Here is a 57671-nt window from a genome sequence, read left to right on the forward strand (position 1 = left end):
AGCCTGAAATTCCTGAATATATTGGTTCGACAGATCTGAATTTTAATTGCCTATACCATGATATTGATGCACACAACGTAATTTTAAACTTTGGAGTAGATGACTGTATTCCAGCACTACTGAATAGGAACTGGTGGTATATCGTGAATGAAATATCTGTAAGTCGCTTAGATACTGGAACCAGCATTCAAGTGCTGGATGGTAATTACAGTACTGACCGAAGTCGATGGTGTTGGTCTTATTCACTGACAGTACCTGCAGCTGAAATCAGTAAGCTTGAACCCATTAATTCACAACCGGTGATTCTTAAAATATTGGTGAATGGTCATGAGCATCATATGTTGCTTGAAAATCGGAGTAGATCCCGAAAGTTTGCACAAACCACTTATACCGTGACAGGCCGTAGTCAATCAGCATTGCTTGATACGCCATATTCATCAACACGAACTTATCTGCAGGAGAATGAAAGAACATCGGTACAGTTGGTGCAAGCAGAACTGGATCGAGTTAACAGCTTGGCCAGTTTGAATTGGCAATTGATTGATGAGTTGGGTTGGATTATTCCAAGCAATAGTTTGAGTTATTCAAATCTAACCCCGATCGCCGCAATCAAATTGATTGTAGAGAGTGCTGGCGGTTTTATTTACAGTGAAAAATCAGGGAATCGCCTCAGCATCAAGCCGAAATATAAAAAGACCTTTTGGGATTCTTTGGCAATTACAGATTATGACCGTTTAATTCCTGAAAGCATCGTCACAGATCTATCTACGGACTATGAGCTTTATCCCGATTACAACGGCATGGCTTTAAGCAATGACCGCAATGGATTAACAGGGCAAATTAAGCGAACAGGCACTGCAGCAGATACTTTACTTGAAACGGCTAATAATCCGCTATTTACGGTTGAAAGTATGGGGGCATTCGGGAAAACTGCATTGGCCAAAGCTGGTATGTTGGAAACCCATAGTTTGGTCATGCCTATCAGTGAGCAAACTGGCGAGTGTGCACCTGGTGAATTAATTGCATTCAATGCTGAATGGTGGGGAATAGTCGACAGTGTCAATGTCTCCTTTACCCATGCAGTGGTGACTCAAACGATTAAGGTTGAACGGGTGAATCGAGATGAGTAATGCATTAAAACGCCTATTGGATCTCATGCCTAAAGCCCCTGAATTTATTGGAACCATTACCAGTGAAGATCATCCTAATTACAAGGTTCTAGTGGTTGATGGTAGCGGATTGGTCTTATGCAGCAGCAACAGCAAGTATTCAGTTGGAGATCGAGTAGTTGTTTCAGAGAATGAAATCAAGCGTTCAGCACCAACAGGTGCAGTCGTGCAAATCGAAGTTTAAGTCTTAACAACAAAATCAGGCACCGAAAGGTGTTTTTTTATTGCCAAAAATAAGGGGAATCACATGCAAGAGCATGAAAAAACGATACTTACATTAATTTTTATTGGGGCGCTTATTGGTATGAGTCGTCTGTTGGTTTCAAATGAACCTTTGTCCTGGCGAATGATTGTAGGTCGAACCATTCTAGGTTCAGCAACATCAACCATTGCAGGTATAGTACTGATCCAATTTCCTGATTTAAGCCCTATTGCACTTGTGGCGATTGCCTGTGCATTGGGTATATTAGGCAGTACATTCATTGAAGAGTATTTAAAGAAAAATGCTAATAAGTGGGGTGGGTGATGAAGACTATATTTGATTTCTTAAGAAAGATCAGCGGTGGAAGGCTCACTCAAAAACAGGTGGATGCAGCTAATAGCGCAATCGCCACAGCTTCAGATACTGTAATTTCAGAAATGCTAGGCATTGCCATAGATGAAATGTCAGTGAGTAATGCTGGTATCGAAATGATCTGTGGCTTTGAGGGGAAACGTCTTATTGCCTATGACGATGGTGTGGGAGTCTGGACCATTGGTTTTGGTACCACGATTTATCCAAATGGCATACGCGTTAAAAAAGGTGATACTTGTACTGAAACACAAGCCAAAGCCTATATGGCGCATGATTTAAAGAAGTTTGAACAAGCTGTAAATGATGCTGTGAATGTACCTTTAAATCAGCATCAATTTAATGCGTTGGTGTCACTAACTTACAACATTGGAGCTGGTGCATTTAAGGATTCGACTTTACTTAAAAAACTCAATACTGGTGACTATCAATCTGCTGCCAATCAGTTTGATGTATGGGTAAAGGCAGGAGGTCGGACGATGCAAGGATTAGTAAATCGTCGTAAAGTTGAAAAGGTATTGTTTAAAAAAGCCCTTTAGGGGGCTTTTTCGCATAAGCACCATTATGTTAAATGGAGGGCTGTTCAGGTGAGTATTTTTCTCTTAACTTACTAGATTCGTAAACGATATTTTTTATTGTTAGTGACACTCAGCTAGGTACTAGATAAAATATTATAATTATCAATAATTAATATATTTTTATAATTAAGTAGCCATCAGGATTCTTATGAGCCTCGATATAAAAAGAATTGAAAATTACAATGCAGTATTGAAAGAGATTTCTCCTTTTGGTAATAAATATATTTTATTCGGCTTTGGCTTTATAGTTCTTTTAATTTCAATTTCTTTGCCAATCAATGAATATTACGGTATTACGATAGTTGGACAATCAGATAGCTTGGGTGTCAAACATAGAATCCTTTTTGAAACCTTAAATTTTCTAATAATATTGATAAATATTTATATATATCTGTTTTATAAGATTAAAGGTTTTTCTCCCTCTCTTGTAAGAGGCTTAATTTCTTACTACAAGAATTATATTCTTATAAAAAAATCAAAGTATTCTTTCTTTCAGCTTTTCATAATTATTCTTTTTACTTATCTCTGTTTACTATTGAGTATTTTGTTTATTGATCCTGGTCCACCATCAAGATATGGGTGGTTTTATCATGCCTTCATCTATTTCTCTATGATCTATGCATGTCTTATGTATTATATTTTCACTGTATTCTTTGCAGCTATTTTGGCAATGAATGAAATGAAAAAATATTTATCGTAAGTTTTTGAACTCCGAACCTTATAGCTAATTTTTAGATTCCCTAAAATTAACATAATACAGCTTATGCGAAGTACTTGATTTATTTCTATTAGCATCAATATCTTAGTTAAAGTCATTACTTCACTCTGAGTAAAGTAATGACTTATTGATTGATTTTTCAGGTTTCAGGTTTCAGGATAATATCTTTAAAAGCTTGTTCATTTTTTTTATTAGTCAGGATTAATAATTTATTTTTTATCACTTCATGATCACCAACAACTCATCCCACTTAAAATAATTTTTGCTTAATTTATCTCGACACATTGACCAACTTCGCCCTGGTATAAAACAAGGCCCAACAGCTATTTTTTTCTTACCAAATTTCTGCTGTACCGCTTCTAAAGCATCCATTAAATCATCTGATTCTTTGATTATCGACATATCTGTAAGTAAGTCATAAGTATGTGTCGACTTCGGTTCAAGTCCTGTTAGGATCACGCCACATTTCTTATATTGAATGCCTTCTTTAAAAATCTGATCCAGTAAGCCTATCGAGAGTTTAACCAGCTCTACAGCATTGTCTGTGGGTTGAGGTAAGGCATAAGAACAAGACTTATTGTAGAAGGGGATATTTGCATCAAATGGATTGGATTGTACAAAGACCACAATGCAACCACACAGTAGTTTTTCATCACGAAGTCGTTGAGTGGCGTCTTGCACATACATAGAGAGTGCTTCTTTTAATTCATTCAATTCGGTAATACGCTGACCAAAAGAACGACTGGCCACAATTTGCTGTTTACTTGGTGGTGTATGTTCAATTTCAATACAGGAGATGCCTTGTAGTTCTAATACAGTCCTTTGCATTACGACTGAGAATTGCTTTCCCAACACTTGTGGTTGAGATATGGCCAGATCAAAGACCGTATTGATGCCCATGCTTTGCAACTTCTTACTATGTTTACGACCAACACCCCAAACCTCAGCAACGTCGATTGATTGGAAAATAGATTCTGTAACTAGTGGGTCCATTTCAACTAAATTACAGACACCATTAAAATGCGGATTTTTCTTGGCGATATGATTGGCCATCTTGGCTTCAGTTTTAGATCGACCAATTCCGACACAACACGGCAATCCAATCCATTTAAAAATTCGTTTACGCATCTGTTGCGCATAATTACTTAAATCATAATTCTGCGGATAACGACTTAAATCTAAAAAACACTCATCAATGGAATAAACCTCTTGCTCATGTTCTGAAACGAAGGTGCTGAGGATCTGCATAAAACGACGCGACATTTCAGCATAAAGTGCATAGTTACTGGATAACACGATAATATTGTGCTTGTGCACCAATTCTTGGATCTGAAAGAGTGGAACAGCCATCTTAATACCAAGGTCTTTAGCTTCTTGCGAACGTGCAACAGCACAGCCATCATTATTGCTTAAAACAATCACAGGCTTTCGATTTAGACTAGGATTAAAGACCCGCTCGCAGGAGACATAACAGTTGTTTACATCAATCAGGGCAAAGACCTTATCCTCATGTTTCATTTTCTTTTTCTGGCATTTTTGAGAATAAAAGTCACCACCCCCCAAATCACTAATTCTTGATCACCACTAAAATGAATATCGTCATAATCTGGATTTTCAGCCTTTAACCAGCTGCTGTGATCGTCATTCAGCATTAGACGCTTCACGGTAAATTCATCATCGACTAAAGCAACCACAATATCTTCGTGTTTAGCTTCAATGCTGCGATCTACAATCAACTCATCATCCACCTCAATGCCAGCACCCAGCATCGATAAAGACGCGACCTTGACTACGAATGTCGCACTCTCATTTTTAATCAAGTGCTCATTCATATCTAAAGTTTTATCAATATAATCTTGCGCAGGAGAGGGAAAGCCAGCTGAGACTTTTTCACTGGCCAATGGGATGTGCATTTGCGTAGTAGCATTCATCATTTTAATGGATGCAACATCATTAAATTGAGGCTTAGATTTCTTGAGGTAGTTTTTAATTTCAATGACACGAGATGCAGGAATACGCACTACTTTAGTTTCTTCATCATAGAGACTTTTACGACCTGCACCAGCTCGAACTCCACCGTTTTTAAACTCGCTCATTTGCGCTCAGCTGATTACGTTACATAATCAATAAGTCTAGAGAGCTGTCAAAACAAATTCAAATTTATAACTTGTGGATAATCAAAGGTCACTCAAAAAAGCTTGGCTTGTTGAGGTTTATCCGATAAAAGGGTTTTCGGTGCAGTGACAAACTCGTTACTCATCTCAAAGAAGAAATGATGTGCCTTTTCATGAGTCGTGCTTAACCAGTCTTTACGGTATTCATCGGGAATAACGATGATCTATTTCATTTCATCTTTTGGTTAATGAACTGAGTGCTATGGCTTACTTAAATACTTAAGAAAATGACATGCTATCCGATAGATTAAAATAGGAATACCAACAAGAAGCAGAGTAGATAATATATATGATAACCACACTGGTACTCCAAACCCAAAAGAAAAAGTAAACACTAAGTTATTTAGAGCCTCAATTGGATTGAGGTTAAAAAAACTAAATTCACCGCCACTACCTGAAAAAAAATAGCAAAATGCTAAAAACGTAAATAGAGCAAGTAAGCCACTAATTGATTTGTGTATTTTCATCTGAGTTTCAACAAGTTAGAGATATAGAAGTAAAGCCAGTCGTTCAATTTTAATTTCTCATATTTATCAACTTCATCAGATTGCATGTCAATGCAATGAAGTATGGCCTGAATAAAAATGAGTTATTATTCATGTCATAAACAATATACGTTTAATAGCCATCATTACAACATATGCAAATAATTACAACACATCCAATATGGTGAACCTGTAAAATAATAAGGACAGAAAGCTCTTGAGGGTTAGAGGATTCAAGAGAATTTGAGTTATTTTTCGCTTTTAATATTTGCGGATAAGATATCAAAAGCACCAAAACAACACCAATAGTCTGTAAGGCTTTGATTATGATATGGAGTATCTAAACAATGATTTTAGTGACTGGTGGTCTAGGCTTTATTGGCTCGCATGTGGTTTTAAGCTTGTTGGCTCAGGGGCAAGAAGTCGTCATTGTGGATAACTTAGCCAATGCGAACTTACAAGCATTAGAACGACTCGAATTTATCACGGGTATGTATGTGCCTTTTGTTAAAATAGATGTGCGTAATACGCCAGCTCTGAATAAAGTTTTTGAGCAATATCCTATTGATGCAGTGATAAATGCAGCAGGTTTTAAATCGATTGAAGAATCAAGACTTAAACCACTTGAATATTATAATGATAATGTAAGTTGTATCATGAGTTTGTTACGTGCAATGCAACGTACAGGAATTCGTAACTTGATTCATTTATCTAGTTTAGCTGTTTATGGGGTGTCTAGTTTAGAGTTGAATGAAAATACGCCATTGAATTATACCTATCCAAATCCTTATATCAAATCTCAACAAATGATTGAAACAATTATTGGTGATACCTTCCGCACAGATAATGAATGGCGAATCGCTATTCTTCGTGTTTCGAATGTAGTAGGTGCATTTGAGCATGGTGTATTAGGAGAATTGGTTCCACCTTTACCGAAGAATATTGTACCTCTGGCGGTGCAAGTTGCAGCAATGCAACGTGATGCCATTGAGTTACAGAATCATGCCGATACCTTAGATCAAACAACAGAGCGAAGCTTTGTGCATGTACTTGATGTTTGTGAGGCGATTAAAGCTAGTTTGTATTGGTTGCAACAACAGCATCATTGTTGTGAGGTTTTTGATATTGCTGGGGAAATATCTTCCATCCAGAATTTACTTGGAATTGTCGCAAATGTCACAAATGCCAATATTAAAACAGTAGAAGCAGCATATCCTTTTGAAGAGTTGGCGCAAACGGCTTCAAATAGTCAAAAAGCTGCGGAAATATTAAATTGGCATGCGAAACGATCATTAAAACAAATGATTGAAGATGAGTGGCGTTTTTATCAGAATACATTAAACTTCAAATAAATTGATAATGATAATTATTTGCAATAAAGTATTGGCTTGATTACCATCTAATTAACTCGCGATTGCAAGAACATTCGCAAAAATTGCAATTATCTTAATTTAGTAACCAGAGGTTGATATGCAAACACGTACTGAACATGACACCATGGGTGATGTGGAAGTTCCAAGTGAAGCAATGTGGGGAGCTCAAACCCAGCGTAGCGTGGAAAATTTTAAAATTGGTACGGAACACATGCCTAGACCAATGATTCGCGCTATGGGCTTGGTCAAAAAGGCAGCTGCTATCACCAATGCAGAATTACAGCAAATCCCCAATGAACTATCTCAATACATCGTTAATGCAGCAGATGAAGTTATTGCTGGCAAGTGGGATTCCCAGTTTCCATTGGTGGTTTGGCAAACAGGTTCTGGTACGCAAAGTAATATGAACTGTAATGAAGTGATTGCCAATATCGCCAATCAAAAATTAGGTAATGCTTTAGGTTCCCAGAAACCAGTGCATCCAAATGATCATGTTAACCGTGCGCAATCAACAAATGATTCATTCCCAACGGCAATTCATGTGGCTGCAAGTCTACAGATAAATGAGCTATTGATTCCTGCAGTTCAACAATTGCGTGATACCTTGAATCAAAAAGCTATAGATTTTAAAGATATTGTTAAAATTGGACGGACGCATTTACAAGATGCAACGCCATTAACACTCGGACAAGAATTTAGTGGCTATGTTTCTCAATTAGATCATGGTATTAAACGCCTACAACAAGCTTTAGTGTGGTTATATGAATTACCTCTCGGTGGTACAGCAGTTGGTACTGGTTTAAATGCGCATCCCGATTATGCAGAAAAAGCGGCTGCAGAATTAGCAAGACTTACTGGTTTATCTTTTATTACAGCACCAAATAAATTTGAAGCATTGGCAGGGCGTGATGCTGCTGTATTTGCTTCAGGCTCGCTAAAAACCTTAGCCGCTAGTCTAAATAAAATTGCTAATGATATTCGATGGTTGGCAAGTGGCCCGCGTTGTGGTTTAGGTGAATTATATATTCCTGAGAATGAACCAGGTTCAAGTATCATGCCAGGCAAGGTTAATCCAACTCAATGTGAAGCGATGACTATGGTGGTTGCTCAAGTGATGGGGAATGACACGACTATTAATATCGCAGGTGCTTCAGGTAATTTTGAATTAAACGTATTTATGCCTGTCATTGCTTATAACTTGGTTCAATCAATTCAACTCTTGGGTGATGCTTGTAATAGTTTTAATGAGCATTGCGCCGTTGGAATTGAACCAAATCGTGAAAAAATTGATTATTTTCTACATAACTCGTTGATGTTGGTCACTGCATTAAACCCTGTGATTGGTTATGAAAATGCAGCGAAAGTTGCAAAAACTGCTTATAAGCAAGGTAAAACTCTGAAAGAAGTCGCCGTTGAATTGGAATTGGTCACATCTGAGCAATTTGATGAAGTGGTGCAACCCGAAAAAATGGTTCATCCAAATGCTCAATAAAGCTAAAACATAAATTTAATCATTAGCAATATTTTTCATCTAAGCTTTAAGTAAGCACAATGTACCTTGGCAAATTTTTGCTGATGATTTATCTTAAGGAGAATGACTATTTATAGAAACACGAATTATTAAATAGTTTTGCATTAAATGAATTCGGTAGTTCAGCCAATTTAAAAGCCACTTTTAATAAGTGGCTTTTATTTTTTATTGATTTATATCAAATGGATGGTTAATAACAAGGTTCGCATCATTCCAAGTGATCGGATAGCCAGACATACACACTTTGGTCATTTTTTAGTTGTATGACTTCTCAAGATATGTATTGAATACTTTGCTTCTATTCAAAAATTCTCTAAAAATATATTGTGCTTCTATTTGTATGCACATTATTATTAAATTTAATTCTAAGCTACTTCGAGTCAGTCTCCAATCCAATAGGATTTATTGTACTTGATCTAAAAAAATTATAGTCTCTCCACCTTGGTCTAAAGGATTGCGCCGAGCTCACAGAATAGTTAGCTCTTACTATTGTATTTTTAATATGATGCAGATTTGAGAAATTTTTTATGTTTATACATTTTTTCATCAGCTTCTTTGATTGCTTGAAATAGTCCATATGTAGGATTACGCATAGCGAGTCCTATTGCTGCGCTGACGTTAACTTCAGCAAAAGCTTGAAGAACTCTATTTACTAAAAGCTCAGCATTCATGAGATTATTCTCAATGCTCAAAATAGCAAATTCATCACCACCCAAACGAGCAACAATATCATTACTACGTACACAGTTTTTTAATGCTCTAGCTGCTTTCTGAATTAGGTCATCCCCCGCATCATGCCCCAAGCTATCATTTACAGTCTTTAAGTTATTTAGATCAATCATTAAAATAGCAGTAGGGTGTCCATAACGTTTACAACGTTCTTCTTCTAAACCAATTAAGTTATTCCATGCCCTACGGTTGAATAGTCCAGTCAATGAATCACTTAGAGCTTCTTCTTTAAAACGTTCACGTTGGCGTATTTGTTCAACTTCTCGTAATTCACCTTGTAAAATATAACTGAGCATTTGTCCTAACAAATCAATTAGACCTGCTTCTTTCATGATAGATTCTGATTGGGGTTGTGGATCAATAGCGCAGAGCGTACCAAAAAGAGAACCATCTTCTTTTATAAGTGGCTGGCCGATATATGCCTTAATATCCACTTGTTTACCTATAGGCGCATTTGCATAAAGTGGAATATCTTGTGACCGCGGGGCAATTTTAGGGGCTTTGCCTTGTACCATGTGAGAGCAGAAAGAATCAGACCAACGAAATACCTGACCTGATTTAACATTATATCTATTGTCTTCGGCTTGAAGTACAATCCAATCATCACCCTCAGTACGAGTAATCATCCACAAATTATAACCAAATCGTTGATATAAAAACTTTAAAACAGTTTGTCCCGCCTCTGTAAAGTTTTTAAAGTTAATATTATTCATTCAATTACCCTTGTCTTAAAAATACTAGCTTTTTTGTAGCCCCAATTCGATCTAAAGCTAATTCAGCTTGATAAGCATCTTCTGAAAGAACTTTAAGCATGTATCTTAACCCTTACCCAAAAAAATACAAAATAACAAGATTTATATCAGGGTTGTAGTTTAAAATCACATAAAAAGTTAAGTAGAGTTTATTTACCTTAGGATTATTTATATAATTTTACCAATTGTTATTTCAGTAAGTTTAAGTGATAAAGCACATTCAAATTATTGTTTAATATATCTTTACTACTGATAAACTATGTTAGATTAGCAGTGTGTTATTTTTCATCAAGTATCCATTAATCATATTTGCCAAATAGAATCCAGATTCTCAAATACAAGCTCTTTAATTTATTGAGCTATTTGAGTATATTTCGGAAATTCTACTGAGTTGTCGGACACTATACGAATTCCATCAGAAGAGAAGGTAAGTTATACAACTATTTTGCTATCAGTAAGGCATTATATCAAAATTTTGCTGAATCATAGTTAACCTTTATTTTCTTCATTCATACATTCTATATAGAATTTTTTTGGTGAATATTTCATTGTCTTTTTGAACATGGTAATGAACGAACTATCTGATACGTAGCCTAATTCATTTGCAATATAAGAAATGCTATGACCATCATTGAGTAGTTGCAAAGCAAGAATAATATGTAAACGTCTACGCCAATTATTTAATGAAAGCTTAGTTTCTTCTTTAAATACACGTGTTAAGCTTCGCTCACTAATACAACAAATAGAAGCCCATTCTGCTAAGCTGGTTTTTAAATAAGGTTGATGAAGCAATGCATTACTGATGATTTTTAATCGTTTATCTTTAGGTAAGGGGAGATATAACCATTGTTGTGGTGCATTGATGATTTCATCGACCAAGACTTGCATTAAGTGGGCATCTGTACTGTTAATGGCGTAATTGGGATGTATTAATTCGGCACGTTTTAATAATGCACTTAAAAAGTCACTGACTTGGATGATTTGGCAATCATTGCTATAAAATATATTCTGTAAAATAAAAACAACATGGCAAGTTGAAATTCCTACACCAGTTGGGGAGTGGGGGGTATTCGCAGGAATCCAAATTGCAGTTTTGGGTGGGACAACCCAAATTCCTTTTTCAGTAGACACTGTAATCAAACCAGAAATGGTTGCCATAAGCTGACCATATTCATGTTGGTGAAGTCCTATTTCCCAATCGGGTATCCCGGAATCAATTTTTAGTACAGCAACTGAATCTTTTAACCGATCGGGAAAATTTACATCTTTTATATTTTCAACAATCATAATTTACGTATTAAGCAATTTATCGATAAGCATATCTGATTCTTGTTTGCTAGCAACCACATACATTAGATAACCTGAGAATTGTGAATACATTTTAGAAAATTGTTCCGCTTTAGCTTTCTGTTCGGGGACTTTTTCAATATGTACTAGACCTAGAACACGTTCAGATAAGGTGACTCTATTGGCCTTTACCCAAGCAGCAGCACGTTTACGTGATTCATGGTCACCATCTTGTTCTGCTTCATCAAATGTACCTGAACTTATAAATATGAATTTTTGATTTTTAGCAAATAAGGCCTCAAACTTTCCAAATAAATCATCCAAAGATTGTTTATCTTCAAATTTGTAGCTGAGTGTAATAATCGGGAAGTCAGTTTTGTTTGTGATATACATATGTAACGACCTTAAATGATAATGATTATCTTTATTGTATTGTAATGCTAAAATATAACTTTTTATATTGAGCCATAAAATTTATCAATCCAGCCATTTTAAATCATATTTTTATCTGAACAGCATTTTGAAAATTAAGAGGTCTATTCTTATGCAATTGGATGCATATTGTTATTGATCAAAAACAATTCTAAGGTTTGTCTAGATAAATTAGACGTTATTTTCAAAAGTATCACAGTTGAGAAATCAAGGAAAAGTCTAAAATAGATTATAATTTAATTTATTGGTGGAACATCTCAAGCTTGGATAAAAAAAGACAACCTATCTCTTTGTGTTTTTTATTTATCTTAATTTATTGATATTAAAATTTAATTTATTGTTATTGAAAATATATTACCTATTTTGAAGTTTAAAATTTTAGTGATTACTCTAATTAAGTTAAATTTATTAAAGTTTTTTTCAAAAAATTATAAAAAATTTAAACCTTAAACTTCAAGATTATGCATAATCAGTTTAGGTATATTAAAAAAGGTTAATTTATATGGATCCTTCGCCGGGTATAGGTTTAACACAAAGCAAAATTGCTGCTAGCTTTTTGAGGAATATGGGCTAATGGAATTTTTGTTAGATCCAGGAATTTGGATAGGTTTACTAACCCTTATTGTTTTAGAAATTGTTTTAGGTATTGATAACCTCGTTTTTATTGCCATCTTAGCTGACAAGCTTCCACCTCAACAACGTGACAAAGCCCGTGTAATTGGTCTTTCCCTTGCGTTAGTGATGCGCTTAGGTTTGTTGTTCGCTATCTCTTGGTTAGTCACTTTGACTAAACCGCTCATTACTGTCTTTGATTGGACGTTCTCAGGTCGAGATCTGATTCTCTTATTTGGTGGTTTATTTCTGCTTTATAAAGCAGTAAGCGAATTACATGAAAGAATGGAAGGTAAGTCTGAGGTTAAAGTTACAACAAATGTTGTGTATGCAAGTTTTACTGCAGTTGTAGCACAAATTGTAGTGTTGGATGCTGTATTTTCTTTAGATTCGGTTATTACTGCCATTGGTATGGTCGACAATATCTATGTGATGATGGCTGCAATGATTGTAGCGATGGCTGTGATGTTACTTGCTTCCAAGCCATTAACTAATTTTGTAAATCGTCATCCTACTGTCATTATTTTGTGTCTAAGCTTTTTACTTTTAATTGGTATTAGTTTGATTGCTGAAGGTTTTGGTTTCCATATTCCAAAAGGCTATATCTATTCAGGTATTGGCGTTGCGATTGTGATAGAAGCTTTTAATCAGTTTACTCAGCGTAATACTACAAAGCATGAATCAAAAATTCCATTGCGCCATCGTACCGCAGATTCCATCTTAAGATTGATGGGTGGAAAAATGGAAACGGTTACCGATGATGCCCAGCACTCTCAAGCTCAAGAAGCATTTGCTGATGAAGAACGCTATATGATTGGTGGGGTATTAACCCTAGCTGAAAGATCAGTAGCATCTATTATGACTCCACGAAATCAAATTTCTTGGATAGACATTAATGAAACGCCTGAAAGAATTCGTGAACAGGTATTGTCTGTGCCGCACAGCTTATTTCCAGTATGCCGTGGCAGTTTGGATAAAGTCTTGAGTGTGGTTCGTGCTAAAGAAATTTTAGATGTACTCGATGATGAAGTGCAGCTGAAAGCTTTAATCAAACGTCATCGTCCTATTTACATTTTTGAAAAAATGAAAGTGATTGATGCTATTAATACCTTACGAACATCTAAAGGTTCATTAGTTTTAGTCAATGATGAGTTTGGAAATGTGCAAGGTTTAATTTCTCCGCTTGATGTATTCGAAGCGATTGCGGGAGAATTCCCTGATGCAGATGAACAGCTTGACTTAGTGAAAGTGGGTGACCATACATGGAAAGCATCAGGGATGCTAGATTTGTATCAACTTGAACTTGAATCAGGATTAGACTTAGTTGAGGAAGACACAGATTACATTAGTGTTGCTGGATTAATTCTAGATAAATGTAATGGTGTAGTAGAGGTTGGCTCAACTTTAAATTATCAAGGTGCACACTTTGAAGTAACAGAGTTAGATGATAATCGAATTAAGACAGTAATGATTACTTTACAATAATTCATATCTGTCTAAAAAATCCCTCATAAATTTTTATGGGGGATTTTTAATTCACTTCACTGAGTTATTAATAAATAAACTTCAGTTATTTTAAATGCTTTGAATAGCCGTCTAGTATCAGCTCAAAGTTGAAATTTTTTGCAGTAACATGTCAGGAAATTTATCATTGAGTTCAGTGCTGGTCTAAGTAATTACCTTTAATTTATGAAAAGTAATCACACACAATTATTTATAACTATTGCCTTAAAGCAAAGCCTGTCTTTAGCATTGCATAAACTGTCATAATTGTTAAAATGCCTTTCTTTTTCTGTTCTCATTGGATCTTTTTAATGTTTGATATTTATTTAACTGATGTTCAGAGCCATGTTCAATTTAAAGATTATCCGGGTGAACATCCAGTTAAATTTGTTTTGAGTTTCAAAAAGATTTTTCCAAGTGTTATGGAGTTACTTCTCCCTGTACTTCCAGATGATGAAAATCTGGATAATATGACTTGGGAATCGACCAGTAAAGATTTTGAGATATTTAAAAAATTACTCAGTGGTTGGGGAATTATTGAACTCCGCTTGCAGGCTATTCGCCAATTTAAAAATAAAGATTTTGCCGATCAAATGGTGAAAAAAGCGCAAGTAAAACGTAAAGAATTTGCTAAGCAACACAAACTATTAAAGACCGTGGAGTTAGACTATTTATTTATGCATGAAATTCATGGTTTGATTGATGCAGAATTAGTGGATTTGGGTGAAAAATTTTATTTACCAGTATTACGTGAGCTGTGGAAAAATGATGTCTCTAGCAGTGTATTAAATGCAAAATTTTGATTTTCTATAGTATTGAAACATCAATAAAAAGGACACATCTGCTGTCCTTTTTATTTTATTTATAAAAAGCAACGAAAAACAATCATAAAAATATTTTTTAAGTTTTAATCGCAGCCTATACTCATTCAATAATCAAAATAGGATTTAACAATGTCAAATAACTTCCAAAGCCTGCTAGAAAACCGTCGTACTATTTATTCGATTGGTAAAAATGTCAAACAAAGTACTGAAGAGCTAACCGAAATTATTGAAAATGCCATTATTCATTCGCCTTCATCATTTAACTCACAATCATCACGTGCTGTTTTGTTATTTGGTCAGGAACATGAGAATTTCTGGAACATGGTCTTTGAGAAGCTAAAAGAATTTCTTCGTGATGAAGAAGCAGAAGCACGAACTCAGGCAAAAATTGCAAGCTTTGCAGCTGGTGTAGGAACAGTATTATTTTTTGAAGATATGGATGTGGTTGAAATGATGCAGGAGCAATTTCCAGCTTATGCAGATAACTTTCCTGTTTGGTCTGAACATTCAACGGCTATGGCACAATTAGCAACTTGGACGGCCTTAGCAGAACATGGTGTAGGTGCATCTTTACAACATTATAATCCAATTATTGATGATCAGGTACATGCAAAATGGGAGATTCCCTCAAATTGGAAATTACGTGCGCAATTGGTTCTTGGTTCAATTGAAAAACCTGCTGGTGAAAAGTCATTTATTGATAATGCTGTTCGTTTTAAAGTGTTTAAATAATTACTTTACTTTATTGAAGTGAGATATAAAAAAGTAGATAGAAATATCTGCTTTTTTATATTGATTCGATATATTTTAATCATTGAAGCTATTCTTCACAATATTATGGTTGAGTCTCGTATTTCCCCGAGGAAATACCCAATAATTTTATGATTCTTAAATTAATTATTTATTTTTACTAATTAATAGGGGGTTTATAAAACTGATGACTTTGACTTTTGTTTACGTGAACTTTAAGCAGTTCTCATTTAAATGAATGTATGTTTGATACCACTTTAACTTACGTTTGTTTTATATTTAAGCCATTGGCATAAAAAAGACCAATATAAAGTTTTTATTCAGACCACTTTAAAATTATATTTTTATAAACTATAGTTACATCAATAATGTTGACAAGCTTACTCGGATTATCGCTTTAGCTTGCATAAAATGCATTATTTGGGTTTAAAATATCTTTGGTTTGAGACTTTGGTTTTGTTAAGACGCAGTGGTTTACTGCTTGCATTAGCAACAGTACTTTTACAGCTTGCGGTATTTTTGCAACCGCTCCTACCGGATCAGTATCAAATTGCTCCGGTCTGTGAACATATTACCCATGCGTTATTACATCCTTCCACATCTGAACTACAATCAAACAAGCATATATCTAGTTTTACTCATCATTATCTTAATTTAGATCACATACATGATGATGTAGTTGTGAAAAGTGATGATTCACATCATCATGAAATGAATCATCAATGCCAATATTGTGTTGTATATGGCCATCTGGTCTTACCGCCAGAACTTGGTGTCAAAGAAATTTTACTTCGTATACAAATCCGTTTGGTGGCATTTGTTCAAAATTTTAAGCACGTCTATTTTAATCTTCAACGTCTCTTTTTGATCCCTCAAGGTCGAGCTCCACCTGTTTTCTTTACATAAAAATATTCATTGGTCATTAAATTTAGACCGTAAACAATGATTTATGTAGAGATTAATCGTGATTATTCAAATTTCCTTAGAAAAGATGGAAAGAGATTTTGCTAAAAAAATTTTCATATTTTTCCATAAAATAGTATTGATTAAGCAATATTCTTTAACGTTATTTCAGCAATTGCTTTTTCAAGCAAACCAAAAATTATCAATGTGTAATGATGCATTTAAACCGGCACAGCGAATGAAGAAGGTGGTGCTATGACCTTAGGTTTAACAGCACTGGAGTTAGCAAGAATTCAGTTTGCATTTACTGTTTCATTTCATATTATTTTTCCTGCAATTTCTATTGGCTTAGCAAGCTTCCTTGCTGTTTTAGAATGGCGTTGGTTGAAAACGAAAGATCCTATTTATAAAGATTTATTTAAATTTTGGGTCAAAATTTTCGCCGTAGCTTTTGGTATGGGAGTGGTATCTGGTGTTGTAATGAGTTATCAATTCGGAACGAATTGGAGCGAATTTTCCCGTATTGCGGGGAGTATCACTGGCCCATTATTGGCTTATGAAGTCTTGAGTGCTTTCTTTTTAGAAGCAGGCTTTTTGGGAATTATGCTGTTTGGTTGGGGGCGTGTTGGACCAAGAGCACATTTCTTTGCAACTGCTATGGTTGCTCTAGGGACTTGTATTTCAATGTTCTGGATTTTGTCATCCAATAGTTGGATGCAAACCCCACAAGGCTTTAGCATTGAAAATGGCATTATTATTCCAGAAGATTGGTTTGCGATTGTATTTAACCCATCGTTTCCATATCGTTTAGCACATATGGCAGCCGCTGCATTTCTAGTATCTGCTTTATTGGTTGCTAGTACAGCTGCTTGGCATTTATTAAAAGGCCGCCGTGATGAATTAGTTAAAAAATCATTTTCTATGGCAATGTGGATGATTTTAATCCTAGCTCCATTGCAAGTGGTTATTGGAGATAACCACGGTTTAAACACACTGAAGCATCAACCTGCAAAACTTGCTGCGATAGAAGGCCATTGGGAAACCAATCATAACGAAGGTATGCCACTTTATTTATTTGGTATTCCAGATATGGATGCTGAAGAAACTAAATATGCGATTGGTATTCCTAATTTGGGCAGCCTGATTATGACGCATACGCTGCATGGAGAGGTAAAGGGGTTAAAAGACTTTGCCCCAGAAGATCGTCCAAATTCATTGGTGGTATTTTGGAGCTTTCGCATCATGGTTGGCCTTGGTATGCTTATGATTTTACTAGCAGCTATGGCACTATTTCTGCGTAAAGGTGGCAAACTTTATGAGAATAAATGGTTACACCGTTTCGCATTGGTCATGGGGCCATCTGGTTTTATTGCTTTATTAGCCGGCTGGTTTACTACTGAGGTAGGACGTCAGCCTTGGGTCGTTTATGGGGTGATGCGTACTAAAGATGCTTTATCACCTGTCTCTGCAGAACAAGTAGGATTTACTTTAATTCTTTTTGTGGTGGTGTACTGCATTGTTTTTGGTATTGGTATTTATTACATGCTGAAATTAATGCATAAAGGCCCTGAGTTTATTTACTCAATGCCACCGCATAGTGAAGAAGCTGTTATTCAAGCGTCTAAACGTCCGCTAAGTAGTATTGACGAATCTATTGATGACCAAAATCAGGAGAAAGAACATGATTGATTTATCACTGATCTGGATTGTGATTATTGGCATTGGGGTACTCATTTATGTCGTACTAGATGGTTTTGACTTAGGCATTGGTATTTTATTTCCATTCATTAAAGGGCAGCAAGAACGTGATGTAATGATGAATACTGTTGCACCTGTTTGGGATGGTAATGAGACTTGGATGGTTTTGGGAGGTGCTGGCTTATTTGCAGCATTTCCTTTGGTTTATTCAACGGTATTGTCTGCATTATATCTACCGATTATTTTAATGGTCATTGCACTTATTTTTCGTGGAGTTGCGTTTGAATTTCGCTTTAAAGCAAATCGAACCAAGCATCTTTGGGATAAAGCTTTTATTGGAGGATCAGTCCTTGCTAGTTTTTTCCAAGGCATGATTTTGGGTGCTTATATTCAAGGAATAAAAACAACGAATGGGATTTATACTGGTGGTGGTCTGGATTGGTTAACGCCATTTTCTATATTTACGGGGATTGGTGTTGTTGTATTGTATGCAGCTTTGGGTTGTGGTTGGTTGATTTTTAAAACAGATCATGACTTACAACAAAAGATGTATCAACTAATGCCGAAGTTAATTATTGCTGTATTTATTATCTTTGGCTGTGTCAGTATTTATACGCCGTTAGCGCATCCTGAAATTGCTGTACGTTGGTTTAGCCAACCGCAGTTAATGTATTTTAGTCCAGTACCTATTTTAGTAATTATTTTTACGGTACTGGCTTTACGTGCATGTAAACAACAAAAAGAACTTAGTCCATTTCTTTACACCTTGGCGTTGGTGTTCTTAGCTTATACCGGCTTTATTATTAGTTTATGGCCATATGTAATTCCACCTTCTGTGACTATTTGGCAAGCAGCAGCGCCTGCTAGTAGTCAGTTATTTGCATTGATTGGAGCATTGATTTTAATCCCGATTATTTTAATTTATACAGGATTATCGTATTGGGTTTTTCGAGATAAGGTACGAATTGGGGATGAAGGCTATCATTAGGATGATTAATATGAAAATTCCTCATAAACTATCTGAAACACAATGGTTTATTGTTCTATGGCTCTGTGGATTTTTAGCATTGCTACTAATTGCAGGCATGTTTAGGATGCTAATTCAATTAGCCTACTAAATTTTTGAAACATGAAATTGACTGATACAAAGTGGTCTGAATAAAACAGACCACTTTGTTTTTATAAAGCAGACCACTTTTCAAATAAGAACATTTATATTAAAAAAATAAACTTATTTGGCTTCAATCCAACGAGGCAATCATGTCGCATAGTATTAGCTTTGAATTTTTAATAGATTTATTTGAATCTACATTAATTGATAGAGCCAAAATTTTACAAAGATTGGGGTTGAAATCAGTCAAAGATTTTGATCAAAGTCTAAATTTTAGTCTTGCACTGAGATTAACGCAAACAACACAGCATCAGTATATTGTTCAAACCTCTACTTTAGAAAATAGCCTAAGCTATTTATTTTCACCTTTTATCAATTCAATACTCAATCAAAAAACAGTCTATATTGCACCGCGGCAAAATATTGTAGAGCGAGTTTATTCTGAATATTTCCGTTTAGATGCACTTGATTTAAATAAGCGTCAAATTTTGCTTGAAATGGATCTTGATTTAGATTTGGTCAGTGCTGCTTTTAATCCGACAGAGTTCCAATTTTATGCCTTAGCAAAAGCACTACTTGATCCCAATTGTCAGCATATTTTTTTCATTGGGCAAAGTAGTTTAGATGATGATATTAAAAAACAGATTGTAAAAACGGTAAAAATTAATATTGATGATATTGAAGTTATGCAAGGTTCTATTGATGTCAGTCAAATTGATTTCAAAAAATTATTTTGGAAAAAAAAATCAGTAGAGATTGCTGAATTATGTCGAAGCATTAGCCATGCTAATGCGCCGTTAATTAGTCAGCAGTTTAATCTAAAACTATCAGATGCAGAACGTCTCATTGATGACCTGATGTATAGCGAGCATCTCTTGGAAAAGTTGTCGGTATTTGGTGAATTTACTGAAACTATTTTTAAACACGCATTTAAGTCTGAACAAGAGGTGTACTCATGATTGAACAGCAAAAGTCATTTCCTTATTTAATCGTCGGCATTAGTATTTTGTTAGGTTGTATGTTTTTAGGATTTTTTTATTTGGCAGTGACCAGTGAACCTGAATATATGCCATCACAAAAAAGAGCCGCCGTTGCAACAACGACACATAATGGTCATTAAGATCTTAATTTTAATGTTATATAATCAAATCATGAAATGCCTTATTACAGTAAGGCATGACATTTTAGACTTATATATTGAAAATACTTGGATTAATAATGAAACAAAATGAGTTTATCCAGTTATTAAATTTACAACTGGCTCAGATTCAGGAAAAAAAACTTAGAACTAAAATTTATTTAGCGATTAAAGCCACACTGCCACAACTAAAATTACAACAAGATTTTAAATGTCCATCTACCCGATTCTTATCTGAAACTTTAGGTGTGTCGCGTGATACGTTAGAAAAGGTCTATGCGCAACTTGAGCAAGAAGGATTCTTTTTAAGAATTAAAGGTAAGGGTACATTTATTCGTGCTCAACAAACTTTTACGAATTCGAGGCTTACTGTTTCGCATACTATAGAACGCGAGATAGACTACCAATTGCCAGAAAATATAGAGAATTTAGAACAATTATTTTTTGATCAAAATTTAAATTTTTTTGCAGATGGTATGCCTGAAATTCGAAATTTCCCCTTTAGAAAGTGGTATGAAAATGAAAAGAATGTATTGAATCAAGAAGGTCTAAAGATTTTTTTGAAAGACAATGAAGCAGGTGATACGTTATTACGGGAACAGATCACGCAGTTAATTAATCTGCATCGCAATACAACGATTTCTGCCGATCAAGTGCTCATTGTTAATAGTACGCAACAAGCTTTATATTTATGTGGACGCGTTTTATTTAGTCCCCAAGATAAAATAATATTAGAAAATCCATATTATTCGGGTGCATACATTCTATTTAAATCAATGGGATTAGATTTACATTGTATCAATTTAGATAGTGAAGGTTTAAAAATTCAAGAGTGTGCACAGATCAGCAATCCTAAAGCGGTCTATGTCACACCTGCAAATCAATATCCCAGTGGTATTCAAATGGGAGAGCAACGCAAGAAACAAATTATTGAATATGCAGAAAAAAATAATAGTTATATCATTGAAGATGACTATGATGCCTTGCTGTTAAATAAGTCAAAAAATACCGCAATTTTAGGATTGGATCCTTACCAGCGCACCATTTATCTTGGTTTATTTAGTAAATATATTTTACCCAGTTTAAGACTGTCTTATTTAATTGTACCTAAAGCTTTAGTTGAGCCATTTAAACGCTATCGAAATTATATTGATGGTAGTGCGCCATCTAAATATTTCCAAATGTTACTCGCAAACTTTATGCAAAAGGGTCATTATTTTGAATACTTAAGACAAATGCAGCAACTTTATTTGCAACGATATCAATATTTTATTCATTATTATGATCTGTATCTGGCTGATTTTTGTTTCATCAAAGACCATCATCCAAGTATGCAAATAGCGTGTTATTTTAAAACTGAAATTCCTGTGACTTTAGAGGGAGCATTAGTAAAAGGTGCTGAATTAAAAGGCATTGCATTAACAGCACTGAGTCAGTTTTATGAGTTTGATATTGAGTATGGTTTTGTACTGGGATTTTCATCATTGAACCATACAGAAATTCGGCTCTGTATGGTTCAATTAAGAGAGCTTATTCAAAATGAATTAGCACGTTTGACTTAGGACTTATAAAAACTAAAAAGCATTATTGATACTGGTTGGTATAGCAATTTATTTATTTTGTTTACGATAAATACTAGGATGCATCGGACGGCTATTTTTCCATAAGCCTTTTTTCTGCTTTTTGGCTTTGTCTTGAAGTGACATCATATACTGCAGATATTTTTTATCTTTGATGTATGCTTCATAGACCCAAGCTGCACCACGTTTGACCATCTCTTCATTCATGCTTTTACGGTAACGGTAAATCACTCCCACACAACGGCCATAACGGTCAACATCGGTAATTTTTACGCGGACCCATTTTTGGTGCACCATGCTTTTAATCAGACGCGCTGATTCTTTACCATAAGCTTGACTCGATTCTGGCGCATCAATGTAAGCAAAACGCAACTTGGTTTCTGAGCGTCGGAAGTTTAAACGATGGCAGGTGAGGGTATCACCATCGCTGATAGCTGTAACGCGACAATAATAACTTTTCCCTTTTTTAAACGGCTTAAAAAAAGCACTCAAAAAGGTATAAGTTTTACGAAAAATAAATAAAAAAACTAAACAACAAATGAAGCCTAAAACCATAAGCCAAACAGGGGAGAGATTTGCCAACATAAAAAAAACTTTGTTGAAAGTAGTTTGAAAAATTCAAACTAAATGCAGCAATAAAAGAGAGATAAGAAGCATAGTCTAATTCAAATAGTTAAAAAGAAGAGCCGAATAAATAGACAACTAGTGCTGCAGGTTCTATTAAATAAACGCTTTGCTCATTTAAGCAACAGATTAAGTGCTGAAATTAAAATAAAGAATAAATAGACAAAATTACTTCTAAATAGCCTAAGCAAAAATTTTGGAAATTTCGTCACGCAAAAAAATATGTCTTAAATTTTCTTTTAAATTTACATGCCAATAAATACCCATATTTAAATTTGGCAATTCAATTGGTAAATCAAAAACTTGAATGTCAGATGATAAAGATAATTGTGACAAAATCTGCTTAGGAATAGTCAGCATAGTTTGAGAATTTCTCTCTAAAACTTGTAGTGCAGTAGAGTAATGCTGACAACGTAAAAAAACCTTCCGAGAAAAGTCTTTACGATTCAAATAAATATCTTCCAATAAAACGCCAGTTCTTCGTGATGAGACACCGATATGTGGAGAAGAAACATATCGCTCAAGATCTAATTTTTTTTTGTTGGGTACAGATGACAAATTTATCTTGGACTAAACTTTTAAATTGAATTTTATCACCATAATTTTGCTCAAGATCAATAACAAAATCAATTTGCTGAGTCGCAAGTTCAGTCACGACATTTTTACGTTCTAGTTTACTACTTAAAAATTCAATATCTAAATCTAGCTTTTGAAAATGCTGAATTAATTTTGGAAAAATAATGGGTTCAATCTCATCATGTACTGCAATTTTTAAGCTTTTGATCATACTCGGATCAAATTTTTGTTTTTGTAAGGTAATACTTTGAATACTATATAGTGCATTTTTAATAGGAGGATAAATTTGCTCTGAGAATGGTGTTGGTGACATCCTATGACCAACACGGATAAATAAATCATCTTTTAATTGTTGTCTTAAGCGTTGAAGTGCATGACTAGCCGCAGATTGCGTAATACATAAAATTTGAGCAGCTTTAGAAATACTTCTTTGTTCATAAATCGCAATAAATAGGGGGTATAAATTAATATCGATATGGTGAAAAAACCCCATATCAATAATGGCATTATTATGTGTAAAATTCATAATTGAGTATTGAGTTAAATCATTATGTTCATAATAGTTTTTGAGTTAACGTGTTGTAAAGATCTTTTCGTACATCGTTAAGTACAATACATTTAAGGATAAAATGATGTTTGAACTCTCAGCACAAGCTCAAGATTTTGTTGTACGGACTAAAGATTTTATTAAGAATGAAATAGAACCGATTGAAACAGCTTTTTGGAATGAAGTGCATACACTAAATGAAGGTGGAGATTGGACTAAATGGCAATGGCCCGCTCAATTAGAAGATTTAAAAAATAAAGCCAAACGAGCAGGGCTTTGGAATATGTTCTTGCCTGATCCTATTTTAGGGCAAGGATTATCTGTACAAGAATATGCTCATATTGCTGAACTTACGGGACGTAGCTTAATTGCACCCACCATATTTAATTGTAACGCACCTGATAGTGGCAATATGGAAGTGTTGTGGCGCTATGGTAGTGAAATACAAAAACAACTATGGTTAAAACCACTCTTAGATGGAAAAATTCGTTCAGTATTTTGTATGACTGAGCCTGAAGTCGCTTCTAGTGATGCTACGAATATGCAAGCAACCGCGGTCATCGTTGGTGATGAAATTGTTTTAAATGGGCGTAAATGGTGGTCATCTGGCTTAGGTGATCCGAATGCAAAAGTTATTATTTTTATGGCACACACACCAGATGAAACAAAAGATCGTCTTCATCAACATTCTATGGTCTTAGTACCTATAGAAACCGTTGGTGTAAAGATTGAACGTATGCTACCTGTATTTGGTGATTATGATGCACCACATGGTCATGGTGAAATTAGCTTTGAAAATGTTCATGTTCCAGTTGAAAATTTTATTGGTGGTGCAGGTCAAGGTTTTGAAATTGCCCAAGGTCGCTTAGGACCAGGACGTATTCATCATTGTATGCGCTGTATTGGCGCTGCGGAAAAATCATTAGAATTAATGATTGATCGTGGGATGAGCCGTTCTGCTTTTGGTCAAGAAATTATTAAACTCGGTGGTAATTTAGAACGGGTAGCAGAAGCAAGGGTTGCGATTGATCAAGCACGACTTTTAACCTTGTATGCAGCCTATAAAATGGATACTTTAGGAAACATGGCAGCTTTGACTGAAATTTCAGCTATTAAAGTGGTAGCACCGAATGTATTGGAAAAAGTCGTAGATATGGCTATTCAAATACATGGTGGTGCTGGTGTATCACGAGATACGCCATTGACTGGTTTCTTTGCTCAAGCACGTAGCCTCCGTTTAGCTGATGGCCCAGATGAAGTACATAAGAGTATGATTGCAAAACTAGAACTAAAAAAACGTGGTTATGGCTCAGCTAAAAAAGTAATGTAGCTTTAGGATAAATAAAAAATAGGATTTCATTGCTATTAATGCAACGGATTAAAATTTTAAAGTAATTATACAGGAAGGAAAAATGTCGGTGATTGATGTTGGTGGCAGTGTTCGAGAAGGCGAAGAACTAAATGTAGAAGCAGTAGAAACTTGGTTGAAAACTCAAGGTATTGAACTACAAGGTTTAGTTGAAGTCACCCAATATTCAGGTGGTGCATCGAATTGGACGTATCGACTGAAATATGACAATGCCGATTTAATTCTGCGTCGACCACCGAAAGGGACTAAAGCCAAATCTGCACATGATATGGTACGTGAATATCAGGTACAAAAAAATCTTGCCCCTTTTTATCCCGTAGTGCCTGAAATGATTGCACTGTGTCAGGATGAAGCAGTCATTGGCTGTGATTTCTATGTAATGAAACGCATTAAAGGGATTATTCCTCGGGCAAAATTGCCACCTGAATTACAATTTGATGAAGCTGATGTACACCAACTATGCATCAATGTTTTAGATAAATTAATTGAATTACATCAAGTCCCTTATCAAGGAACAGAGCTAGAAAAACTTGGAAAAGGAGAGGGTTATTGCCGTCGACAAGTGGAAGGTTGGGATACGCGTTATGAAAAAGCACATACCATTAATGTACCAAGTTTTAAATTCGTGCGTAAATGGCTATGTGAAAACATTCCAGCAGATTCAACCAGTTGTATTATTCACAATGACTGGCGTTTTGATAATGTGATTTTAGATCCACAGCAGCCTACAAGAGTCATTGGTGTATTAGATTGGGAGATGGCAACTATTGGTGATCCACTTATGGATCTTGGTTCGGCTTTGGCCTACTGGGTTGAAGATACTGACAATATGATTTTTAAATCAACACGTCGTCAACCGACCCATTTAAAAGGCATGTTTACGCGCAAAGAAGTAGTCGATTATTACTTAGAAAAAACGGGTTTACAGACTGAAAACTGGACGTTTTATGAAGTATTTGGAATTTTCCGTTTAGCCGTTATCGCTCAACAAATTTACTATCGTTATTACCACAAGCAAACTAATAATCCTGCGTTTAAGGATTTCTGGATTATTATTCACGCTTTGCATATTCGCGCATTGAAATTAATTGGTTTACAAAAAATAGAAGCCAATCAAATTGCACAAAAATATATAGATAAATTTAAGGAAATTTTACCAAAATGACTACGATCTACTTGGTTCGCCATGGGCAAGCCTCTTTTGGTGCAGAAAGTTACGATAAACTTTCAGCCAATGGTGAATTACAGGCAAAAATTCTAGGCCGCTATTTTAAAGAAATTTTGCATGAAGCACCTGTGGTTATCTCAGGTTCTATGCAACGCCACCAACAAACAGCTAATTTTGCTTTAGCTGAATGTTTTCCCGAGGCACAAATATATACAGATTCCAATTGGAACGAGTTTAATCATCAGCAAGTTTTTGCACAATATGAACCGCGTTTTAATGAGCCACACTTGCTTAAACAAGATGTTGAAGAAGCCGTAGATCCTCGTATTTTTTTAGAAAAAATTTTTGCAGAAGCAATTGAGCGTTGGACTGGTGGTGAATATCATCATGAATATGATGAAACATGGCCACATTTTAAAAGTCGTGTAGAAACTGCACTACAAAATTTATGTGATGAGTTGGCAAAAACAAAACCTCGTTATGCCGTTGTGTTTACTTCAGGTGGTGTTATTTCTGTTGCAGCAGGTAAAATTTTAGAGCTAAACTCTAATAAAACTTTTGCGTTAAGTTGGGCAATTACCAATACCAGTTTAACCACCTTACGTTTGGTCGCGAATGAACCACAACTCTTGAGCTTAAATGAACATCATTTTATAAAAGTTGAAAATCCAGACTTGCTAACGTGGATATAAATTAAGAAAATAAGGAAGAAAGTATGGCAAGAACGATTTTAATTACAGGTGCCAGTTCAGGTATTGGTGCAGGAATGGCACGTGAATTTGCACAAAAAGGTTACAATCTTGCAATCTGCGCACGTCGTTTAGAACGTTTAGATCTCCTAAAGCAAGACCTTGAAAGTAAATATGGTGTTAAGGTTAGCACCAAAATTCTAGATGTAACCAATTATGAACAAGTTTTTCAAGTATTCCGAGAATTTAAACAAGAATTTGGCACGATTGATCGTATTATTGTAAATGCAGGTGTGGGCGATGGTCGTCGTATTGGGAAAGGTCATTTTGCCATTAATAAAGCCACTGTTGAAACCAATTTTATTTCCGCATTAGCACAATCTGAAGCCGCTGTTGAAATTTTTCGTGAACAAAAGTTCGGACATTTGGTCATGATTTCTTCAATGAGTGCAATTCGTGGAATGCCAAAACATTTAACGGCTTATGCTGCAAGTAAAGCAGGCGTTGCAACATTAGCTGAAGGAATTCGGGCTGAATTAATAGATACTGCTATTAAGGTATCTACGATTTTCCCTGGCTATATTCGTACTGAAATTAATCAAGGTGCAAAAAAATTACCCTTCGAAGTGGATGTAGAAACTGGCTCAAGGTTATTGGTTCAAGCAATCGAAAAGCAACCCGTGAAAGCCTATATACCACAGTGGCCGTGGTTACCGATCGGATTAATCATGAAAGTATTACCATTAAAACTAGTGAATAAATTAGGATAATTGGCTTATATTTAAATAGCTCAATTCTCATAAAGACTCAAAAGAGTCTTTATCTTTATATACTGTTAAAAATGTATAATTATCAATATAAATTGAATGATACGGATAATCTAAATGAAATATCTTTTTGCTGTACTTGGTTTAATGATCAGTATAGTTTTAGTTTTATCAGCAAGATATTTATATTTCACTTTGAATAATTTATGCAGTACCTTGCAATGTAACCTCGATATTACAACAAGCTATTCTGTTTCTTATGCTATTTTAATTTTAATGGGAACACAAATGATGTACCTATATTATCAAGACAGAAATTACTGGAGATTGATTAATTTCTTGGGGATATTTGGTTTTTCATATTTCATAACAACAATGATGAAATAAAATTACAGATTAGGTTAAATATGTTTTTAAAACTTTCGACTATTGCTTTAATTCCTGCGCTCATTGTTCAAGGCTACCTGGTCAAGAAAAATACTCCTCGTTTGCCTGAACCTAAAGGCGAGCGCTGTGGTGTAATTGGTCAAGGTCATACTTTATCTATTCTTATACTTGGAGATTCTGCTGCTGCAGGTGTAGGTGTTCAATTTCAAGAGCAAGCGTTACTAGGTTCAATTTTATCAGAATTAAAGCATCAGTTTAAAATCAGCTATCAGTTACAAGCTAAAACTGGTGATACCACCATACAAGTTATTCAGAACATTCAGAGTATTTCACATGAGCATTTTGATGTGGTGATTACCTCTGTTGGTGTAAATGATGTCACCAAACTTACTGATCCAAAACGATGGATCAAACAACAGCATTTATTTTATGCTGAAATTGAACAATGCTTTTCACCAAAATTGGTTTTAGCTACGGGTGTACCACCCATGAATTTATTTCCAGCGCTACCTAATCCGCTGTCATGGTTATTTGGACAGTATTCACAACAAATGAATAATGCCTTAGCAAAATTCATTCAGAAAAAAGCAATGTATCAATTAATTCAGTTTGATTTAGCTAAATTTAATTCTTTGAATTTAGACATGGCAGAAGATGGTTTCCACCCGAGTCAGGAAATTTATCAACTTTGGGGACAAGAGGTGGCTGAGAAAATTCGCCAAAATTTTTTAGATAAAATATTGATGAATGAATAACCTATTATGACGAATATTGAATTAAAAATTGAGACTCATCCACTGCCACCATTTCTTCCTAAAAATGCTCAATTATTAATGCTTGGTAGTTTTCCACCGCCAAAAGAGCGTTGGAAAATGGATTTTTATTATCCTAATTATCAAAATGATATGTGGCGAATTTTTGGATTAATTTTTTTTAAAGATAAAGATCACTTTTTAGATCTAAGCAATAAAAAATTCAAAGAAGAGTTAATCCGTAAGTTTCTGACTGAAAAAGGCATTGCTATTTTTGATACGGCATATCAAGTCATTCGTTTAAAAGATAATGCTGCAGATAAATTTTTACAGATTGAGACAGCCACTAACTTATCGAAACTTTTAGCTCAAATTCCTTTATGCCATAGCATTATGACCACAGGAGACAAAGCGACAGATACCTTAATGCTATCAATGCCTGAGGGAACGCTTAAACCAGTGATTGGTGAGTCGTCTAAAACTTACTTTGCTAAACGTGAAATGACATTGTATCGAATGCCTTCTTCATCTAGAGCATATCCTTTAGCGTTAGATAAGAAAGCAGATGTGTATCGAAAATTTTTTTGTAAGCTCGGTTTTTAGAAATAAACTTACTTTAAATTGGTTAAAACTTATTAATGTATTTCATTCATTAGTATTGAAACTAGGTGGACAATGTCATTACATCATCCATTCAATTGGCAGATAAGAAACACTGTACATAATAAATCGTTGAAAATGTGTCGTTTCTGGGTCGACTTTATATTCAATTATTTTTCCATTTTGTTGATGATCTAACCAAATAATTTCATTTTGATCATTAAGCTTTAATTCATAAGCAACTCGAAGTAAGGTTTGATCAAGTAAATCTGAAATTTGTTCCTGTAGTTGATCAGATGTAACCACCAAACCAACTTCCGTATTTAAATTAAATGAACGAGGGTCTAAATTAAATGAACCAATAAATACTTTATCATCGATATCAATAAATTTGGCATGCAGGCTAGATTTATTTTTTCCCTTTTTCGGTATCACATTGCCTGTCATTACTTCATACCAAGTACGACGTTTTCGTTCAATATAAGGTTTAAACTCATAAAGTTGAACGCCATTTTTAAGTAGGTCAACACGATACTTTTGATAAAAGGCATGTACCAATGCGACATCATTAGCAACAAAAGAATTGGTCAAAACTCTAACTTTAACATTACGTTTTGAAAATTGACTTAGATAATGAGTCCCATTTTTTGTCGGCACAAAATAAGCTGCTATTAAATCCATCTCTTGGGTAGGTTCACCCATATATTTTCCTATTTGATAGGAAATTAACTCACTCTTTTTAGCTTGCCCCAATGTTTTTTGAGGGGAATCTGCTAAAAATTCAGCATGTGCCCAATTCAATTTATTTTGAGTCAATTCAAGCGCAAGTTCTTTTTGTTCTGCATTGACTTTTTCATCCGCTGGATTGTCATTACGTTCAAGCTTCTGATAGTCAGCACGTAATTTTTTTAATTTTTTAGGTTTTCCTTGACCAATTAATTGCTGAACAGGGTAACTTAAGGGAAAATTCCAAAACTCTGAAAAAACATCATTTGCCCGATGGACTGCTGTACCAAAAAACAAAATATCCATATCTGTAAATTGAAATGACTGACTCGCATCAAAATATTCACTACTAATATTACGACCACCTGTAACTGCAATCGCACCATCAGCAATAATTAATTTATTATGCATTCGATGATTGATCAATTTCGTACGAAATATATAGTCAAAAACTCGAATTTTTCGAAACATATACGGATTATAAAGTTTAATCTGTATATTAGGATGTGTGCTTAAAGCTTTGAGTTGATTATCGAGTTTATTCCCGTTTTGATCATCAATTAATATTCGAACTTTTACACCACGATCGGCAGCTTTTAATAGCTCATACAACATTAACTGACCGATGAAATCATCTGCCCAGATATAATATTGTAAATCTAAATTGTATTTAGCTTTGCGAATAAGATGTACACGGGCAGCAATGCTTTGAAAAGCTTCACTCATGGCTAAATAAGCTGTTAATCCTTGTTTTAATTTTAACTCAGTATCGGGTTCACTGACCCAACCACCTAAGTGTGCAATAGTGGGATCTTGTTGTTTTGATTGATTCATAGGCAGACTGCATCCTGTTAACATAAAAACAGAAAAAATGAATAGCGTCGTGGCTCGATGTTTCATTAAGTTGTACAAAATTCTATCTTAGATAAATCATAACATTAGTTACAGCTTGAATCTGTAAAGTGAAAAAGGTTACTGTAGCTTAACTGTTAAATTAACAAATTAATTCAAGGATAAATGTGAAATGAAATCACGTGCCGCTGTGGCTTTCGGACCTGGTCAGCCTTTAAAAATTGTTGAAATTGATGTTGCACCACCGCAAAAAGGTGAAGTTTTAGTCAAAATCAGCCATACAGGTGTATGCCATACCGATGCTTTCACATTATCAGGTGATGATCCCGAAGGCATTTTTCCAGCTGTTCTGGGGCATGAAGGGGCTGGAGTTGTGGTACAAGTCGGTGAGGGCGTGACTTCAGTTCAGATAGGTGATCACGTCATTCCATTGTATACCGCTGAATGTGGAGAATGTTTATTTTGTAAATCGGATAAAACTAATCTCTGTGTTGCTGTACGTGCCACTCAAGGTAAAGGCGTTATGCCGGATGGAACGACTCGTTTCTCATACAATGGCGAACCAATTTACCATTATATGGGCTGTTCAACATTCAGTGAATATACAGTGGTTGCGGAAGTTTCCTTAGCTAAAATTAATCCCGAAGCCAATCATGAACATGTCTGCTTACTGGGTTGTGGTGTAACGACTGGTTTAGGTGCTGTATCGAATACTGCAAAAGTTCAAGAAGGCGATTCCGTTGCCGTATTTGGTTTAGGTGGAATAGGCCTAGCAGTGGTGCAAGGTGCACATAAAGCCAAAGCAGGACGTATTATTGTGATTGATACCAATCCTGATAAATTTGAATTGGCCAAAGAATTTGGGGCGACTGATTTTTTAAATCCTAAAGATTATGATCAGCCGATTCAAAACGTGATTGTAGAAATGACGGGTTGGGGCGTTGATCATTCATTTGAATGTATTGGCAATACCAATGTCATGCGCTCAGCACTTGAATCTGCTCATCGCGGTTGGGGACAATCGGTAATTATTGGTGTTGCTGGTGCAGGACAAGAAATTTCAACGCGTCCATTTCAACTTGTGACTGGACGTACGTGGAAAGGAACTGCATTTGGTGGTGTTAAAGGTCGTACACAATTACCAGGTATGGTGGAAGATGCGATGAAAGGCGATATCCAACTGGCCCCTTTTGTCACTCATACCATGGGCTTAGATAAAATTAATGAAGCATTTGAGTTAATGCATGAAGGTAAATCTATTCGTACTGTGATTAATTTTTAATTTTTGATGCTAAAAAACGGGCATTTTGCCCGTTTTTTTATGCATATTTAGGTTTTAACTAGTCGCTTGAATAACATCAACAATAGATGTTGCAACATAATCAATATTATTCAGATTAAGACCAGCCGCGCACATACGGCCACTGCGTAGTAAATAAATACCGTATTTATCTTTTAAAATGTCGACTTGTTTTGCAGTTAAACCAGTGTAACTGAACATACCTTGCTGTGTTGTTAAATAACTGAAGTCACGTTCAGGTAAGGCATGGCTTAATTTAGCTTTGAGTATTTCGCGCATTTGAATAATACGTTCACGCATTTGCTGGAGTTCAGCTTCCCATCGTGCTGTTAAGCCAGTATCAGTCAGTACATTATTAACCAGTAAAGCTCCAGTTGTTGGCGGGCTAGAATAAATACGGCGTACAGTTGCTTTGAGTTGACCCAGTACTGTTTGTGCAGTTACAGCATCATCACAAACAAATGTTAAACCACCGACACGCTCACCATATAATGAGAAAATTTTAGAGAATGAATTACTGACTATGAAGTTCATACCAGATTGATCTAAAGCACGAATCGCATATGCATCTTCTTCTATACCTTGGCCAAAACCTTGGTATGCAATATCTAAGAAGGGAATTAAGTCACGGGCTTTAAGTATTGCAATTACTTGATCCCATTCATCCGGAGTTAGATCTGCACCCGTTGGATTATGGCAACAAGGGTGAAGTAATACGATTCCTTTTGCTGGAATTTTATTTAAATCTTCAAGCATTGCTGCAATATTGACACCATTGGTATTGGCATCAAAATAAGTATAGAAATGCGAAGCAATACCTGCACCATTAAAGATCGCAATATGGTTTTCCCAAGTCGGTTGACTCACCCAGATTTCAGATTCTGGAAAATATTTTTTAAGAAAGTCAGCTCCAACTTTTAACGCACCTGATCCCCCGAGTGTTTGAATAGTAACAGCACGACCATCTTTAGCTGCTTGACTATTTTTTCCTAAAAGCAATGTTTGAGTTACAAGGTTATAAGACTTTAAGCCATCCATAGGTAAATAAAGTTTTACCTTTTGATTGCTGGGTTCAATGTTTTTATACGCGGTTTTAACAGCTTCTAATTGTGGAACAATATTATCTTCATTGTAATATAAGCCAATACTTAAATTGACTTTCTGTGTCCGTTCATCCTTACCAAATTCTTCCATCAACGACAGAATTGGATCACCTGCATAAGAATCTACATGCTGAAACATGGCTCAAAGTCCTAAATTAAACGAAGATATTTGAATTAGATCATATAGGGAATTGAATAGATGACTCAACAGTTGATCCGCGTTTATTTTTTATTATTTATTTAACTTTGGGCAATATACAGCTAAAAATATTATTTTAAGTATTAATGCATATGTTTGAAAATAAAAATGGAGATTTTTAATCTCCATTTTTATTAAATTTTTATTTATTTTGCAGGTTGAACATCAAATTCAAATGACCAAGTTGTTGCACTTGAAGCATTACTTGGATCAGCATAGCTAATTTCTTTTAAATGCATGCGCGCATAGCTATTTCCTTTATTTCCACGCAGCATTGTTGCAGCAGTTGAATTTGCTTTTAACATATGTGCTGCTTGTAAACCATCAGTTTGAGCAGCTGCAATCGTAGGGTAGTAATTGTACCAACCATAAGATAGTTTATTCGGATACGCCCCTTGATAAACAGGATTCAAAACAGAGGTGATCGTGTTGGCACCCCATTTAGTCACAACGGTCGATATAGCTGCTTTTAAATCAGCTTCAGTATTAATATAAGCATTTGCATCTTTAAATTTCTCAGTAATCACTTTGCCGTCAGTCGTATAGAACCCCGCAGGTTGTGAAGCAATTGCTGCGCCAATATTTGTATTGAGCTGTACGTTATAACGATTTAATGCGAATTGCCAAACACCTTCCTTTTTATTGCTAAACTGTCCTGTTGCTAAATCGACATAGCTCCAACCTTGTGTTGCATCAATAGTCATCGTTTTTATATCATTTGGATATGAAGTATTGATATAACGTATTGAAATATATCCTGATGTAGCACCTTGGTAATAATTATAAATTTGTACTGCAAAAACAGGTTTGTCTACAGTTCCAATAGCACTTTTAGAAGAACTATCAGTTGTCACTAGATATGTTTTGAAATTTGGAGACATGCGATGATCACCAAATAAATCATATTCGAAGAAGCTGGTAATCCCATTTTTCGTATCCATAAATGCATTACTATATGCATCTATCAACCAAGCTGATGCGGGCAAGCTTCCGGCTTGAGTCGCATCTTTTTCTTTGGATAGATTTTCCCAAGTAGCATCAAAAGGTGAGTACAATGCACCACCAGTACCAGAACCACTCACACCACTATTGGTAAAGAGTATAGGGGTACGCGTTCCCATCGCAAACTTGAGATCCCAATCTGAACCGTCACAAGAAATTTGAGCTTGTGTATCAATATCATAACAATATGAAGTATTTACAGCAGGCTGAATTTTCCATTCTTTGGCCTTTACGCTAAAAAGATCAGTATTTACGACAGGAGGCTGAGTCGTCCCGCCACCTCCAGTAGAATTATTATCACTGCTACCACCTCCGCATGCAGCTAAAAGTATACCCAGTGAAGATAATGCAAATAATTTTGCTAAGTTAGCGTTTGAAGAAGTCATATTCAATTCCTTATAAGGTTATTTAGGTTTTTTATTCCAGTTAAAACGAAGCCCGGTATAGGTGTAACGCCCTTCAATTGGGCGATAATCTACCGATGCATTAAAGTCACGTTGTTCATTAAAAATATTATCAATGCCAATAAAAGCGCTGATATATGGATTAATCTGATAGTCAATTTGTGAGTCAACACTGAACCACTCAGGAGATTTATGCAGATTGGCACTATCACCAAATTCATCACTTTGGTAACGAGCACGTAGCGTTAAATCAAGTTGGTCATTGAATGAATAATCTGCACCGAGGCGTGCGATATGTTTAGGTCGACGTGTTAGCCATTTATCTGTGATTTTATCTTTGGCTTCGGTATAAGTATAAGCACCTGATAATGCTAAATAAGGTGTAATATGCCACTGAGCTGTGGTTTCGATACCTTTAGTATTAGCTTCAGCAACATTGCTATATGAGTATTGGGTAATTCCATTAATGACGACAGAATTGTCATAATCGGTTTGAATCAAGTCATTAATATTATTCCAGAATAAGTTAACATCAGCATTCCAAATGTCATTTTTGACTAGACTTAAGCCCAGTTGATAACTATCAGATGATTCTGGTTTTAAATTTGGGTTTCCAATAACGATATAACCTAAATGGCTATGATCAAAAGAATAGAAACGTTCTTTTAAATTTGGAACACGATAACCTTGCCCATAACTGAATCTTAAATCGGCTAAAAAATCTTTTTGCTCATAGAATCGATATTTACTACTCAGTTTAAAAGCATTGTGATTTCCAAAATCTTCATCATTTTGAAAACGCCAACCAAAAATGGTATCTAATTGATCAGTCAGGTTCACTTCATTTTGAAGATAAAATTCATGGCGATCACGAGATACAGCACCACCTTGCATCTCAAATTTGCCATTATTACTTTGCTCTAATTTTTCTTCATGCCAGTCATAGCCTAGTTGCCAGTTTTGTTTATACCAAGTTGGTAATGAAACTTGAGAACTAAAGTGATTATTTTCCTGATTTGAATTCCGTAAGGCAGATAAATAGCCGTCTAAAGTTTGAGTAGAAGTTGTGTCATAGGTTTCATGCACACCTTTTAAGTCAAATAAGACATTATTAAATAAATTAAATTTTGTACCTGCACTAAAGCGTTGTCGTTCAATATCTTCAATTTTGTATTGCTTTAAATAAAATGGTGGAACGAAATTTAGACTACGTTGATGGTCTTTCTCCCGATAATCATTAAAATCTGCCCAAATAGAAAATTGATCCGATGGTTGCCATACACCATAAATTGAATATTGTTGACGGTTTTGTTCATCGCCTTGTAGGGGATATTGCTCTGGGTGTACAGCAAAACCATCACTTTTAAATTGGTCAGCAGTAATACGACCTTTAAAATTACCTTGAGACCCTTCTATTTTTATTTTTTCATGATGATTGTTAATTGAAATAGCTTTTCCATTGGCATTCTGCTTTCCATAACTACCCACATCTATTTGACCAGAGACTGAAACACCATCCGCAACTTTTTTAGTAATAATATTAATGACGCCACCCATTGCAGAAGAACCATATTGAGCAGATGCAGCACCTTTAATGACTTCAATATGATCAACGCTTGCAATCAAATATTGATCTAAGTCAACTGTTGATCCGGTACTTGCTGCAAGAGGAAGCCCATCAATGAGAATCAAAACTTGATCACTACTGAGACCTTGTAGTGAAATCTCATATCCTGATTTTCCATGAATTTCACGAAGTAAAATACCAGGGATATTTTCTAAAGCATCTTTAAGTGTCGTCGCGTTAGTTCTTTTAAGCTCTGTTTCACTGACCACTTCGGTGCGAATAGGGCTGTCTGTTAATTTTTTTTCTGAGCGTGTCGCTGTAACAACAATTGTATCTAAGGTTCTAATTTCATTATTGTTTGCCCATGTATGTGTTGTTGTAAATAGTCCACTCGTAATAAGAGCGAGAAATAATACGTTAGGCTTTGAAAAAAATAGTGCTGTATCGAGAGGAGGTTTTATATTCACAACAGGAGTTCACAAATAGAAATATTTATCTTACGCAAATAGTAATCATTATCATAATCATTTACAATACTTCTGCGATTTATTTCAAGATAAAACAAATTGTGAACAAATTGGCTATCTGAATGGAATGAATTAATGCTTTATTACAATCTTGGAATGTAAATATGAAACTTAAACTTTCTTTTATTTTAGTAACGATGTTGGCTTTAGGGGTAACCGCAGTGAATGCCGAACAAAAAACTGTAAATTTAGCTGAGGCATTACAACAGCAATCTTTACATGAACATTTAACGCAAGAACAAGCGCGACAAGCCATCTTAAAAATGGCAGGCGAGTATAAAGTTGCGTTTCGATTTGAGGAACTATATTCACTTAAATCTGATTACAAAATTAAGAAAGATGAGCAACCGAGTGGCCATGAAACAGTCATTGTAATTGAAAATACTCCGAATAAAGTTTCACTACAGCATATTCTGGTAGGTGATGGTCATGTGGTGAAACATTGGCGTCAGGACTGGGAATTTGAGCCAACAAAGATGTGGAGCTATATTGGTGACTATAAATGGGAAAGTATTGCTTTAAGTCCTAAAGATATAAAAGGGAAGTGGCTACAAACGGTATGGCAAATTGACGATTCACCACGTTATGCGGGTATTGGTAATTGGGGTAAAGAAAATGGTGCTATTTCATGGACTTCCAATGAAACATATCGTCCATTACCACGACGTGAACACACGACCCGCGATGATTATGATGTGATTATTGGTACCAATCGCCATGCTTTAACTGCAACAGGTTGGGTACATGAACAAGACAATATTAAGTTTGATACCCGTACTCAAACTGCTTTAGCTAGAGAGTTTGGAATCAATCAATATAACAAAATTGAAGGATACAACTTTAAACCTGCATATGACTATTGGAAGAATAATGCAGCCTATTGGAGTGCAGTCCGTAATTCATGGCAAAAAGCATTTGATCAAAATAAAGTTGTTGCTTTAAAGTTTGCGGAGAAAGATGAAAAGGCTCATTACAGTTATTTTAATGATCAAGCAAAAACGGTTGCAGGGAAATCAGAAAAAACTGAGCAATTGCAAGTTAAAGCACAGACGTTGCTTAATCAGCAATTAACGGAAGGCAAAGTTAATTAAAGTTCTTTAGTATGAAAATATAGACAGGAATCTATAATAAATTCTTGTCTATATTGAGTGATTTGAATGTAAAGCATATTGATTTAATTTTCATTTAAGAGAATATTAAACCATTCTATTGATGCCTACATTTGGATGATTCACGATGTTACTTAACTATGAATATCATAAAGCTACAGAGTTCAATACGAATATTCCAGTGGTATTAATTCATGGTTTATTCGGAAGCTTAAGTAATTTAGGCATGATTGCTCGGCCATTAATACAACGATCCAATGTTTTACAAATTGATGTTAGAAATCATGGGCATTCAGCACATTCAGCTGAGATGGACTATGTCTCTATGGCAGAAGATATTTTAGAAACACTAGAATATTTAGATATAAAGAACTTCAATGTGATTGGCCATTCGATGGGTGCAAAAATTGCAATGAAACTGACAGAGACTGCTGCTGAGCATTTAAATCAATTGGTTCTTTTAGATATGGCACCATTTGCATATCAAGAAAATCACCACGATCAAGTTTTTAAAGCACTTTTTGCGGTACAAAATGCGCAGGTTGAATCACGGAAAGAAGCCACTGACATTATGCGTAGTTTATTAAATGAAGAGATGGTGATTCAATTTTTATTAAAATCATTTAGCAAAGGGCAGTGGCTTTTCAATGTAGATGCTTTATATCAGCATTATCAAGATATTATCGGTTGGCAAGAAGTTTCTATTTGGCATCAACCAACATTATTTATTCGGGGTGGTAATTCACCTTATATGAGTCAAGATATACATCTTCAAGCGATTGAAAGGCAATTTACACAAGCTCAAATTGAAACAGTTGAAAATGCTGGACATTGGTTACATGCTGAAAAAACAGACGAAGTAAATATGATTATTTCTAGATTTTTAACATGATTTAATACTAGATAAATACGCTGAAGTAATTTTCAAATCATTTAACTGATAAAGCATAGATTCATCTATGCTTTATCAGTTAAATTAGTTCATTAAAATTGACTACTTTCTAAATGATAAGACTGCTCGGTACCGCAATCTTGTACAAACTGAGCATCATGAGAAATAAGGATAACTGCACCTTGATAATTTTTAATTGCTTCTGCCAGTAATGCACGTGATTCAATATCTAAATGATTCTCTGGTTCATCAAGTAATAATAAAGAAATCTGCTGACTTAGCAGGGAAATGGCCAATAAAGCTACTTTTAAACACTCACCACCACTCAATTGCTTTAACGGTTGTATCGACTTTTCTAGCCGCAATCTCAATTGGCCTAAAGCAGTTCTACATTCTAATTCAGTTAAATGTGGGCTAAGATTCTTCAAATTATCTACTGCATTTAATTCAGTATTTAAAAAACTAAAATTTTGATCTAAATAGAAACTTTGAGCATGTACATAAATCTCACCTGAAACAGGTGTGGATTTAAGCTGAATAGCCTTGAGTAAAGTTGATTTTCCAATCCCATTTCGACCAGTAAGATGTAGTTTGTCTCCATAGTTCATTGAAAAATGAATTGGCGGACAATGTAAATAAGGCCACTTGGTTTGCGTTAATCTCAGTAATTCACCTGATTTTTTCTGATGCTGATAGCTAAGAGAAAGTCGTTGTGGCTTAGTAATCTCCAATAACTTTTGTTTCTCATTTAAACTATTTTTTGCCTGATCCAGCTGTTTATCTAATTGCCTCGTTAAGCTAGAGCGCGATTGTTCCGATTGCTCTTTATTGTAATCTAAAAGAACTTTAGCTTGTGATTGACTCTTCCGAAGTTGCTGACCTGTCTGTTGCCTTTTCTGTGCCTTCATTAAGGTTTGCTGTTGTTGATATTTTAATTGCTTTAACTCACGATTCTCTTGATTTACAGTATGTTGTAAAGCTTCTGTTTGTAGCAATTTTTGATTTGCATAAAGTGTATAATTCCCTGAAAAATGCTGTATTCCATGGTCATTTAAAGCATAAATATGCTGCATTTGATTTAATAATTCACGATCATGGCTAACGATTAAACAACCTGCTGGGTGCTTTTGAATTTGGCGAATAAACCAATCACGACTTTCAATATCCAAATGATTACTAGGTTCATCTAATAATAAATAATGATCTTTCAGTTGAAATAAGCGACATAAGGCCAATTTAGTTTTTTGTCCCTCACTTAGATTTTGGCTAAGAAAGTGTAAATCTATGGGTAAATTTGCATCAACTAATAATTGATTCCACTGTTGTGGAAGATGCCAATAATTTTCCACACGCTCATAATCCTCTAATTCTGCATAACCTTGTTCAATACGATGAAAACTATTTGCTAGTTTTGTAACACCCAAAGCATCAGCAATGGTTAGTCCTGTTAAGCGATTTAACTGAGGTAAATAGGCATGCGAGGTTTGCCAATGAATTTCACCACTTTGATGACATCCCTGATAAAACTCAGCATCATCTACAGAATTTTTTCGTAAAATTTTTAATAATAAGGATTTCCCCTGACCATTTCTTCCAATTAACCCTGAACATTGTCCATAAAAAAGTTGAAAGTGAAGTTGGTGAAAAATACGGGAATGACCAATCTCTAAATCGAGTTTGGAAATTACACATGCTAGTTGAGTCATAATGAACTCCTAAAAAGCAGTGCAAAATAGAATCATGATCAGTTTCAGTAAAGAGTAAAAACGAATAAGGAATCTGAGCTGCATGGTATCTTTTGAATAAGTCTATTTTGCACATCAAAAACAAATAAATGGAATGATGAAAAAAAGGACTTACTTCATTGGCAGATACTCAAGTAATAGAATGCGGAGGTGATCATAATAAATTTTGAGTGATTTTTAGTCAACCCTATTTGTTAAAATTTATTCTTTTTAGTTATATGAGCTATTAAAATAATTTAGATAAAATTGCTTGTCAAAGCCAATAACTACGCGTATTGTAGATTTTAGACGAATTTATTATATATTGAAATAAAGATGTTAAAACAACCTTTGATTAGTAACGGATATTATTTTTGGCAATTCTTTAGATAGTTGCCTAAATGCGTTTGGGCAAAATATAAGTTGCCCATCAAAGTTTATACCTGATCGGCAACACCGCTCAGGTTTTTTTATGCTTTATTTTTAACTTTTTTGGAGATCATGATGTATAACTCAAATTTTTCATATTTTAGCAACTTTTATTGGTTTTACTTTGGTCAGTTCATGATTCAAATCTTACAATCGAATAGATCCCATAAGCTCAAATAAAAGATCGGACTGAATATATCAGTCCAAAGGAAAGACCCATGAATGCTTTAAACCATGCACTGACAGAAAATATTGTAAAAGTAACTGAACTTAGCTTGCCACAACAATTAAAAGCTCAATATCCGCTCAGCCAAATTTTGGCACACCAAATTGCAGAACATAGACAAACCATTCAAAATATTTTATCAGGTCAAGATTCACGCTTATTGGTCGTGACAGGGCCGTGTTCAATTCATGATCCTCAGTCTGCACTTGAATACGCTGGAAAATTACTAAAATTACAACAACAGGTTTCAGATCAAATTTTCTTTGTGATGCGTGCTTATATCGAAAAACCACGGACAACAGTGGGTTGGAAGGGGTTTTTATATGATCCAAATTTAGATGGGTCATCAAATTTACAATTGGGTTTAGAAAAATCACGTGAGTTATATCTAAAAATTATTGAACTTGGTTTACCAATCGCGAGTGAAATTTTAAGTCCAATGGCAACAGCTTATTTTGATGATGTATTGGCTTGGGGAGCAATTGGTGCTCGAACCAGTGAATCACAGATTCATCGTGAAATAGCCAGTCATATGCCATACAGTATTGGGTTTAAAAATGGTACAGACGGGTCTATTCAAATTGCTTTAGATGCCATTCAATCCGCTTCACATCCACATCAGTTTTTAGGTATGAGTCAAACAGGATTACCAAGTATTTTACATAGTCAAGGTAATCGATTAGCACACCTAATTTTACGTGGCTCCAATTCTGGGCCAAATTTTGACTTAAAATCAATCCAAAAAATTCAAGAAAAGCATGATCTACACATGCCTGCAATTGTCGTTGACTGTAGTCATGGCAATAGCTCAAAAAACCCATTACTACAATCCGAGGTTTTAAAACAGATTGTTGCAGAACGTCATTTAACCCAGGTACGTGGGGTAATGCTAGAAAGTTATTTGGTGGATGGTCAACAAAAAATTTCAACTGAAATGACTTATGGAAAATCTGTAACAGATGGTTGTTTAGGTTGGGAAAAGACTCAGCAATTACTACTTAAGGTGGCTGAATCATTACAATTGAGTACCTTAAAACGAAGTGCTTAATTTGCAATTAAAAATGATAGTTTTCCTTTTATAGAATAAAGCTCCAGTTAAGGAGCTTTATTCTTTATTTAGTCGAATTTAATTCAACTGACTAAATATACAGCTTGAATAATTAGACTTAATAGGCACTTTTTTACATTTCTTTTAATTAGTTGAATTTATAAATTTGAGCCTGAATTTAGATTTGTGCATTATATAAATAGATAATAATTATGTGCTAACTAGCTGTTAAAACATACATTTAAGATACAGTGTTTGTATAAAATACATTTAAATTAAAGGGAAATATGCTTTATGTATACTGATGAATTATTAGATGAAGCCCAAAAGTTTATGTTCCATATGCTAACAAAAGTAGTGGAATATGGTGGGTCAGATTTATTTATTTCAGCAGATTTTCCACCCAGTATTAAACATCAAGGCCTAATGAAACCAATTGGGCAACACGCTTTAAGCGCAGAAAAAACCAAGTTGTTTGCGTATAGCTTAATGAATGAAAAGCAACGTGCTGAATTTACATCGGAACTTGAATGTAATTTTGCAATTCAGATTCCTAATGTATCCCGTTTTCGGGTCAATATTTTTCAACAACAATTACAAGTGGGCATGGTTATTCGTACCATTACCGCAGAAATTCCTAATTTTGAAAAATTAAAATTACCTGAATCACTTAAAGACGTGATTATGGAAAAACGTGGTTTAATTTTGGTCGTTGGGGGCACTGGCTCAGGTAAATCTACGTCTTTAGCTGCGATGATTGATTATCGCAATGAACATTCAGCAGGGCATATTATTACGGTTGAAGACCCAGTTGAATATGTACATAAACATAAGAAATCGATGATTACCCATCGTGAGGTGGGAGTAGATTGTCATTCCTGGCATAATGCATTAAAAAATACCTTACGTCAGGCTCCAGATGTTATTTTAATTGGCGAAATCCGTGATACTGAAACCATGGAACATGCAATTGCTTTCGCAGAAACTGGACATTTATGTTTAGGGACTTTACATTCCAATAATGCCAACCAAACTCTAGATCGAATCATTAACTTTTTCCCAGAAGAGCGACGTAATCAGTTACTTATGGATTTATCATCCAATATGAAAGCGATTATTTCACAGCGTTTGATCCGAACAGAAGATGGTAAAGGCCGACGAGCTGCGGTAGAAATTATGCTCAATACACCATTGGTTTCAGATATTATTTTAAAAGGTCATTTCCACGACTTAAAAGAGGTGATGACTAAGTCGCGTGAACTCGGAATGCAGACTTTCGATCAGGCATTGTTTGATTTATATAATGAGGGTTCGATTAGTTATGAAGAAGCATTGCGTAATGCCGATTCTGTGAATGAAATTCGTTTGCAAATTAAATTAAAAAGTAGTCGTCCGCGAGAGGAGCAACGTAGCGCATCATTTGGTATGACTGAAAATAAAGAGGCAGAAACTGCTGAAGATTAACCGTAGCTAGGTTTATAGCTTTAGAACAGTACCTAAAATAGCGTCTTTGGAGATGCTATTTTTATTTACAACCTAGGTATAAAAACTAAAATTAAAAGCAGCACAGCCTTTTACTATTTTGAGAGTCAGCAATAAAAAATCAGCCAGATGGCTGATTTTTGTTAAACAAATAAAATTATAGACCAGCTTCGTATTCAGTATGATTTAAAAGCTGCTCAACATCTGCGATATTGTCTGGTTTAATTTTATAAATCCAGCCTTTACCATAAGGGTCATCATTTACAAAGTCAGGATCATCTTCGAGTGCGGTGTTTACTTCAATAACTTCACCTGAAACGGGAGCATGAATATCAGAAGCCGTTTTAACAGACTCAACCACACCCGCTTGTTGTCCTGCAGTTAAATGAGTACCAACTTCAGGAGCTTCTACATAAACTAAGTCGCCTAAAGCATCTTGTGCATGATCTGAAATACCAGTGATGACATAATCACCTTCAATTTTTGCCCATTCATGTGTCGTTGCATATTTTAAATCAGCAGGATGATTCATTGTGAGTCCTTAAATTGTTTCAATTATTTTTTGCCATTGTTATACAGGTTTTCCGATAAAAACAAAAGCCTTATAAATAGGGGTCTTTACGCCAACTACTTGGGCTACGACCACTCCAACGTTTAAATGCACGGCTAAAATTTGCAACATCTGAGTATCCAAGCTCATCTGCAATTTGCTCAAGCGAGTAATCTGTACGCGACAATAAAGATGTCGCATGCCGATACCGAACTTCATCCACTAAGGTTGAGAATGATGTTCCTTCTGCTGCTAATTGACGTTTTAACGTGCGATCTGACATGTGTAAACGGTCAGCTACATTTTCGATACTTAAATAATGCTGTTCTGAGTGCGTTAAAATATCACGAACTCGCATGGCTAAACGACGACGCTCGCCTAATGCAGAAAGTTCAGATTCACACTGGTTAATAGCAATTTGACTAGAAATGGGATCTGCATTGACCATTTTTAGCCCCAGATATTTTTTATCGAAACTGGATAATAAATGCGGCTGGTCGAAGCGAAAATGATAAGAGGAGGCTTTAGATAGATATTTATCAAAACCTTCAGGCTGTGGAAAATCAAAATCTACATCGGCTTCTAGTTCACTAATTCCAGTGAGTGCTTTTGCCATGGTCATAATACCAAAGGTCAAACTGGTGACAATTTCTGTGCGTAATGGCTCAATAGCAATATCACATTGTAATTGCAAGGTGGCTTTTTCGCCAAAAGTTGAAAAGTAAAGTTGTAAAAAAGGCATCCGTAGTTGAATAAAGCGATTCGCCAATACTAATGCATCAGTAATGTCACTAGCCGTCATAATGGCATAGCCGATAAAGCCATGAATCGAAATACGCATTTGTGTACCAAGATGGTAGCCTAGGGTACTTTCACCTGTCATTTTTAAAGCATGTTTGACCAATTCATTGGCCATTGGTGTCGATATACGAAAATCTGGTTCCGCAAGTTCTTCGCTGGTAAAGTGAAATGGTGCAAATAAGGTTTCTGCACTATAGCCCCAACGTGAAACGACATCTAGTAACAAAAGACCATAAACGCCAGGAATCCCCTGATCTGGACGAGTTGATATTGTTTTCATTTGCGATCCATTGCTCTTACATATTGTTCGTGTTGGCTAAATTCCATATTGTCATGAAGTTACGACATGACATCGATAAATTGTCTGACAGTCAAAATGACTTTATTCAAATTCTCTTTTAAATACCACAATTTTAGTCGTAGAAATAAGTAATACATCTGCATATTGATTCTTTGCTTGAGTCACATACGTCACAATTGCACGATCAATTTTAGTTTTTGATGGCGTAATAGCTACAATTTCCACTTCTACATGTATTTTATCGCCAACACGAGTTGGTTTTGGCCAACGTAGGCTCGATTCAGAACCAATCAAACCTTTAGCAATGGGAAAGCATTCTGTCCAAAGACGCATGGTCACAGCTGAGGTATGCCATCCACTCGCTGCAAGCCCCTGAAAAATAGGATGCTCCTTGGCTTTTTCAACATCTGTATGAAAGACTTGAGGGTCATATTTATGAGCAAACTCTAAAACCTCTTCTAAAGTCATTTCATATTCACGACTTTGGAAATGATCCCCTATATTTAAATCTTCTAAATACAACATATTACTCTTGTTCCTTGTCCTTTATTTGCTGTTGTTCTATTAAAAACCCACCAGTTTGACGCTGCCAAAGTTGTGCATAAATACCATGCTGTGCAATCAATTCCTCATGGGTTCCTTGCTCTGCAATACGGCCCTGATCTAGCACAATTAAACGATCCATTTGTGCAATAGTCGATAAGCGATGAGCAATGGCAATGACTGTTTTACCCGCCATTAAATCATCTAGGCTGGATTGAATAGCAGCTTCGACTTCCGAATCAAGAGCACTAGTTGCTTCATCTAAAATCAGAATTGGGGCATCTTTTAAAAATACCCGAGCAATTGCAATCCGTTGGCGTTGACCGCCAGAGAGTTTGACACCACGTTCACCAACATAAGCCTCATAACCTTTTTTACCGCGTAAGTCCGTTAAACTTGGAATAAATTCTTCAGCTTTGGCTTTACGCACAGCATCATACATTTGTTCATCTGTCGCATCAGGTCGTCCATATTTAATATTTTCTGCCACAGAACGATGCAATAAGGAGGTATCTTGTGTCACTAAAGCAATGTTTTTGCGTAAACTATCTTGGGTGACATCTTCTATATTTTGACCATCGATAGAAATACGACCTTGGTTGATGGGGTAAAAGTGTAGCAACAACTGAATAAGGGTAGATTTTCCTGCACCCGAACGGCCAACAATACCAATTTTTTCACCAGGCTTAATGGTTAAATTAAAATGATCAATCACATTTTTATCATTATAAGCAAAGGTAACATCTTCAAATTTAATTTCACCAGCACTAATATTTAATGGCTTGGCATTTTCTTTATCTTCAATGTGAATCGGTTTACCCAGTGTCATCATGCCATCTTGAATAGTTCCGACATTTTCAAATAGGGCAGAGGTTTGCCACATCATAAATGTTGCCATACTATTCAGTTTAAGAATCATGGCTGTAGTTGCAGCGATAACTCCTATAGCAGCCTGACCTTGTAACCATAGCCAAACGGCAGTACCTAATACACCAAAAAACAGAACAGCAGTAAGAATATTGGTACTTACCTCATAAAGTGTACCCAAACGCATTTGCTTAAATACAGTACGCATAAATGTTTGCATGGATTCTTTTGCATATTGACTTTCACGGCCTGCATGGGCAAAAAGTTTTACTGTTTGAATATTGGTATATGCATCTGTAACACGACCAGTCATTACTGCACGTGCATCTGCTTGTTCTTTAGAAATTTTGCCGAGTTTTGGAATAAAGAAACACGCAGAACTAACAAATAGAATCAACCAAAGGAATAATGGTAACAATAGAATAGGAGAAATTGAGCCAAATACGATACTAATGGTAATAAAATAAATAATAACATACGTGAGCATGTCACCCAAAATGACCCAAAACTCACGAACTGCAAGTGAAGTTTGCATCACTTTTGCAGAAAGTCGCCCTGCAAAATCATTATGGAAAAAATCTAAACCTTGTAATAATAGTAAATTATGGAATCTCCAGCGCAAACGCATTGGAAAACTACTATACAATATTTGATGACGCACCACAGATTGCATACTGGCAAATAAAATATTGCCAAATAAGAAAAAACTGAGCACGATTAAATTTGATTTATGATTCTGTAGAAAATTTTCTGGGTTAGACTGCGTTAGCCAATCAACTAAATGTCCAATTTGAGAAAAGAAGATCGCTTCAAAACTTGCAGTGGCCGCAGTCAGTAAAATAAGTACAAATAAGTAGCGTTTTACTCCATTAGCGGCTTGCCAGACAAAAGGAAAAAACTTTTGCGGTAATGGCTCGTTTAAACCTTTAGATGGATAGGGGTCAACTAATTTTTCGAACCATTGCAGCATAAAATTCTCTTATGGTGTGATGTTATAAGCTATTTCTAGAAAGTGCTCGAAGATCAGCACCAGAAGGCGCTTGGTAAATGCTTAATCCAAATTCAGGAATAATTGCGATTAAATGATCAAATATATCCGATTGAATTTTTTCATAACTATTCCAAACGGTGGTTGTGGTGAAAGCATAGATTTCTAGAGGTAAGCCTTCACTGGTTGGTTGTAATTGCCGTACAATTAACGATAAATTTTGAGAAATATCTGTATGTTGTTTAAGATACAACTCGACATAAGCTCTAAATGTGCCAATATTGGTTAGGCGTCTGCAATTATATACTGATTGATTTCCCAATTGTTGATTAAAGTCAGCCAGTTCAGCTTGCTTATGATCTAAGTATTGGTTTAATAATAAAAAAGCTTTGAGCTTTTCTAGCTCGGCATCACTCATAAAATGAATGCTTGTTTGATCAATAAAAATGGATCGTTTAATACGACGTGCACCTAACTGTTGCATACCGCGCCAGTTTTTAAAGGTGTCTGTCACTAATCGATTGGTTGGAATAGTGGTTAAAGTCTTATCAAAATTTTGCACAGTGATTGTATGTAATGACATATCGATGACATCGCCATCAGCATTTAGTGAAGGCATTTCAATCCAATCACCAATTCGCACCATATCATAAGATGAAATTTGTACAGAAGCGACTAAAGATAAAATCGTATTTTGAAAAACAAGCATCAATACTGCAGCCATAGCACCAAAGCCTGCCATGAGTGTAAAGATATCTTTATTTAAAAAAGTACCTAAAATCATTAAGCCACAAACGATATATAAAATTAGTTTAACCAGCTGTATGTAGCCCTTAATCGGTTTGTTATGTGATTTTGGATTACGTTGATAGATTAAATTAAAGATATTTAAAAATTCACTAATTGCCAGTGCAATGGTTAGAAAAATAAAGGCTTGTGCCATCATTTGAACCAAAACAATAATTTTTTCTGTCAGATATGGAACTGTTTTAATTCCATTTAAAATGACAATAGCTGGCACTATATTAGAAATACGTCGAATAACACTATGTTGAGCAAAGATCTCATTATTGGCAAATTTCAATTTTGAAATAAGTTTGCGGATACCTTTTACAATGATTTTTTTTGCAATTAGATTTGCCATCAATGCAAAGAATAGCAGTATCCCTAAAGCACTTAGCATTTCTAGCCAAGGGTATTGATTTGACCAGTCTTGAATCTCTTGAAGGAAAGCAAATTTATACAAAGAAACAGTCTCTCATCGTTTAAAACGATACATTATGAATGAATATCAATGATATGGGCTTAGTTTAACATTTTGACTACATTAAAAAATGTAGTGCGTAGGTTAGGTTGTTAACTTATTTTAATTAATAACCGCATTTTTTATAAATTTAGACAATAAATTAGGCTTGAGTTGTTAGAATAAATACAATAAAAACGATTCTCATTATCCTTTGTGCGAGGTAGAATGCTTTTGGAAAATATCCGCTTTAATTCTCCATTTTTAAGTATTGAGATATCTGTGCGTAAATTAAACACTTTAAGTCTTAGCATGAAATTATTATTTAGTTCGAGCTTCATTCTTCCGATTATTGCTCATGCAGCAGAACAACCGCAAAGTATTAACCAACTTGAAACCATTCATGTCACTGCACATAATGATGATGTCGCATCACACTATTTGACTCAATCTTCAGGCAGTACATTAAGAGGTAATACAAAAAATCTAGAAATACCTCAAACTGTAAATATTGTTTCAAAACAATATATTCAGGATTATAACCCTGCCAATTTAGATAATGCACTGACACAAGTGAGCGGTATTACTCAAGGAAATACTTTGGGTGGAACACAAGATACCGTTATGAAACGTGGTTTCGGAGATAACCGAGACGGTTCAATTATGGTTAATGGTATGCCAATTGTTCAAGGTCGCGTAATGAATGCAGCCGTTGATCAAGTTGAAGTACTGAAAGGTCCCGCTTCTTTACTTTACGGTATTATGGACCCTGGTGGTGTTGTAAATGTGGTTACTAAAAAGCCTTTAAAAGAACAAAGTACAGAAGTTTCATTGTATGGTTCAAGCTATGAAGCAGGTAAAAATGGTTATGGTGCAAGTTTTGATACTACAGGTGCTATAGAGAATAGTAATTTTGCATATCGATTGATTGTAGACCATTCTGATGCAGACTATTGGCGTAATTTTGGTAATTCAAAACAAACTTTAATTGCACCATCTTTGGCTTGGGATAATGGACAAACTCAAGTTAATTTAAGTTATCAATATCGTGATTTTAATGTGCCATTTGATCGTTCAACAGTTTTTGATTTAAACACTGGTAAAGCCTTACCTATATCAAAATATACACGTTTAGACGAAGCTTTCAACCAAATGCAAGGTGAAGATCATTTAGCACAATTGTCTGTTGACCATAAAATTAATGACAATTGGAGTGCGCACTTAGGGTATAGCTATAACTATGAAAGCTATGATGCTAATCAACTCCGTATAACCAAACTGGATACTATCAAACATACCGTCACCCGTCGTACCGATGCCACCTTAAATGCTGAAAGTGTAGATAGTGCAGCACAAGCTTATTTAAATGGGTCAATGAATCTTTTTGGCTTAAAAAATGATATTCAACTTGGAACTGATATTGAATATCGTAAATATTTTAGACCTGATATGGTGCGCGGTAATACTTCGACATTGGATTATTTAAATCCAATTTTTGGTCAAGTCGAGCCTTCGAAAAATATTGTGGCATCGGATAGTGATCAAATGGATAAACTCCATACCTATGGTTTTTATCTACAGGATGCAATTCATTTAAATGATCAGTGGATTGCTGTACTCGGTGGACGTTATCTTGCATATCAACAACAGGCTGGACGCGGACGTCCATTTAGCTTAAATACCAATACGGATGATCATGCATGGTTACCTCATGCAGGTTTAGTTTATAAGTGGAATGATCAACTATCACTATATGGTAGCTATACCGAATCGCTTAAGCCATCTTCATCGATTGCTCCTATGAGCGGCGAAGTGATTGACTCTAATCTTGCTCCTGAAAAGTCTAAGTCTTATGAACTAGGTGCTAAATATGAGTTAAATAAACGTATACAGGCCAATTTCGCTTTATATAATATTAAAAAGCAAAATGTATTGAATACCATTACGGTGAATGGTGAAACTCAATTACATACAGCAGGTGAGGTTGGCTCAAAAGGTGTAGAGTTTGACCTTACTGGGCGTTTAACCGATCAACTTGATGCAACTTTAACCTATGCTTATACAGATGCAGAAATTAAACAAGATGAAAAGGCGAGCCTTGTAGGCAATCGTTTAGGCAATATTGCAAAAAACACCGCATCTTTATCACTGGCTTATAATTATGGTGACTTCTTAAATGGTCAACTACGAATGGGTCTTGCTGGAAATTATGTCGGTAAACGTGCAGGCGATACTGAGAATAGATTTACCTTACCAGATTATACCATTGCCAATGCTTTTATTAGTTATGACACTAAAATTGCGAAGCAAGATGTTAATTTTAAATTGAATTTGAATAATATGTTCGATACTACATATTACACAGCCAGTGTGAATAATCTAACAGTTTCTCAAGGTGATTCTCGTCAAGCTGTGTTACGCGCAACTGTAAAATTTTAATAATTTTGAAAGATTAAATCGGAGTAATTACGTTACTGTAGTTGCTCCATTAAAAGAGTATCGATGTTGATAAAGCTATTTTTAAAATTAATCACGATGAGCATTTGTATGCTGACTGCAACTTCTATTTTTGCAAAGTCAGCTAATATTATGCTTGTTTCTCAAATTCAAAGTCCATCATCAGTTACTGATTTTTCGATTCAGAAACATCTACAAAATTTGGGCTATGATGTTCAAGTGGTGGATCAAACTCAATCACCTAATCAAATTAAGAATATCGATTTAGTTATTATTTCTTCAACGGTTGCTTCAAAAAATTTGAAACAAGGATGGCGACAGTTAGCAATTCCGTTGCTGACTTGGGAAAATGATTATCTAGATGATTTGGCAATGACAGGAAAACGTTCAAATACAGACTTTGGTGAAGTTGAAAAAGATCGACATTTATGGATGGTGAATGCACCACATCTTTTATCGGCTAATTTAACCGCAGGAACATTAAATGTCTATCAAGCTCAGGCACCAATGAGTTGGGGAAACCCGGGCTTAGGTGCGACGATCATCGCAACCATTTATGGTCAACCAGAAAAACCTGCCATTTGGGCTTATGAAAAGGGAGCTACAATGGATTATGAAACTGTTGCACCTGCAAAAAGAATGATGTTTTTTTTAAATAATGATACTTTTACCAATTTAAATCAGGATGGATTAAAGCTATTTGATACAGCAATCGTATGGCTGTTGTCCCATACTCAAAAGAATTAACTTTTTTCATATTAAAAAAACCAGCAAATTAATGCTGGTTTTTAATTTTCTATGTATTTCATTGTGCTTAAATTACTAGCACCTGCGAATTATAAACTTACCACATTAAATCATCTGGAATAACGTAAGCTGCATACGGATCTACTTCTTCAGTAATTTCGTCATTCTTCTCTGAGTTATTCATAATCAAGAAACCTGGCATTTTGTCATTAATGCGTTCTGCCAGTTCTTTCGGTAAAAATGCATAACGATCATGGTCTTTAGCAATGATTAAACTTCCTGAAACAAGGGCATTATAAATTTGCTGATTAATATAGACTTTTTTAATTTTAGCATCATCAATAAACTGATAAGCTATCTCTCCATCCGTGTCTTTAATCTGATGTTGACTAATCATTTGAATGATAGAAGCTTTCAGTGCCTTTTCCTCAAGTTGGCGCTGTTTTTCCATATTTAAGGATTGGTCTTTCGCAATTTTTTCTTGCTTATCTTGTTCAATTTTGGCTTTGAGTTCTGCTTCAATACTCTGACCTGTGCGTTGCTCATGTTGCACTTGTTTAGACAATTTTTTTGCCTTTTTATTATCGACTAAGCCCGCTTTTAATAACTGAGCTTGTAACGCATTTTTCACCATTTTAACTACCAACCATCACTTTTGAGCACAAGAATTTTGAAAATATATCCACCAATATACCACGCATAAAGTGAAACTAAGTATTGCGGGTAAAAGGAAGGCATTTAATTGTAAATAAGGGTAGACCAGTGTTGCAATAATACCACCTAGAATAAATCCGGTGAGAATGAGTACATGCAACATTATCCGTCGTTTTTCAACAGGCAAGCCTTTTAATAAATGCCCTATGGCGAGACCTAAGTCAGTTAAAACACCTGAGACATGCGTGGTACGAATAATTGCACCTTGATAATGGCTGACCATCGCATTTTGAACTCCCATTGCTGCACTTGCCCAAAGTAAAGCATAGTGAGGATGGTAGGGGATAAAGATCCAACAAAGAAGAATAAATAAAGTGACTAGACTGAGAGGAATACCATAACGACGTCCAAATTCAAAATGACTACTTCCTAAAATATAACCACTATAACTTGAGCCGAGTACAAAACTTAAAATAACTAAAACTAGGAAAATAACTACATCAAAGTGCTGCAATGCAAGAGCTTGCGCTAATAAGCTAGCATTACCAGTCATATGTGAAATGGTTTGATGTAAGGTTGTAATCAAGCCAAGAACATTAACCATGCCCGCATTAATTGCGAGCATGAAAGCACCGAGTTGAATCCAAATGGGTAAATGCTGTAAAGGCATAGCTACATCAAAGCATAAATAATATACGAATCAGTATATTACTTTTTACTTAAATCTACAGCTGCGGTAAATAAAATATCTGTAGATGAGTTTAGCGCTGTTTCGGTTGAATCTTGTAATACACTAATGACCATGCCAATCGCAACAATTTGCATTGAAACTTCAGTTGGAATGCCAAATAAACCACAAGCGATAGGAATTAGTAGCAATGAACCACCAGCAACACCCGATGCTCCACATGCAGTAATGACTGAAACCACCGATAGAATAATCATGGTGACAAAATCAACATGAATATTTAAGGTATTCACAGCAGCTAAAGTGAGTACTGTAATAGTGACTGCTGCACCAGCCATATTAATGGTAGCACCCAGTGGAATAGAGACATTTGCTGTTGATTCAGTTACACCTAAGCGTTTTGCTAAGTCTAAATTTACAGGAATATTAGCCGCTGAACTTCGGGTAAAAAATGCAGTAATGCCGCTTTCTTTTAGACATTTAAACACTAATGGGTAAGGATTGTTTCGCATCACAATCGCAACCAATATAGGATTAATAACCAAAGCAACAAAAACCATAGTGGTGACTAATACTGCAACTAAATGGGCATAATTTGCTAAGGTCTCTAAGCCTGCTTGAGCAAATGTTGTGACCACTAATCCAAAAATACCAACTGGAGCAAAACTAATGACCATTCGAATCATTGAGTTTACAGCTTCGGAAATATCCGTAATAACCCGCTTTGTAGTATCTGAACTATGACGTAAGGAAACACCAAGCCCAACAGCCCAAGCCAAAATACCAATAAAGTTTGCTTCATTAAGGGCACTAACTGGATTGGTAATAAAACTAAGTAATAAATTTTTTAAAACTTCAGCAATACTGCCGGGGGGTTGTAATTGTGATTCGGGACTAATGGATAAAAACAAGGTACTCGGAAAAGCTGTACTGGCGATAACAGCACTGAATGCTGCTAATAACATACCAACCGCATACATCATTAAAATTGGTTTCAAATTACTTGCACCATCACCGACTTTAAAATTAGTAATTGAGGCAAGCACTAAAACAAAAACTAAAATCGGAGCAACTGATTTTAAGGCTTTAATGAATATATCACCCAAAATACTCACATAGGGAGCAACATTTGGGAATAAAATTGCAACTAAACCGCCTAAAATAATGGCAATAAGTATACGGGTAACCAGACTTAACCGGGCAAGGGCTGAGAACATAACTGCGCCTTATCAAGAGCTTTTCGCGCTTAAAATATTGAAAACAAGCCGGCTATTTTATACCGAAATGGTTGCAGCGAAAAATAAAATATTTATAAAAAATATCATATTAAAAAATAAGGAGTTTTTTTTAAATAAATTTGGAAAAATTCAAAAATAACTCAGTATTTATATCGTATATGATGTTTGAGAATAGGAAAGATCTGCTTCCAGTTCCTGAACTGCTTGAAAATGTGAAAGAAAAATCTTACCTCTGAGATGCTGTAATAACTTAGAGTGTTGTAGCTTATCCATCACAGGACCTTTTACTTCTGAAAAGTGTAATTGAATATCTAATTTTAATAATTCTTCATTAATTTCTTCTAAGGTTTCAAGTGCGCTTAAATCTATTGAACTGATACTTGAACAATTAATAATGACATGCTTCAACAAATTATTCTGACTGACTTCAGCAATAATAAATTCTTTTAAGGTATTAGCATTTAAAAAGGTCAGACTTTCATCAATACGTATCGAAACAATTTGTGGGTTAGTTATGACGTTATGACGACTGACATTTCGAAAATGTTGAGTATCTTGTATTAAACCAATCACGGCGATATGTGGGCGACTGATTCGCCACAATAAAAGCATAAATGTTGAAATAATACCAATAATTAATCCTGTAGATATATCAAAGCAGAGTACCCCAAAAAATGTCACCCACATGGCAATACCATCGGCTTTTGAATAGTGCCATGTCTCTATAAAGGGTTTAAAATCAACTAACTTCCAGATAGAAACCATGATCGTTGCAGCTAAAATTGCAAGCGGCAATTCTCGAAATAATCCAGTAAAATATAGACTAACAATAATAATGAAAATTGAAGAGATAACACCAGCCATGGGTGTTTTTGCACCAGCATCTGCATTAACCACTGTACGCGATAAACTGCCTGTGACAGGAAAAGAAGACGAAATACCAGCCCCTAAGTTTGCCAAACCGAGTGCTATAAGCTCTTGGTTACTATTTATTTTTTTTCTTTTTTGAAATGCAGTGGCTTGTGCAATTGAAATAGATTCCACAAAGCTGACCATTGCAATCATCATAGCACCTGGAAAGAGTTTAACAATTAAATCCCATGACCAATATGGCATAGCGATAGGGGGAAATTCTGAGGGGATTTCACCTACAGTTTTAATTCCCAAGTGATCTAAATGGGCAAAATGTACCAATAAAATAGAGGCAAAGACCAAAATTAAGGGCAAAGCTTTTATTAAATTTGAACGTATAGAGCTTGGTAATTGCTTTGAAATAAAAGCTGAATTTAAAAGTTTAGGGACTAAAACAAGAAATAAAATAGAGCCCATGCCAAATATCAAAGTGGCAATATGAATATAGGGGAAGTATTGCCACATACTTAAGATAAAACTAGAGATATTGTCTGCTTTTAAGGGGACATCAAATAATAATTTGACCTGACTAAATGCAATAAGAACAGCTGAGGCAATAATGAAACTCTTAATTACTGGATGACTAATTAAGCGAATTAAAAAGCCAAATTTAAATATTCCAAGTAAAAATGAAATGATTCCGACCATTAATGCGAGTAAACATGCTGCTTGAATATATACAGGTGAACCAACTTCGAACAATGGGTTCAGTGTCGCAAAGGTCATCATCGAAATTAATGCAACTGGACCAATAGACAGTGTAGAACTCCCACCAATGATTGCATAAATAATCATGGGGAGAATACTTGCATATAATCCAGTAACAGGGGGTAAGCCCGCAACGATGGCATAGGCCATACCCTGAGGAACAAGCATGGCGATGACAATAAGTGCCGATAATAAATCGGCTTTAAATGTAGGCGAATTATAGTCTTTTAACCATTGCCAAGCTGGTAGAAAGGTTAGAACTTTTAACTTTGCATTGGCCATACATAAATCTTTATCACATTTATGTATATATTATGCAGAAAAAAAGCTAAAAAAGACAGGGTTCACTTTAGAATAAATTTCAATGATCGTCCGTTAAAGAATCATGAGTTCAGTTCAATTGGACAATACAACTGATAGAGTTGATTTAAAATTAAAACCAGTTTTTCATCTTTAACTGAATAATAAATTTGCTTTCCATCACGGCGGGTTTTGACAACATCATTTTTTCTGAGCATCATCAATTGCTGTGAAAGTGTGGGTTGCATAATTTGAGTTTTTTCTTCAATTTGGGAAACATTTAATTCTTCCTGAACCAAATGGCATAAAATAAGTAAGCGATCTGTATTGGCTAAAGATTTTAATGCCGTGACCACTGTATCTGCAGCATTACGCATTGCTTCTATTTCGATATTCTGACTCATTCAATTTTCCCCAATATTGAGAACGAAATATTATAACGCTTTATGGGAAAATATTTTTTATAAATATATTTTTAATAAAAGTTCTAATCAAATCAATTGAAAGTGGGTTAAATGTTGATCGCTACTATTTTAGTATAAGAAAAATAAGAAAGTTAGCTTTTGATAAAATTAAAAACTAACTTTCTGATAACTTGAAAAGCTTTTTAAGCTGGAATGTATCCCATTAAATTTTTTATCGCTTAAATTATCTCAAAACAGGATGATTATTTATGTTGATACGACA

The 57671-nt window shown here is 35.2% G+C and carries 51 protein-coding genes and 2 pseudogenes (1 of these 53 running past the window's edge); 30 read left to right on the plus strand and 23 right to left on the minus strand.

The features are described 5' to 3' along the window. From B9T27_RS12900 to B9T27_RS12920, 5 genes and pseudogenes are all read left to right on the plus strand, one after another. Positions 1-1130, plus strand: a pseudogene (locus B9T27_RS12900) (hypothetical protein); the annotation flags it as partial. Further along, the gene (locus tag B9T27_RS12905; protein ID WP_086207225.1) at positions 1123-1353 is read left to right on the plus strand and encodes a hypothetical protein; all 231 of its coding nucleotides are present in this window, start codon (positions 1123-1125) and stop codon (positions 1351-1353) included. The pseudogene B9T27_RS12900 and the gene B9T27_RS12905, both read left to right, overlap by 8 nt. 63 nt (positions 1354-1416) lie before the next feature. Further along, the gene (locus B9T27_RS12910; RefSeq protein ID WP_086207226.1) at positions 1417-1695 is read left to right on the plus strand and encodes a phage holin family protein; all 279 of its coding nucleotides are present in this window, start codon (positions 1417-1419) and stop codon (positions 1693-1695) included. After that, positions 1695-2279, plus strand: coding sequence for a lysozyme (locus B9T27_RS12915; protein WP_086207227.1), 585 nt, complete (start codon positions 1695-1697; stop codon positions 2277-2279). Before B9T27_RS12910 ends, B9T27_RS12915 begins: the two co-directional genes overlap by 1 nt. A gap of 187 nt (positions 2280-2466) precedes the next feature. Further along, on the plus strand, positions 2467-3018 hold the full coding sequence (locus tag B9T27_RS12920) for a hypothetical protein (RefSeq protein WP_086207228.1): 552 nt from the start codon (positions 2467-2469) through the stop codon (positions 3016-3018). Between the two features lie 237 nt (positions 3019-3255). Here B9T27_RS12920 and B9T27_RS12925 read toward each other — a convergent pair whose 3' ends face one another. Beyond that, the gene (locus B9T27_RS12925; protein ID WP_086207229.1) at positions 3256-4554 is read right to left on the minus strand and encodes a Y-family DNA polymerase; all 1299 of its coding nucleotides are present in this window, start codon (positions 4552-4554) and stop codon (positions 3256-3258) included. Beyond that, entirely contained in the window at positions 4551-5132 is a 582-nt protein-coding gene (locus B9T27_RS12930) for a LexA family protein (RefSeq protein WP_086207230.1), read from the minus strand. The genes B9T27_RS12925 and B9T27_RS12930 overlap by 4 nt, the downstream gene beginning before the upstream one ends. Before the next feature lie 910 nt (positions 5133-6042). On the opposite strand from B9T27_RS12930, the gene B9T27_RS12935 reads away from it, so the two are divergent. Together B9T27_RS12935 and fumC are read left to right on the plus strand one after the other, a co-directional pair. Further along, a complete protein-coding gene (locus tag B9T27_RS12935) occupies positions 6043-7047 on the plus strand; it encodes an SDR family NAD(P)-dependent oxidoreductase (protein WP_086207231.1) in 1005 nt (334 codons plus the stop codon). A 118-nt stretch (positions 7048-7165) separates the two neighbouring features. Then, positions 7166-8560, plus strand: a complete 1395-nt coding sequence (fumC, locus tag B9T27_RS12940) for a class II fumarate hydratase (RefSeq protein ID WP_086207232.1) — start codon at positions 7166-7168, stop codon at positions 8558-8560. Positions 8561-9096: 536 nt separating this feature from the next. Here fumC and B9T27_RS12945 read toward each other — a convergent pair. From B9T27_RS12945 to B9T27_RS12955, 3 genes are all read right to left on the minus strand, one after another. Beyond that, positions 9097-10041, minus strand: coding sequence for a sensor domain-containing diguanylate cyclase (locus B9T27_RS12945; RefSeq protein WP_086207233.1), 945 nt, complete (start codon positions 10039-10041; stop codon positions 9097-9099). Between the two features lie 528 nt (positions 10042-10569). After that, entirely contained in the window at positions 10570-11367 is a 798-nt protein-coding gene (locus tag B9T27_RS12950) for an AraC family transcriptional regulator (RefSeq protein ID WP_086207234.1), read from the minus strand. Positions 11368-11370: 3 nt separating this feature from the next. Then, complete coding sequence (locus B9T27_RS12955; protein WP_086207235.1) at positions 11371-11760, minus strand: hypothetical protein; 390 nt, start codon at positions 11758-11760, stop codon at positions 11371-11373. 612 nt (positions 11761-12372) lie between these two features. On the opposite strand from B9T27_RS12955, the gene B9T27_RS12960 reads away from it, so the two are divergent. The 10 genes from B9T27_RS12960 to B9T27_RS13005 all read left to right on the plus strand — a co-directional run bounded on the left by B9T27_RS12960 (position 12373) and on the right by B9T27_RS13005 (position 21900). After that, positions 12373-13896, plus strand: a complete 1524-nt coding sequence (locus B9T27_RS12960) for a TerC family protein (protein WP_086207236.1) — start codon at positions 12373-12375, stop codon at positions 13894-13896. A 329-nt stretch (positions 13897-14225) separates the two neighbouring features. Further along, a complete protein-coding gene (locus B9T27_RS12965; protein WP_086207237.1) occupies positions 14226-14717 on the plus strand; it encodes a hypothetical protein in 492 nt (163 codons plus the stop codon). Between the two features lie 150 nt (positions 14718-14867). Beyond that, the gene (locus tag B9T27_RS12970) at positions 14868-15470 is read left to right on the plus strand and encodes a nitroreductase family protein (RefSeq protein ID WP_086207238.1); all 603 of its coding nucleotides are present in this window, start codon (positions 14868-14870) and stop codon (positions 15468-15470) included. Positions 15471-15944: 474 nt separating this feature from the next. Beyond that, positions 15945-16394 (plus strand): DUF2946 family protein, encoded by a 450-nt coding sequence (locus tag B9T27_RS12975; RefSeq protein WP_086207349.1) that lies wholly within the window; start codon positions 15945-15947, stop codon positions 16392-16394. A 252-nt stretch (positions 16395-16646) separates the two neighbouring features. After that, positions 16647-18080 (plus strand): cytochrome ubiquinol oxidase subunit I, encoded by a 1434-nt coding sequence (locus tag B9T27_RS12985; protein WP_086207240.1) that lies wholly within the window; start codon positions 16647-16649, stop codon positions 18078-18080. Continuing rightward, positions 18073-19077, plus strand: a complete 1005-nt coding sequence (cydB, locus tag B9T27_RS12990) for a cytochrome d ubiquinol oxidase subunit II (RefSeq protein WP_086207241.1) — start codon at positions 18073-18075, stop codon at positions 19075-19077. Before B9T27_RS12985 ends, cydB begins: the two co-directional genes overlap by 8 nt. 10 nt (positions 19078-19087) lie before the next feature. Beyond that, entirely contained in the window at positions 19088-19207 is a 120-nt protein-coding gene (locus B9T27_RS12995) for a DUF2474 domain-containing protein (RefSeq protein ID WP_086207350.1), read from the plus strand. Positions 19208-19349: 142 nt separating this feature from the next. Then, the gene (locus tag B9T27_RS13000; RefSeq protein ID WP_086207242.1) at positions 19350-20159 is read left to right on the plus strand and encodes a hypothetical protein; all 810 of its coding nucleotides are present in this window, start codon (positions 19350-19352) and stop codon (positions 20157-20159) included. After that, positions 20156-20320, plus strand: a complete 165-nt coding sequence (locus B9T27_RS14935; protein ID WP_171263404.1) for a hypothetical protein — start codon at positions 20156-20158, stop codon at positions 20318-20320. Before B9T27_RS13000 ends, B9T27_RS14935 begins: the two co-directional genes overlap by 4 nt. A gap of 98 nt (positions 20321-20418) precedes the next feature. Next, positions 20419-21900 carry a PLP-dependent aminotransferase family protein gene (locus tag B9T27_RS13005; RefSeq protein ID WP_086207243.1) on the plus strand — a complete coding sequence of 494 codons (1482 nt, stop codon included), beginning with the start codon at positions 20419-20421 and terminating at the stop codon, positions 21898-21900. A 48-nt stretch (positions 21901-21948) separates the two neighbouring features. On the opposite strand, the gene B9T27_RS13010 is transcribed toward B9T27_RS13005, so the two are convergent. Both B9T27_RS13010 and B9T27_RS13015 read right to left on the minus strand, forming a co-directional pair. After that, on the minus strand, positions 21949-22503 hold the full coding sequence (locus B9T27_RS13010) for a thermonuclease family protein (protein ID WP_086207244.1): 555 nt from the start codon (positions 22501-22503) through the stop codon (positions 21949-21951). Between the two features lie 222 nt (positions 22504-22725). Continuing rightward, positions 22726-23644 (minus strand): annotated as a pseudogene (locus tag B9T27_RS13015) (LysR family transcriptional regulator). 106 nt (positions 23645-23750) lie between these two features. Here B9T27_RS13015 and B9T27_RS13020 point away from each other — a divergent pair. The 6 genes from B9T27_RS13020 to B9T27_RS13045 all read left to right on the plus strand — a co-directional run bounded on the left by B9T27_RS13020 (position 23751) and on the right by B9T27_RS13045 (position 29400). Then, positions 23751-24995, plus strand: coding sequence for an acyl-CoA dehydrogenase family protein (locus tag B9T27_RS13020; RefSeq protein ID WP_086207245.1), 1245 nt, complete (start codon positions 23751-23753; stop codon positions 24993-24995). A gap of 82 nt (positions 24996-25077) precedes the next feature. Continuing rightward, complete coding sequence (locus B9T27_RS13025) at positions 25078-26199, plus strand: phosphotransferase family protein (protein WP_086207246.1); 1122 nt, start codon at positions 25078-25080, stop codon at positions 26197-26199. Further along, positions 26196-26894: a histidine phosphatase family protein gene (locus tag B9T27_RS13030; protein WP_086207247.1), complete on the plus strand. Its 699-nt coding sequence runs from the start codon at positions 26196-26198 to the stop codon at positions 26892-26894. The genes B9T27_RS13025 and B9T27_RS13030 overlap by 4 nt, the downstream gene beginning before the upstream one ends. Before the next feature lie 23 nt (positions 26895-26917). Next, a complete protein-coding gene (locus B9T27_RS13035) occupies positions 26918-27661 on the plus strand; it encodes an SDR family oxidoreductase (protein ID WP_086207248.1) in 744 nt (247 codons plus the stop codon). A 404-nt stretch (positions 27662-28065) separates the two neighbouring features. After that, entirely contained in the window at positions 28066-28800 is a 735-nt protein-coding gene (locus B9T27_RS13040; RefSeq protein ID WP_086207249.1) for an SGNH/GDSL hydrolase family protein, read from the plus strand. 6 nt (positions 28801-28806) lie between these two features. Next, entirely contained in the window at positions 28807-29400 is a 594-nt protein-coding gene (locus B9T27_RS13045) for a uracil-DNA glycosylase family protein (protein WP_086207250.1), read from the plus strand. Positions 29401-29478: 78 nt separating this feature from the next. On the opposite strand, the gene B9T27_RS13050 is transcribed toward B9T27_RS13045, so the two are convergent. Continuing rightward, the gene (locus B9T27_RS13050) at positions 29479-30957 is read right to left on the minus strand and encodes a phospholipase D family protein (RefSeq protein WP_086207251.1); all 1479 of its coding nucleotides are present in this window, start codon (positions 30955-30957) and stop codon (positions 29479-29481) included. A gap of 190 nt (positions 30958-31147) precedes the next feature. Here B9T27_RS13050 and B9T27_RS13055 point away from each other — a divergent pair, with 190 nt between their 5' ends. Further along, positions 31148-32257, plus strand: a complete 1110-nt coding sequence (locus B9T27_RS13055; RefSeq protein ID WP_086207252.1) for an S-(hydroxymethyl)glutathione dehydrogenase/class III alcohol dehydrogenase — start codon at positions 31148-31150, stop codon at positions 32255-32257. Positions 32258-32311: 54 nt separating this feature from the next. On the opposite strand, the gene B9T27_RS13060 is transcribed toward B9T27_RS13055, so the two are convergent. From B9T27_RS13060 to B9T27_RS13070, 3 genes are all read right to left on the minus strand, one after another. Further along, entirely contained in the window at positions 32312-33517 is a 1206-nt protein-coding gene (locus B9T27_RS13060; protein ID WP_086207253.1) for an aromatic amino acid transaminase, read from the minus strand. Positions 33518-33723: 206 nt separating this feature from the next. Beyond that, positions 33724-34965: an HmuY family protein gene (locus tag B9T27_RS13065; RefSeq protein WP_086207254.1), complete on the minus strand. Its 1242-nt coding sequence runs from the start codon at positions 34963-34965 to the stop codon at positions 33724-33726. Between the two features lie 18 nt (positions 34966-34983). Beyond that, on the minus strand, positions 34984-36948 hold the full coding sequence (locus B9T27_RS13070) for a TonB-dependent receptor plug domain-containing protein (RefSeq protein WP_086207351.1): 1965 nt from the start codon (positions 36946-36948) through the stop codon (positions 34984-34986). A gap of 233 nt (positions 36949-37181) precedes the next feature. Here B9T27_RS13070 and B9T27_RS13075 point away from each other — a divergent pair, with 233 nt between their 5' ends. Both B9T27_RS13075 and B9T27_RS13080 read left to right on the plus strand, forming a co-directional pair. Beyond that, the gene (locus tag B9T27_RS13075) at positions 37182-38168 is read left to right on the plus strand and encodes a DUF6607 family protein (protein ID WP_086207255.1); all 987 of its coding nucleotides are present in this window, start codon (positions 37182-37184) and stop codon (positions 38166-38168) included. A 145-nt stretch (positions 38169-38313) separates the two neighbouring features. Then, positions 38314-39078, plus strand: a complete 765-nt coding sequence (locus tag B9T27_RS13080) for an alpha/beta fold hydrolase (RefSeq protein WP_086207256.1) — start codon at positions 38314-38316, stop codon at positions 39076-39078. 92 nt (positions 39079-39170) lie between these two features. On the opposite strand, the gene B9T27_RS13085 is transcribed toward B9T27_RS13080, so the two are convergent. Further along, positions 39171-40784 carry an ATP-binding cassette domain-containing protein gene (locus tag B9T27_RS13085; protein WP_086207257.1) on the minus strand — a complete coding sequence of 538 codons (1614 nt, stop codon included), beginning with the start codon at positions 40782-40784 and terminating at the stop codon, positions 39171-39173. Positions 40785-41449: 665 nt separating this feature from the next. Here B9T27_RS13085 and B9T27_RS13090 point away from each other — a divergent pair. Then, complete coding sequence (locus B9T27_RS13090; protein WP_086207258.1) at positions 41450-42505, plus strand: 3-deoxy-7-phosphoheptulonate synthase; 1056 nt, start codon at positions 41450-41452, stop codon at positions 42503-42505. Between the two features lie 294 nt (positions 42506-42799). Then, positions 42800-43969 carry a PilT/PilU family type 4a pilus ATPase gene (locus tag B9T27_RS13095; protein ID WP_086207259.1) on the plus strand — a complete coding sequence of 390 codons (1170 nt, stop codon included), beginning with the start codon at positions 42800-42802 and terminating at the stop codon, positions 43967-43969. A 175-nt stretch (positions 43970-44144) separates the two neighbouring features. On the opposite strand, the gene gcvH is transcribed toward B9T27_RS13095, so the two are convergent. The 5 genes from gcvH to B9T27_RS13120 all read right to left on the minus strand — a co-directional run bounded on the left by gcvH (position 44145) and on the right by B9T27_RS13120 (position 49283). Beyond that, positions 44145-44519 carry a glycine cleavage system protein GcvH gene (gene gcvH, locus B9T27_RS13100; protein WP_086207260.1) on the minus strand — a complete coding sequence of 125 codons (375 nt, stop codon included), beginning with the start codon at positions 44517-44519 and terminating at the stop codon, positions 44145-44147. 70 nt (positions 44520-44589) lie between these two features. Beyond that, positions 44590-45618, minus strand: coding sequence for a helix-turn-helix transcriptional regulator (locus B9T27_RS13105; RefSeq protein WP_086207261.1), 1029 nt, complete (start codon positions 45616-45618; stop codon positions 44590-44592). Between the two features lie 102 nt (positions 45619-45720). Beyond that, entirely contained in the window at positions 45721-46164 is a 444-nt protein-coding gene (locus B9T27_RS13110) for a MaoC family dehydratase (protein ID WP_086207262.1), read from the minus strand. A 1-nt stretch (position 46165) separates the two neighbouring features. Next, positions 46166-48019 (minus strand): ABC transporter ATP-binding protein, encoded by a 1854-nt coding sequence (locus B9T27_RS13115; protein WP_086207263.1) that lies wholly within the window; start codon positions 48017-48019, stop codon positions 46166-46168. Positions 48020-48041: 22 nt separating this feature from the next. Next, entirely contained in the window at positions 48042-49283 is a 1242-nt protein-coding gene (locus B9T27_RS13120) for a mechanosensitive ion channel family protein (protein ID WP_171263406.1), read from the minus strand. Positions 49284-49592: 309 nt separating this feature from the next. Here B9T27_RS13120 and B9T27_RS13125 point away from each other — a divergent pair, with 309 nt between their 5' ends. Then, positions 49593-51719: a TonB-dependent siderophore receptor gene (locus B9T27_RS13125; RefSeq protein ID WP_086207353.1), complete on the plus strand. Its 2127-nt coding sequence runs from the start codon at positions 49593-49595 to the stop codon at positions 51717-51719. 108 nt (positions 51720-51827) lie between these two features. Beyond that, positions 51828-52484: a hypothetical protein gene (locus tag B9T27_RS13130; protein ID WP_228146218.1), complete on the plus strand. Its 657-nt coding sequence runs from the start codon at positions 51828-51830 to the stop codon at positions 52482-52484. Between the two features lie 97 nt (positions 52485-52581). Here B9T27_RS13130 and B9T27_RS13135 read toward each other — a convergent pair whose 3' ends face one another. The 6 genes from B9T27_RS13135 to B9T27_RS13160 form a co-directional block, all read right to left on the minus strand. Next, complete coding sequence (locus B9T27_RS13135) at positions 52582-53118, minus strand: DUF2058 domain-containing protein (RefSeq protein ID WP_086207264.1); 537 nt, start codon at positions 53116-53118, stop codon at positions 52582-52584. A 15-nt stretch (positions 53119-53133) separates the two neighbouring features. After that, complete coding sequence (locus B9T27_RS13140; protein ID WP_086207265.1) at positions 53134-53808, minus strand: YoaK family protein; 675 nt, start codon at positions 53806-53808, stop codon at positions 53134-53136. A gap of 38 nt (positions 53809-53846) precedes the next feature. Further along, positions 53847-55043 carry a serine/threonine transporter SstT gene (gene sstT / locus B9T27_RS13145; RefSeq protein ID WP_086207266.1) on the minus strand — a complete coding sequence of 399 codons (1197 nt, stop codon included), beginning with the start codon at positions 55041-55043 and terminating at the stop codon, positions 53847-53849. Positions 55044-55211: 168 nt separating this feature from the next. Beyond that, the gene (locus B9T27_RS13150; RefSeq protein ID WP_086207267.1) at positions 55212-56966 is read right to left on the minus strand and encodes a SulP family inorganic anion transporter; all 1755 of its coding nucleotides are present in this window, start codon (positions 56964-56966) and stop codon (positions 55212-55214) included. A gap of 101 nt (positions 56967-57067) precedes the next feature. Further along, the gene (locus tag B9T27_RS13155; protein WP_086207268.1) at positions 57068-57388 is read right to left on the minus strand and encodes an ArsR/SmtB family transcription factor; all 321 of its coding nucleotides are present in this window, start codon (positions 57386-57388) and stop codon (positions 57068-57070) included. Between the two features lie 263 nt (positions 57389-57651). Then, positions 57652-57671, minus strand: partial view of an OmpP1/FadL family transporter gene (locus B9T27_RS13160; RefSeq protein WP_086207269.1) — the end only. The gene runs 1159 nt beyond the window's last position; 20 of the gene's 1179 nt are visible here — the last part of the coding sequence; the start codon falls outside the window, past its right edge — the gene reads right to left on this strand; it ends in the stop codon at positions 57652-57654.

The sequence above is a fragment of the Acinetobacter sp. ANC 4648 genome (assembly GCF_002135345.1).
In the GTDB taxonomy this organism is placed as follows: domain Bacteria; phylum Pseudomonadota; class Gammaproteobacteria; order Pseudomonadales; family Moraxellaceae; genus Acinetobacter.

Excerpts from the sequence above, each read along its gene's own strand:
- B9T27_RS12935 (WP_086207231.1), top strand. The coding sequence starts at position 6,043 with ATGATTTTAGTGACTGGTGGTCTAGGCTTTATTGGCTCGCATGTGGTT.
- B9T27_RS12970 (WP_086207238.1), top strand. The coding sequence starts at position 14,868 with ATGTCAAATAACTTCCAAAGCCTGCTAGAAAACCGTCGTACTATTTAT.
- B9T27_RS13115 (WP_086207263.1), bottom strand. The coding sequence starts at position 48,019 with ATGCTGCAATGGTTCGAAAAATTAGTTGACCCCTATCCATCTAAAGGT.
- B9T27_RS13060 (WP_086207253.1), bottom strand. The coding sequence starts at position 33,517 with ATGTTTCAGCATGTAGATTCTTATGCAGGTGATCCAATTCTGTCGTTG.
- B9T27_RS13040 (WP_086207249.1), top strand. The coding sequence starts at position 28,066 with ATGTTTTTAAAACTTTCGACTATTGCTTTAATTCCTGCGCTCATTGTT.
- B9T27_RS12965 (WP_086207237.1), top strand. The coding sequence starts at position 14,226 with ATGTTTGATATTTATTTAACTGATGTTCAGAGCCATGTTCAATTTAAA.
- sstT (WP_086207266.1), bottom strand. The coding sequence starts at position 55,043 with ATGTTCTCAGCCCTTGCCCGGTTAAGTCTGGTTACCCGTATACTTATT.
- B9T27_RS13055 (WP_086207252.1), top strand. The coding sequence starts at position 31,148 with ATGAAATCACGTGCCGCTGTGGCTTTCGGACCTGGTCAGCCTTTAAAA.
- gcvH (WP_086207260.1), bottom strand. The coding sequence starts at position 44,519 with ATGAATCATCCTGCTGATTTAAAATATGCAACGACACATGAATGGGCA.
- B9T27_RS13080 (WP_086207256.1), top strand. The coding sequence starts at position 38,314 with ATGTTACTTAACTATGAATATCATAAAGCTACAGAGTTCAATACGAAT.
- B9T27_RS13130 (WP_228146218.1), top strand. The coding sequence starts at position 51,828 with ATGCTGACTGCAACTTCTATTTTTGCAAAGTCAGCTAATATTATGCTT.
- B9T27_RS13065 (WP_086207254.1), bottom strand. The coding sequence starts at position 34,965 with ATGACTTCTTCAAACGCTAACTTAGCAAAATTATTTGCATTATCTTCA.
- B9T27_RS13110 (WP_086207262.1), bottom strand. The coding sequence starts at position 46,164 with ATGTTGTATTTAGAAGATTTAAATATAGGGGATCATTTCCAAAGTCGT.
- B9T27_RS12950 (WP_086207234.1), bottom strand. The coding sequence starts at position 11,367 with ATGATTGTTGAAAATATAAAAGATGTAAATTTTCCCGATCGGTTAAAA.
- B9T27_RS13105 (WP_086207261.1), bottom strand. The coding sequence starts at position 45,618 with ATGAAAACAATATCAACTCGTCCAGATCAGGGGATTCCTGGCGTTTAT.
- B9T27_RS13035 (WP_086207248.1), top strand. The coding sequence starts at position 26,918 with ATGGCAAGAACGATTTTAATTACAGGTGCCAGTTCAGGTATTGGTGCA.
- B9T27_RS12915 (WP_086207227.1), top strand. The coding sequence starts at position 1,695 with ATGAAGACTATATTTGATTTCTTAAGAAAGATCAGCGGTGGAAGGCTC.
- B9T27_RS13010 (WP_086207244.1), bottom strand. The coding sequence starts at position 22,503 with ATGTTGGCAAATCTCTCCCCTGTTTGGCTTATGGTTTTAGGCTTCATT.
- B9T27_RS12905 (WP_086207225.1), top strand. The coding sequence starts at position 1,123 with ATGAGTAATGCATTAAAACGCCTATTGGATCTCATGCCTAAAGCCCCT.
- B9T27_RS12930 (WP_086207230.1), bottom strand. The coding sequence starts at position 5,132 with ATGAGCGAGTTTAAAAACGGTGGAGTTCGAGCTGGTGCAGGTCGTAAA.
- B9T27_RS13045 (WP_086207250.1), top strand. The coding sequence starts at position 28,807 with ATGACGAATATTGAATTAAAAATTGAGACTCATCCACTGCCACCATTT.
- B9T27_RS13135 (WP_086207264.1), bottom strand. The coding sequence starts at position 53,118 with ATGGTGAAAAATGCGTTACAAGCTCAGTTATTAAAAGCGGGCTTAGTC.
- B9T27_RS13090 (WP_086207258.1), top strand. The coding sequence starts at position 41,450 with ATGAATGCTTTAAACCATGCACTGACAGAAAATATTGTAAAAGTAACT.
- B9T27_RS12985 (WP_086207240.1), top strand. The coding sequence starts at position 16,647 with ATGACCTTAGGTTTAACAGCACTGGAGTTAGCAAGAATTCAGTTTGCA.
- B9T27_RS13025 (WP_086207246.1), top strand. The coding sequence starts at position 25,078 with ATGTCGGTGATTGATGTTGGTGGCAGTGTTCGAGAAGGCGAAGAACTA.
- B9T27_RS12995 (WP_086207350.1), top strand. The coding sequence starts at position 19,088 with ATGAAAATTCCTCATAAACTATCTGAAACACAATGGTTTATTGTTCTA.
- B9T27_RS13085 (WP_086207257.1), bottom strand. The coding sequence starts at position 40,784 with ATGACTCAACTAGCATGTGTAATTTCCAAACTCGATTTAGAGATTGGT.
- B9T27_RS13150 (WP_086207267.1), bottom strand. The coding sequence starts at position 56,966 with ATGGCCAATGCAAAGTTAAAAGTTCTAACCTTTCTACCAGCTTGGCAA.
- B9T27_RS12955 (WP_086207235.1), bottom strand. The coding sequence starts at position 11,760 with ATGTATATCACAAACAAAACTGACTTCCCGATTATTACACTCAGCTAC.
- cydB (WP_086207241.1), top strand. The coding sequence starts at position 18,073 with ATGATTGATTTATCACTGATCTGGATTGTGATTATTGGCATTGGGGTA.
- B9T27_RS12925 (WP_086207229.1), bottom strand. The coding sequence starts at position 4,554 with ATGAAACATGAGGATAAGGTCTTTGCCCTGATTGATGTAAACAACTGT.
- B9T27_RS12910 (WP_086207226.1), top strand. The coding sequence starts at position 1,417 with ATGCAAGAGCATGAAAAAACGATACTTACATTAATTTTTATTGGGGCG.
- B9T27_RS12920 (WP_086207228.1), top strand. The coding sequence starts at position 2,467 with ATGAGCCTCGATATAAAAAGAATTGAAAATTACAATGCAGTATTGAAA.
- B9T27_RS13005 (WP_086207243.1), top strand. The coding sequence starts at position 20,419 with ATGAAACAAAATGAGTTTATCCAGTTATTAAATTTACAACTGGCTCAG.
- B9T27_RS13050 (WP_086207251.1), bottom strand. The coding sequence starts at position 30,957 with ATGAATCAATCAAAACAACAAGATCCCACTATTGCACACTTAGGTGGT.
- B9T27_RS13000 (WP_086207242.1), top strand. The coding sequence starts at position 19,350 with ATGTCGCATAGTATTAGCTTTGAATTTTTAATAGATTTATTTGAATCT.
- B9T27_RS14935 (WP_171263404.1), top strand. The coding sequence starts at position 20,156 with ATGATTGAACAGCAAAAGTCATTTCCTTATTTAATCGTCGGCATTAGT.
- B9T27_RS12945 (WP_086207233.1), bottom strand. The coding sequence starts at position 10,041 with ATGAATAATATTAACTTTAAAAACTTTACAGAGGCGGGACAAACTGTT.
- B9T27_RS13125 (WP_086207353.1), top strand. The coding sequence starts at position 49,593 with ATGAAATTATTATTTAGTTCGAGCTTCATTCTTCCGATTATTGCTCAT.
- B9T27_RS13030 (WP_086207247.1), top strand. The coding sequence starts at position 26,196 with ATGACTACGATCTACTTGGTTCGCCATGGGCAAGCCTCTTTTGGTGCA.
- B9T27_RS13075 (WP_086207255.1), top strand. The coding sequence starts at position 37,182 with ATGAAACTTAAACTTTCTTTTATTTTAGTAACGATGTTGGCTTTAGGG.
- B9T27_RS12960 (WP_086207236.1), top strand. The coding sequence starts at position 12,373 with ATGGAATTTTTGTTAGATCCAGGAATTTGGATAGGTTTACTAACCCTT.
- B9T27_RS13140 (WP_086207265.1), bottom strand. The coding sequence starts at position 53,808 with ATGCCTTTACAGCATTTACCCATTTGGATTCAACTCGGTGCTTTCATG.
- B9T27_RS13020 (WP_086207245.1), top strand. The coding sequence starts at position 23,751 with ATGTTTGAACTCTCAGCACAAGCTCAAGATTTTGTTGTACGGACTAAA.
- B9T27_RS13095 (WP_086207259.1), top strand. The coding sequence starts at position 42,800 with ATGTATACTGATGAATTATTAGATGAAGCCCAAAAGTTTATGTTCCAT.
- fumC (WP_086207232.1), top strand. The coding sequence starts at position 7,166 with ATGCAAACACGTACTGAACATGACACCATGGGTGATGTGGAAGTTCCA.
- B9T27_RS13155 (WP_086207268.1), bottom strand. The coding sequence starts at position 57,388 with ATGAGTCAGAATATCGAAATAGAAGCAATGCGTAATGCTGCAGATACA.